General features: G+C 45.3%; 57 protein-coding genes, 2 pseudogenes and 1 other annotated feature (1 of these 60 running past the window's edge). Of the genes and pseudogenes, 57 read left to right on the top strand and 2 right to left on the bottom strand.

The window, feature by feature from the left end:
- The 6 genes from fsa to PHP87_RS00270 all read left to right on the top strand — a co-directional run.
- On the top strand, positions 1 to 607 hold the 3' portion of the coding sequence (fsa, locus tag PHP87_RS00295; protein WP_299917102.1) for a fructose-6-phosphate aldolase. 35 nt of this gene lie to the left of the window's left edge; 607 of the gene's 642 nt are visible here — the last part of the coding sequence; the start codon falls outside the window, past its left edge; the stop codon is at positions 605 to 607.
- A 215-nt stretch (positions 608 to 822) separates the two neighbouring features.
- On the top strand, positions 823 to 1,809 hold the full coding sequence (gene glpX, locus PHP87_RS00290) for a class II fructose-bisphosphatase (protein ID WP_299917100.1): 987 nt from the start codon (positions 823 to 825) through the stop codon (positions 1,807 to 1,809).
- A 364-nt stretch (positions 1,810 to 2,173) separates the two neighbouring features.
- Complete coding sequence (gene rho / locus PHP87_RS00285) at positions 2,174 to 3,451, top strand: transcription termination factor Rho (protein WP_299917099.1); 1,278 nt, start codon at positions 2,174 to 2,176, stop codon at positions 3,449 to 3,451.
- 91 nt (positions 3,452 to 3,542) lie between these two features.
- On the top strand, positions 3,543 to 4,394 hold the full coding sequence (locus PHP87_RS00280; RefSeq protein WP_299917098.1) for a peptidoglycan DD-metalloendopeptidase family protein: 852 nt from the start codon (positions 3,543 to 3,545) through the stop codon (positions 4,392 to 4,394).
- A gap of 117 nt (positions 4,395 to 4,511) precedes the next feature.
- Positions 4,512 to 5,765, top strand: coding sequence for a radical SAM protein (locus tag PHP87_RS00275; RefSeq protein ID WP_299917097.1), 1,254 nt, complete (start codon positions 4,512 to 4,514; stop codon positions 5,763 to 5,765).
- Positions 5,766 to 5,939: 174 nt separating this feature from the next.
- Entirely contained in the window at positions 5,940 to 6,908 is a 969-nt protein-coding gene (locus tag PHP87_RS00270) for an HD domain-containing protein (protein WP_299917096.1), read from the top strand.
- A gap of 127 nt (positions 6,909 to 7,035) precedes the next feature.
- Here PHP87_RS00270 and PHP87_RS00265 read toward each other — a convergent pair whose 3' ends face one another.
- Positions 7,036 to 7,653: a prohibitin family protein gene (locus PHP87_RS00265; protein WP_299917095.1), complete on the bottom strand. Its 618-nt coding sequence runs from the start codon at positions 7,651 to 7,653 to the stop codon at positions 7,036 to 7,038.
- 203 nt (positions 7,654 to 7,856) lie between these two features.
- Between PHP87_RS00265 and PHP87_RS00260 the strand changes: the two genes are divergently transcribed.
- The 41 genes and pseudogenes from PHP87_RS00260 (at position 7,857) to disA (ending at position 45,724) form a co-directional block, all read left to right on the top strand.
- The gene (locus PHP87_RS00260) at positions 7,857 to 9,230 is read left to right on the top strand and encodes a GHKL domain-containing protein (RefSeq protein ID WP_299917093.1); all 1,374 of its coding nucleotides are present in this window, start codon (positions 7,857 to 7,859) and stop codon (positions 9,228 to 9,230) included.
- A 4-nt stretch (positions 9,231 to 9,234) separates the two neighbouring features.
- Entirely contained in the window at positions 9,235 to 9,945 is a 711-nt protein-coding gene (locus PHP87_RS00255) for a LytTR family DNA-binding domain-containing protein (RefSeq protein WP_299917091.1), read from the top strand.
- Between the two features lie 277 nt (positions 9,946 to 10,222).
- Positions 10,223 to 10,426: a 50S ribosomal protein L31 gene (rpmE, locus tag PHP87_RS00250; RefSeq protein WP_011641772.1), complete on the top strand. Its 204-nt coding sequence runs from the start codon at positions 10,223 to 10,225 to the stop codon at positions 10,424 to 10,426.
- Between the two features lie 124 nt (positions 10,427 to 10,550).
- Complete coding sequence (locus PHP87_RS00245) at positions 10,551 to 11,462, top strand: DUF1385 domain-containing protein (protein ID WP_299917085.1); 912 nt, start codon at positions 10,551 to 10,553, stop codon at positions 11,460 to 11,462.
- A 121-nt stretch (positions 11,463 to 11,583) separates the two neighbouring features.
- Complete coding sequence (prfA, locus tag PHP87_RS00240; protein ID WP_299917083.1) at positions 11,584 to 12,651, top strand: peptide chain release factor 1; 1,068 nt, start codon at positions 11,584 to 11,586, stop codon at positions 12,649 to 12,651.
- On the top strand, positions 12,652 to 13,503 hold the full coding sequence (gene prmC, locus PHP87_RS00235; RefSeq protein ID WP_299917082.1) for a peptide chain release factor N(5)-glutamine methyltransferase: 852 nt from the start codon (positions 12,652 to 12,654) through the stop codon (positions 13,501 to 13,503).
- On the top strand, positions 13,500 to 14,519 hold the full coding sequence (locus tag PHP87_RS00230) for an L-threonylcarbamoyladenylate synthase (protein ID WP_366942867.1): 1,020 nt from the start codon (positions 13,500 to 13,502) through the stop codon (positions 14,517 to 14,519). The genes prmC and PHP87_RS00230 overlap by 4 nt, the downstream gene beginning before the upstream one ends.
- A 63-nt stretch (positions 14,520 to 14,582) precedes the next feature.
- Entirely contained in the window at positions 14,583 to 15,170 is a 588-nt protein-coding gene (locus PHP87_RS00225; RefSeq protein ID WP_299917080.1) for a manganese efflux pump MntP family protein, read from the top strand.
- 16 nt (positions 15,171 to 15,186) lie between these two features.
- Positions 15,187 to 15,663, top strand: a complete 477-nt coding sequence (locus PHP87_RS00220) for a low molecular weight protein arginine phosphatase (protein ID WP_299917078.1) — start codon at positions 15,187 to 15,189, stop codon at positions 15,661 to 15,663.
- A pseudogene (gene rpiB, locus PHP87_RS00215) lies at positions 15,660 to 16,085 on the top strand (ribose 5-phosphate isomerase B); the annotation flags it as partial. The gene PHP87_RS00220 and the pseudogene rpiB, both read left to right, overlap by 4 nt.
- 36 nt (positions 16,086 to 16,121) lie before the next feature.
- Positions 16,122 to 17,378, top strand: a complete 1,257-nt coding sequence (glyA, locus tag PHP87_RS00210; protein ID WP_299917143.1) for a serine hydroxymethyltransferase — start codon at positions 16,122 to 16,124, stop codon at positions 17,376 to 17,378.
- A 59-nt stretch (positions 17,379 to 17,437) separates the two neighbouring features.
- Positions 17,438 to 17,917, top strand: coding sequence for a cytidine/deoxycytidylate deaminase family protein (locus PHP87_RS00205; protein WP_299917076.1), 480 nt, complete (start codon positions 17,438 to 17,440; stop codon positions 17,915 to 17,917).
- Positions 17,918 to 17,957: 40 nt separating this feature from the next.
- Positions 17,958 to 18,269, top strand: a complete 312-nt coding sequence (locus tag PHP87_RS00200; RefSeq protein WP_299917074.1) for a MazG-like family protein — start codon at positions 17,958 to 17,960, stop codon at positions 18,267 to 18,269.
- A 408-nt stretch (positions 18,270 to 18,677) separates the two neighbouring features.
- The gene (locus PHP87_RS00195; protein ID WP_299917072.1) at positions 18,678 to 18,941 is read left to right on the top strand and encodes an AtpZ/AtpI family protein; all 264 of its coding nucleotides are present in this window, start codon (positions 18,678 to 18,680) and stop codon (positions 18,939 to 18,941) included.
- A gap of 158 nt (positions 18,942 to 19,099) precedes the next feature.
- Positions 19,100 to 19,783: a F0F1 ATP synthase subunit A gene (atpB, locus tag PHP87_RS00190; protein ID WP_299917070.1), complete on the top strand. Its 684-nt coding sequence runs from the start codon at positions 19,100 to 19,102 to the stop codon at positions 19,781 to 19,783.
- A gap of 57 nt (positions 19,784 to 19,840) precedes the next feature.
- Entirely contained in the window at positions 19,841 to 20,056 is a 216-nt protein-coding gene (gene atpE / locus PHP87_RS00185; RefSeq protein ID WP_276618735.1) for an ATP synthase F0 subunit C, read from the top strand.
- Between the two features lie 125 nt (positions 20,057 to 20,181).
- The gene (gene atpF, locus PHP87_RS00180) at positions 20,182 to 20,802 is read left to right on the top strand and encodes a F0F1 ATP synthase subunit B (RefSeq protein ID WP_299917067.1); all 621 of its coding nucleotides are present in this window, start codon (positions 20,182 to 20,184) and stop codon (positions 20,800 to 20,802) included.
- A complete protein-coding gene (locus PHP87_RS00175; protein WP_276618729.1) occupies positions 20,796 to 21,344 on the top strand; it encodes a F0F1 ATP synthase subunit delta in 549 nt (182 codons plus the stop codon). Before atpF ends, PHP87_RS00175 begins: the two co-directional genes overlap by 7 nt.
- A gap of 22 nt (positions 21,345 to 21,366) precedes the next feature.
- Positions 21,367 to 22,881: a F0F1 ATP synthase subunit alpha gene (gene atpA / locus PHP87_RS00170; RefSeq protein WP_299917064.1), complete on the top strand. Its 1,515-nt coding sequence runs from the start codon at positions 21,367 to 21,369 to the stop codon at positions 22,879 to 22,881.
- A gap of 12 nt (positions 22,882 to 22,893) precedes the next feature.
- Positions 22,894 to 23,790 (top strand): ATP synthase F1 subunit gamma, encoded by an 897-nt coding sequence (gene atpG / locus PHP87_RS00165; protein WP_299917063.1) that lies wholly within the window; start codon positions 22,894 to 22,896, stop codon positions 23,788 to 23,790.
- A gap of 3 nt (positions 23,791 to 23,793) precedes the next feature.
- A complete protein-coding gene (atpD, locus tag PHP87_RS00160; RefSeq protein WP_299917062.1) occupies positions 23,794 to 25,224 on the top strand; it encodes a F0F1 ATP synthase subunit beta in 1,431 nt (476 codons plus the stop codon).
- A 3-nt stretch (positions 25,225 to 25,227) separates the two neighbouring features.
- Complete coding sequence (locus PHP87_RS00155; protein WP_299917061.1) at positions 25,228 to 25,641, top strand: F0F1 ATP synthase subunit epsilon; 414 nt, start codon at positions 25,228 to 25,230, stop codon at positions 25,639 to 25,641.
- 511 nt (positions 25,642 to 26,152) lie between these two features.
- Positions 26,153 to 26,362 carry a hypothetical protein gene (locus PHP87_RS00150; RefSeq protein WP_299917060.1) on the top strand — a complete coding sequence of 70 codons (210 nt, stop codon included), beginning with the start codon at positions 26,153 to 26,155 and terminating at the stop codon, positions 26,360 to 26,362.
- Positions 26,363 to 26,398: 36 nt separating this feature from the next.
- Entirely contained in the window at positions 26,399 to 26,668 is a 270-nt protein-coding gene (locus tag PHP87_RS00145) for a hypothetical protein (protein WP_299917059.1), read from the top strand.
- 135 nt (positions 26,669 to 26,803) lie between these two features.
- A complete protein-coding gene (locus PHP87_RS00140) occupies positions 26,804 to 27,544 on the top strand; it encodes a YwmB family TATA-box binding protein (protein ID WP_299917057.1) in 741 nt (246 codons plus the stop codon).
- Between the two features lie 184 nt (positions 27,545 to 27,728).
- Entirely contained in the window at positions 27,729 to 28,970 is a 1,242-nt protein-coding gene (murA, locus tag PHP87_RS00135) for a UDP-N-acetylglucosamine 1-carboxyvinyltransferase (protein WP_299917055.1), read from the top strand.
- Between the two features lie 240 nt (positions 28,971 to 29,210).
- Positions 29,211 to 30,137 (top strand): stage II sporulation protein D, encoded by a 927-nt coding sequence (gene spoIID, locus PHP87_RS00130; RefSeq protein ID WP_299917054.1) that lies wholly within the window; start codon positions 29,211 to 29,213, stop codon positions 30,135 to 30,137.
- Between the two features lie 299 nt (positions 30,138 to 30,436).
- Positions 30,437 to 30,550: pseudogene (locus tag PHP87_RS00125) on the top strand (sporulation transcriptional regulator SpoIIID); the annotation flags it as partial.
- Between the two features lie 332 nt (positions 30,551 to 30,882).
- Positions 30,883 to 32,229, top strand: a complete 1,347-nt coding sequence (locus PHP87_RS00120; RefSeq protein WP_299917053.1) for an ATP-binding protein — start codon at positions 30,883 to 30,885, stop codon at positions 32,227 to 32,229.
- Positions 32,222 to 32,407, top strand: a complete 186-nt coding sequence (locus tag PHP87_RS00115; RefSeq protein WP_299917050.1) for a SpoIID/LytB domain-containing protein — start codon at positions 32,222 to 32,224, stop codon at positions 32,405 to 32,407. Before PHP87_RS00120 ends, PHP87_RS00115 begins: the two co-directional genes overlap by 8 nt.
- Before the next feature lie 35 nt (positions 32,408 to 32,442).
- Positions 32,443 to 32,694, top strand: coding sequence for a sporulation transcriptional regulator SpoIIID (gene spoIIID / locus PHP87_RS00110; protein WP_299917048.1), 252 nt, complete (start codon positions 32,443 to 32,445; stop codon positions 32,692 to 32,694).
- An 87-nt stretch (positions 32,695 to 32,781) separates the two neighbouring features.
- The gene (locus tag PHP87_RS00105) at positions 32,782 to 33,810 is read left to right on the top strand and encodes a rod shape-determining protein (RefSeq protein ID WP_299917047.1); all 1,029 of its coding nucleotides are present in this window, start codon (positions 32,782 to 32,784) and stop codon (positions 33,808 to 33,810) included.
- A gap of 65 nt (positions 33,811 to 33,875) precedes the next feature.
- Positions 33,876 to 34,649: a flagellar basal-body rod protein FlgF gene (gene flgF, locus PHP87_RS00100; protein WP_299917046.1), complete on the top strand. Its 774-nt coding sequence runs from the start codon at positions 33,876 to 33,878 to the stop codon at positions 34,647 to 34,649.
- A 104-nt stretch (positions 34,650 to 34,753) separates the two neighbouring features.
- A complete protein-coding gene (locus tag PHP87_RS00095) occupies positions 34,754 to 35,500 on the top strand; it encodes a WecB/TagA/CpsF family glycosyltransferase (protein ID WP_299917044.1) in 747 nt (248 codons plus the stop codon).
- A gap of 207 nt (positions 35,501 to 35,707) precedes the next feature.
- Entirely contained in the window at positions 35,708 to 37,840 is a 2,133-nt protein-coding gene (locus PHP87_RS00090; RefSeq protein WP_299917043.1) for a cell division FtsA domain-containing protein, read from the top strand.
- Between the two features lie 431 nt (positions 37,841 to 38,271).
- Positions 38,272 to 38,700, top strand: coding sequence for a CtsR family transcriptional regulator (locus PHP87_RS00085; protein ID WP_299917041.1), 429 nt, complete (start codon positions 38,272 to 38,274; stop codon positions 38,698 to 38,700).
- Positions 38,701 to 38,717: 17 nt separating this feature from the next.
- Complete coding sequence (locus tag PHP87_RS00080; protein ID WP_299917039.1) at positions 38,718 to 39,227, top strand: UvrB/UvrC motif-containing protein; 510 nt, start codon at positions 38,718 to 38,720, stop codon at positions 39,225 to 39,227.
- Between the two features lie 13 nt (positions 39,228 to 39,240).
- On the top strand, positions 39,241 to 40,311 hold the full coding sequence (locus tag PHP87_RS00075) for a protein arginine kinase (protein WP_299917038.1): 1,071 nt from the start codon (positions 39,241 to 39,243) through the stop codon (positions 40,309 to 40,311).
- Between the two features lie 19 nt (positions 40,312 to 40,330).
- Complete coding sequence (locus PHP87_RS00070; RefSeq protein ID WP_299917036.1) at positions 40,331 to 42,817, top strand: ATP-dependent Clp protease ATP-binding subunit; 2,487 nt, start codon at positions 40,331 to 40,333, stop codon at positions 42,815 to 42,817.
- A 478-nt stretch (positions 42,818 to 43,295) separates the two neighbouring features.
- The gene (radA, locus tag PHP87_RS00065; protein ID WP_299917034.1) at positions 43,296 to 44,648 is read left to right on the top strand and encodes a DNA repair protein RadA; all 1,353 of its coding nucleotides are present in this window, start codon (positions 43,296 to 43,298) and stop codon (positions 44,646 to 44,648) included.
- 5 nt (positions 44,649 to 44,653) lie between these two features.
- The gene (gene disA / locus PHP87_RS00060) at positions 44,654 to 45,724 is read left to right on the top strand and encodes a DNA integrity scanning diadenylate cyclase DisA (RefSeq protein WP_299917032.1); all 1,071 of its coding nucleotides are present in this window, start codon (positions 44,654 to 44,656) and stop codon (positions 45,722 to 45,724) included.
- 224 nt (positions 45,725 to 45,948) lie between these two features.
- On the opposite strand, the gene PHP87_RS00055 is transcribed toward disA, so the two are convergent.
- Positions 45,949 to 46,347 carry a DUF1573 domain-containing protein gene (locus PHP87_RS00055; RefSeq protein WP_299917031.1) on the bottom strand — a complete coding sequence of 133 codons (399 nt, stop codon included), beginning with the start codon at positions 46,345 to 46,347 and terminating at the stop codon, positions 45,949 to 45,951.
- 507 nt (positions 46,348 to 46,854) lie between these two features.
- Between PHP87_RS00055 and PHP87_RS00050 the strand changes: the two genes are divergently transcribed.
- The 10 genes from PHP87_RS00050 to PHP87_RS00005 all read left to right on the top strand — a co-directional run.
- The gene (locus PHP87_RS00050) at positions 46,855 to 48,378 is read left to right on the top strand and encodes a (4Fe-4S)-binding protein (protein ID WP_299917029.1); all 1,524 of its coding nucleotides are present in this window, start codon (positions 46,855 to 46,857) and stop codon (positions 48,376 to 48,378) included.
- A 164-nt stretch (positions 48,379 to 48,542) separates the two neighbouring features.
- Complete coding sequence (locus tag PHP87_RS00045) at positions 48,543 to 49,634, top strand: PIN domain-containing protein (RefSeq protein ID WP_299917027.1); 1,092 nt, start codon at positions 48,543 to 48,545, stop codon at positions 49,632 to 49,634.
- Positions 49,627 to 50,316, top strand: coding sequence for a 2-C-methyl-D-erythritol 4-phosphate cytidylyltransferase (gene ispD, locus PHP87_RS00040; protein WP_299917025.1), 690 nt, complete (start codon positions 49,627 to 49,629; stop codon positions 50,314 to 50,316). Before PHP87_RS00045 ends, ispD begins: the two co-directional genes overlap by 8 nt.
- A gap of 16 nt (positions 50,317 to 50,332) precedes the next feature.
- Positions 50,333 to 50,806: a 2-C-methyl-D-erythritol 2,4-cyclodiphosphate synthase gene (gene ispF, locus PHP87_RS00035; RefSeq protein ID WP_299917024.1), complete on the top strand. Its 474-nt coding sequence runs from the start codon at positions 50,333 to 50,335 to the stop codon at positions 50,804 to 50,806.
- A gap of 279 nt (positions 50,807 to 51,085) precedes the next feature.
- Positions 51,086 to 51,997, top strand: a complete 912-nt coding sequence (locus PHP87_RS00030; RefSeq protein WP_299917022.1) for a DUF1002 domain-containing protein — start codon at positions 51,086 to 51,088, stop codon at positions 51,995 to 51,997.
- Positions 51,998 to 52,064: 67 nt separating this feature from the next.
- Positions 52,065 to 53,513 (top strand): glutamate--tRNA ligase, encoded by a 1,449-nt coding sequence (gene gltX / locus PHP87_RS00025; RefSeq protein ID WP_299917021.1) that lies wholly within the window; start codon positions 52,065 to 52,067, stop codon positions 53,511 to 53,513.
- Between the two features lie 223 nt (positions 53,514 to 53,736).
- Positions 53,737 to 53,969, top strand: a binding site (T-box leader).
- 178 nt (positions 53,970 to 54,147) lie between these two features.
- Complete coding sequence (cysE, locus tag PHP87_RS00020; RefSeq protein WP_299917020.1) at positions 54,148 to 54,870, top strand: serine O-acetyltransferase; 723 nt, start codon at positions 54,148 to 54,150, stop codon at positions 54,868 to 54,870.
- Complete coding sequence (cysS, locus tag PHP87_RS00015) at positions 54,809 to 56,404, top strand: cysteine--tRNA ligase (protein ID WP_299917141.1); 1,596 nt, start codon at positions 54,809 to 54,811, stop codon at positions 56,402 to 56,404. The genes cysE and cysS overlap by 62 nt, the downstream gene beginning before the upstream one ends.
- A complete protein-coding gene (locus PHP87_RS00010) occupies positions 56,397 to 56,786 on the top strand; it encodes a ribonuclease III domain-containing protein (RefSeq protein ID WP_299917019.1) in 390 nt (129 codons plus the stop codon). Before cysS ends, PHP87_RS00010 begins: the two co-directional genes overlap by 8 nt.
- Before the next feature lie 437 nt (positions 56,787 to 57,223).
- On the top strand, positions 57,224 to 57,671 hold a 448-nt coding region (locus tag PHP87_RS00005; RefSeq protein ID WP_299917018.1), incomplete at its 3' end, for a thymidylate synthase.

Below are 57,671 nucleotides of genomic sequence, written 5' to 3'. Positions count from 1 at the left end.
GATAAAAGAGATAAACGGCATGGGTTTTCTGGCGGGAGTAACCACCAATCCCAGTCTGGTAGCTAAAGAAAAAAAAGACTACAAAGGATTGATCCGGGAGATATCCATGCTGGTGGATGGACCGATAAGTGCGGAAGTAATAGCGCTTGATTATCAGGATATGGTACAAGAGGGAGAAGAATTAGCATCTATTCATCCCAATGTGGTGATTAAAATACCCCTTTGCGAAGAGGGACTGAAAGCAATCCATGCTCTCAAGCAAAAAGGTATTGCTACCAATGCCACCCTGGTATTTTCCGCCAACCAGGCTCTATTGGCGGCCAGAGCCGGAGCGGCCTATGTCAGTCCCTTTATTGGCCGGGTAGATGATACCGGAAATGATGGGCTGACATTATTGGATGATATTGTCGCGATATTTGACCAGTATATGGTGGAAACCGAGGTTATTGCAGCCAGCATCCGTCATCCCATGCATGTGGTAGCATCCGCCAAAATCGGTTCGGATATTGCCACCATACCCTACCAGGTAATTAAGCAGATGGTAAAGCATCCGCTTACTGATGCGGGGATCGAAAAGTTTATGAGCGATTGGAAGCAGGCTTTCTAAATTATCGGAGCTTCGGCCGGCATTTAATAAAGTGAGGCGTAATAACTTATAGGACACAGAGGCACGACCTGGCACTAGCCGGAATCTTTTATCTGCTTCATAGTTGGCTCATTAGCGCTAAGTGCCGGCTTACGAAGGATGATTGGAAGTTTGAACAGGACTATTCACGGGAAATGTTGGAGTGCCAAAGGGGAAATAAAACAGGGGGGTTTATCTTGGAGAGGGAATTGGCTCTGGAGTTTGCCCGGGTGACAGAGGCAGCAGCTCTGGCTGCTGCACGATGGGTCGGTAAAGGAGATAAAGAGGCAGCAGATGACGCAGCTGTAACCGCTATGAGAGTTATGTTTGATACGGTGTCGGTAGATGGCGTAGTAGTAATCGGGGAAGGAGAAATGGATGAGGCCCCTATGCTCTATATTGGGGAAAAAGTAGGTATTGGTGTTCCTCCCCAAGTAGATATTGCGGTAGATCCTCTTGAAGGTACCAACATCGTAGCCAAGGGTTTAACGGGAGCTATTGCCGTACTGGCCATTGGGCCCAGGGGAAGCCTTCTTCATGCGCCGGACATGTACATGGACAAAATTGCTGTGGGTCCCGAATGTAAAGGCCGAGTACACTTGGATGCGTCCGTGAAAGAAAACCTCTGGGAAGTGGCTCGGAGTATGGACAAATTGATTAGTGAAGTTACCGTAGTGGTTTTAGAGCGTGAGCGGCACCAGCAAATAATTGAAGAGGTAAGGCGGGTGGGGGCGCGTATCAAGTTGATTACTGACGGGGATGTATCTCCAGCCGTGGCGGCGGCGTATCCCGAATCCGGGGTCGATATATTATTGGGTATTGGCGGAGCTCCCGAAGGGGTAATTACCGCTGCAGCCTTGAAATGCCTGGGGGGCGATTTTCAAGCCCGTCTCTACCCAGAGGATGAGAGTGAGATTGCGCGCTGCCATAGTATGGGTATCAACGACATTAATAAGATATTTTCCATCGATGAAATGGTTCAGTCAGAGGATGTAATATTTGCCGCCACTGGCATTACTGATTCATTTTTGTTGAAAGGGGTACGCTATTTTAAACGCCGGGCGGTTACTCAGACTATGGTAATGAGAAGCCTATCCGGAACCATCAGGCATATAGAAGCCAATCATCACCTGGATAAGAAGCCTTTGTTTAAAGATCAGCGTATTCAGTTAAAGATGGATTAGGACTAAGCTGTCGTTGTATATAGATATCTCCACAGGAGAAAACCCCCGAATCTTTAAGGCTTTCCGGTCAAAATGGTTCGGACCAGAGTATAAATACTGGTTTTCGTAGGGAAATTATGATTAAATAATATTAATACTGGTATAATAAAAATAGGATTCCACCAAGGAGTCTATCACTGGCAGTTCTTTTCCCACATGCTATCCTTCAAAAAAAAGAGCATTCAAGGAGTACAGTAATAGTGCCTATTAGACTTTAAAAAGCTTCCCATTTCCATCGCAGCTTATAGGAGTATTTTCACTTCGTTTGCCTGCTTGCCCAGCAAATTATCATGATGAAAAGGATTATTAGATAAGGAGGGAAAAATTGAATATCTCAGAGCTGGATAACAAAACCATGCTGGAGCTATACCAGATCGCCAGAGACTTAAACCTGGCCGGTTATTCCAAGCTCCGCAAAAAGGAACTGGTTTTCGATATTACCAAAGCCCTGACCCATGCCGACCAATTGCTCCAAGCCCAGGGAGTACTGGAAATTATGCCTGATGGTTACGGATTTTTAAGACCTTTCGCTTACCTGCCCAGCCAGGAGGACATTTATGTATCGCCGTCCCAAATCAGAAAGTTTGAATTAAAAACCGGGGATCGGGTCGGGGGACAGGTAAGATCGCCCAAGGATAATGAAAGATTTTTTGCTCTTTTAAAAGTGGAAGATGTTAATGGCTTTTCTCCGGAAGAGTCAGTAAAGAGGATACATTTCGATGCCCTCACCCCTCTGTATCCTACGGAAAAACTGACCCTGGAGACCGAACCCCACGAGTTGCCCACCCGTATTATTGACCTGGTTGCACCCATTGGCAAAGGCCAAAGAGGCCTGATCGTGGCACCTCCCAAGGCCGGGAAAACCATTCTATTACAAAGAATTGCTCAGGGGATAAGTGCAAATTATCCGGATATTGAGCTTATTATCCTGCTGGTTGACGAAAGACCGGAGGAAGTAACTGATATGCAGCGGTCCACCAAGGCCGAAGTGGTAGCCTCTACCTTTGATGAGCCTCCGGAAAACCATGTTAAGGTCAGCGATATGGTTTTGGAGAGGGCCAAACGCTTGGTAGAGCATAAGAAAGATGTGGTAATACTGATGGATAGCGTTACCCGTATGGCGCGGGCTCATAACCTGGTGGTACCGCCGAGTGGCAGAACTCTATCCGGGGGTATTGATCCGGCATCTTTGGACAAACCCAAACGCTTCTTTGGAGCCGCCCGCAATATTGAGGAAGGCGGGAGCCTGACTATTATCGCTACCGCCTTGATTGAAACCGGGTCCCGTATGGATGAAGTAATTTTTGAAGAATTCAAAGGCCGGGGTAATATGGAACTGGTCTTGGATCGCAAATTGTCCGAGCGCAGAATATTTCCCGCGATTGATCTTAAACGTTCTGGAACCAGGAAAGAAGAATTGCTGCTGAGTAAGGAGGAGATGGAACTTACCTGGAATCTTCGCAATGCCTTCAGTGATTATAATCAGATAGAGAGTATGCAGCTGATGCTTGATACTATGAAAAAAACCCGGTCCAACAAGGATCTACTGCGCGCTGCCCCGTTGGTATTTGGCCGCAAAGAACATGCAAGAAGCGCCTATTAATCTAAAAAATGAATAATCCTCTTTAATAAGGTTAAGAATAAGGGTCAATAGGCCCTTATTCTTTCTTATTGGAAATGAGGTGAAAATACCAGTGAAAAGGATTTGGGTTTCACTACTCTTGAGTGCCTGTATGCTCACGTCAGCCGTAAATATGTCTTGGGCCAGCCTGAGTGAGGGGAGATTTACCCCCTGTTTAAAAAACCAGACTCCCAGCGGGGTTAGTCAGGAAATTAGCTACCGCATTCATAAAGGCGATACTTTGTGGTCTATCGCCCGCCATTATGGGATAAAGATGGAAAACCTCATGATGATTAACCGTCTGGATGAGAAGAGTATTTTAACAGTGGGAAAGACCTTGCAGATACCTGGTACTAATGCCCGGGTGCATATTGTTAAGAGCGGTGAAACTCTTTGGCAGATTGCCAACAACTACGGGATTGGGCTGGAAGAATTGCAGCAGCTCAATAGAGACAAACCAGCTAATAAACTACAGGTCGGTGAGCGGCTTATTCTTCCGTCAGCAGCTCGATCGCTTGCTTTGACCCAGAGTTCTTCACGGGGGCTTTCCCTGGGGAGCGGTTTTTATGCCTGGCCTATTATGGGTACCATAACCTCAGCTTATGGATGGCGTAAATCCGGATTTCATCATGGCCTGGACATAGCAGGAAAGGTAGGTGATCCTATCCGGGCGGCTGCCAATGGTACCGTTAACTGTGCTGACTACCAACCCATATATGGGCGAACCATTATCCTGGAACATGATAACGGAAAAAAGACGGTTTATGCTCATCTGGAAAAGATTTATGTAGAAAAGGGGCGAGAGGTCAAACGGGGCAAGATAATAGGTACGGTAGGTACCAGCGGACGGACTACTGGGCCGCACCTGCACTTTGAAATCAGAGCAGGGGATAAAACCATCAATCCCGTGCAATTGCTTAGATAAATAAAGCAAAGCTCCCTTCATGGGGGCTTTTTTTATTTATCAATTTGATGTACGCTGGTAATATAAACAACTCGATTTTGTCATCAGGCATATTTCTCAACTTTATGGGGGGTTAACATGTATCTTAGCCTTTATGCCAATGAAAAGGGAGAGGTCCTGGAGCATCCTAACATACTTATGCTGGGGCGCAGTGGAAGTGAATGGTTGGTGCCGGAGGCTAGTGAAATGATGCCTTTACCCCGCGGAGCGTCATTGGTAAGAATCCCGGGGAATATCCCGGTAGGTTTGGATATGAACGAGCGACTGGCTTATTTTGAGTTTGACCCGCTGAAAATCGGGCAGCGGGCATATGCTGTTGCGGCTCTTCTACCCCAGGGTTTTACCCGCACCCTCCTGCCGGCTTGTGTGGGCAGTTCCGGGGAAGTCCTGCTGCCACTTCTGGGTTATGCTGCGGTAGCTCTGAAAGAAGGAAAAATCTATGTAGCAGCCGTACAAAGTGATGAACACCGCAAATGGCACCCTCGATATTTCAACACCGAAAGATTACCCTTAAAGATAAACAAAATGTTGAAGAAATATCCCCAGAACCGGATATTACATCAATTAGCCCGCTGTTCCCTGGAGTATAGCTGTTTTACCGCTCAGAATATTTTCTACCAGCGTTGGGAAGGCGGCATTCCAACTATGAAGGCCTGTAATGCTGCTTGCATCGCTTGTATTTCCGAAGACCATTGTGGCACAACATCGCCGCAAAATCGCCTGGACTTTATACCTACGGTACAAGAGATCTCTGAAGTGGCCAGTGAGCACTTGCTAAAGGCGCGGGAAGCAATCATTAGTTTTGGCCAGGGATGCGAAGGTGAGCCCGCATTGAATGGCCAAAGGTTGTCTCAGGCCATCCACCAGATACGGGATCTTTGCTCGCAGGGAACTATCAACATGAATACCAATGCCGGTTATTGTGAAGGGGTCAAGTTGATGACTGATGCCGGAATGGACTCCATGCGGATTACTATTTTTTCTGCAATAGAGGAGAATTATGATCTTTATCATCGTCCGCAGGACTACAGTCTGGCTGATGTGGAATACTCCATTGCTTATGCCCGGGATCGCGGGGTAAAAATATCTTTAAACCTCTTAGCCTTCCCCGGCTTTAGTGATCGTAAAGAAGAAATCGAAGCCTTGATGAAATTTGTCAGCCAGAACCAGGTGGATATGATTCAATTACGTAACTTGAATATTGATCCTGAATTTCTAATGCGAACATTTCCGGGCAAGAGTCGGGTTTTAGGAATAAGCAATTTTATAAAACTCCTAAAAACAGAACTTCCCGGAGTAAAAATAGGCTCATATTCTCATCCTGTTCGTTAAGTTGCAAGGAAGCAGGAGCAAGGTAAGATGTGGGGGCAAGTCGTAAGGGGTCTGGAGTAATATGGGGGGCAGGCCCGGAACCTGTATCGCTTTATAAATATAAATGTGGTGGCGGAGTAGGAAAAAGTGAGTCAGAGAACCGTTCCCTGACTCTTTTGTGGGAGGAGAAAAGGATTGGAAAAGAAAGGACCATTTACGGTTAAGGAACTCAAGGCTCTGCCTCCAGGTACCCAGTTCTGGGGGAAATACTTGATTATAGGCAAAAACCAGAGAAAGACCAAAGATGGGCGCGAGATTATTGACCTGAGGATAGCTGATTCCTCCGGCGAAATTTATTCTGTCGTATGGGATAGTTGCTCTATCCACGGAGAATTGGAAACAGGTTTGGTAATTGGCCTATTGGGTGATATAGGTATTTATAATCAACGCTTGCAGGTGATAGCGAAGAGGATAAAGATACTGGATGAAGACCAGCGACAGTATTTAAGAATGCCGCTAACTGATATGGAGCAATTGGTGAAGGAGTTTGACCAGATTCTGAATTCTATCGCTGATCCGAATATGAAGGAATTATTGCAGCGGGTATTTAATCCGGAGATTCGCGCGCGATTTTTTCAGGCCCCGGCGGCGAAAAAGATTCATCATAATTATTATGGCGGTCTGCTGGAGCATTCTTTGTCAGTGGCAGGTCTATGTAACAAAGCGGCGGACTCTTACCCGGGTATAAACCGAGACCTCTTGCTGACTGGAGCATTGCTGCATGATATCGGCAAGCTCGTGGAATATGAGATGGATGTGGCGCCACGCTATACCCCGGAAGGCAGGCTCCTGGGGCATATTGTACTGGGCAATGAAATGGTAGCTGCCAGGATAAATGAGATGAAAAACGAAGGAATAGAATTCCCTCTGGAGCTGGAGTGGATGATCAAGCACATGCTGGTCAGCCACCATGGTAGCCTGGAATATGGCTCCCCAGTGCTTCCTCTGTTTACAGAAGCATATATTCTTTATGCTATGGATAACCTGGATGCCAGGGTCTTTGTATTTAAGAATAAAATTGAAGAAGGAGACGGAGATGAAGAGTATTTTAGCAAATACGACAGCTTCTATGGTCAGCATTTCTTTACCTTCCGCTTAGCTTAGGGGGATACCCCGGCTTCGCAGTAAATTTTTCTATTTCATCTGCTGGATCTTCGACCTTTACTTGCTCTTCGGTTCTTACCCATCCTGACTCCAGGACGCGTTGTCATCAATCTGCTGGAGCGTCATATTATGCGTCCCAAATAGTATTTGTGAATTTCTGACTGTAATCGCGGTCTATATACTTACTCAGAGTTGCCGGGGAACTAAAAACCAGGCTAGGGATATTGAATCTGTCTACAATAATATTGGATTCCGCCAGTTTTCGGGTGATTATTCGGGAGCTTTGCGCCACCACCTGCGGGTATTGGGAAAGTAATTCCCGGCTGGAGTAGCAGGCAAAAACTGATTGCAAAGATTCCTCTATGATAGGAGCTATCAAGCTATCTTCGTAGGATATGCCTTCCTTTTGATAGAGTTTCCCTGCACGGGAAGGGTCAATATGGTAGTAGAGAGAGACGGCGGCATTAAGTGTTTCCAGATCCCGGCTGCTGGCCAGTGCCTGCATTTCCAACGATTGAACCCGGCAATCCAGATAGACTATCTTCTGGTATCCGGGGATCCGCAGGTGAAGCCCCGCGTCCATTAGCGTTTCCTGTATCTTTCCCTGCTGAAGTATGATGCCGACATAACCGACCGGTACGGATACCAGTGGACGCAGTAGAAGCAAGAATAAGAGCAGTAGAAGTAATGATAATCCCCATCTTAAATGTTTTTTGGAAAGATTTATTTCCAGCAGGATATACAAAGACAGCCATTCCCTTCAAGGTATTCCCCAAATAACAAAAATTCGCTCTTTATTTTGCACTTCCTGCTAAAATTGGCGAATGCCCGTTTTTAATTGGCGAATGCCCGTTTTTAGAAGAGGATAGTAGCTAAAGAAAATAGAAGACTAGTAACGGTGCCGGGCATGGGGGGTTAATACGGTATTTTTATTATGGGGAGGACGATATGTTTTCTGTACCCTGGTATGCCATTGTTCTTATTTCCGTACTACAAAGCATCTTGATATTAAAAATCGGCTTTGGCTTGTTTAATTTGCAGGTGAATGCCCGCCAGTGTTTCTTACTGTCGGGGATAATGGCTGTAGTTACTTACTTTTTGCGAAAGCTGCCTTTGTTGTTTGGAATTCATACTATAATATTGGTTCTTTTATTAACTATCCTGGTAGTAGTTTTACAACGAATCGATTTCTGGCGTAGTTTGGCTGCAGTTTTACTGGGAGTTATGATATTTGGTGTAATTGAAAATGCCTATTTACCACTATTATTGCAAATCACTTCCAAGACGGTGCTGGATCTGGCGGAACAGCCCTGGTTTAATATTGCGGCGTTCTTACCCGAACTCCTTCTAGGGTTGCTGTTATATGCATTTATCCGACAGGCCAAATTTATTCTTTTTGATTTGAAAAAAGCCGGAGAAGTAAAGAGACCCATTAATCAAGGGGTATTTGTCATTGCAGTCATACTCCTGCAGAGCTTTTTGCTGGTTTTGATCAGTGCTAGTCTGTTGGTAAATCAACAACGCTTTAATATTGCTGCTATCGTTCCCTGGGCTAACATAATTGTATTGCTCATAGCTATATTAAGTATAGTAGCCATAAAACAATTGGAGGAAAACAGCAGGAGCAGTCAAAGAGTCCAGTTGTTAAAAAGTCACCTGCAACAGGTGGAGCTGCTCTTAAAGGTTTTACAGAGTCAAAAACACGAATACAGCCGGCATATTCAGGCTATACAGTCCCTGGTTTATTTAAAGCGTTATCAGGAAATCAAAGAATACATAGAAGGAATTGCTGAAGAGTACTGGCAGATGGAAGAAATCCTTTATACGGGCCATCCGGTGCTGACCGGCTTGCTAAATAGCAAACGCAGTTTCGCCGAATCCCAGGGTATAGAATTTGCGGTAGCCGTGAAATGCGATCCAGCGGAAATACCAATCCCCCCCTGGGATATTTGCAGCATACTGGGCAACCTTTTGGATAATGCAATGGAAGCAGCCCTGGAGGACAAAGGCAAACCCCGGGTAGCAATAGAGTTCAAATATGAATTCCAACATTATGTAATTAGTATTCAAAATAACGGGGCCCGGATTCCCGCTGGCGAGAAAGAATGGATATTCGAACCGGGCTATACCAATAAGGATTCTCCGGCCCGGGGTTATGGCCTGTACCTGGTCAGCAGACTTTTGGAGCGCTACCAGGGGACGATCGAAGTCATGAGCAAAGGACAAACCAGTGTAATCATAAAGCTAGCTGATAAAGGAAGCAATATCGCCTCGAGTAAAAGCTATACCAGGCTCGAGCGCTGGAAGACGGGGGGTGGGTGATATCTTGAAGATTCTGCTGCTCGAAGATGAAGAATACAGCCGGGAGTTTATTCGACAACTATTGGAGGATATACCAGTGGTAGGAGAGGTTATGGCCACTGCCAGCGCTGAAGAAGCTATTGCTCTGGCTCAAAACAAACGCCCCGATCTTATTTTCTTGGATATTGAACTGGAAGGCAGCGAACTAAATGGCCTGCAGGTGGCCCAAAATATTTACAGCTTCAATAAAGAAGCTTACATAGTTTTTCTAACCGCTTATTCCAAATACGCTATAGATTCTTTTGAGGTACATCCCTATAATTATATTTTAAAACCGATAAAAGTTACCAGATTCAGGGAGGCAGTAGAAGAGATAGCTGAAAAAATAGAGCAAAAGGATGCATTGGATTCCGATATCCTGGTGATTAAGTACAAAAACGAAATACATCATATAAGGCCAGGCGGCATCATTTTTATTGAGATTCAGAACAATCTATCTTTTATTCATACCAAAGAGGGTATTTTTGAAAGCTATTTATCCCTGGCTGAATTGGAGGCGATGCTTGACCGCAGTTTCCTTAGGGTTCACAAGTCCTTCATTGTTAATCTGAAGCAGATAAAACAGGCGCGGGGAATATTTGACCGCTCCTATGAAATCGAGTTTTACGGTTATGAACAGAAAGCCTTGATGAGCCGTTATAAATACCCGGAATACAAGAGACAAATGGGGTTGTAGAATGTCAAGCTATCCCAGGTTGTATTTCTCAAGGAAAAAAGAGAAGAAGCAATTGAAAGTTGATTCCCCTGCAAAAACTCCTTTTTGTTGCATAAGGGTTGCATAAATATACAAAGCGAGCGCCAGAATACGACTATAAGGATTTGGCGCAAGAAGCTGACTTTTTCATTTCGTTTCTATATTTCCTTGTCTTTTAACCTTATTCTTGATATAATTTTTTTTGCAGTTCATTTGATCTTTTAACTGCAGCTAGCCAGGTTGAAGAGAGGTGAATTTAATGAAAGCGAAAATACATCCCAAGTACCATCAGGCCAAAGCCAGATGCGCATGTGGTAATGAATTTGAAGTGGGCTCTACCAGCGAAAACATACGCGTGGAAATATGTTCCAAGTGTCATCCTTTTTATACCGGAGCCAAGGGAAGGCTGGTTGACACCACCGGAAGAGTTGACAGGTTCAAGAAAAAATACGGCTTGAGTTAGTGCATATTGGCAGGGACTGGTCTCTGCTCTTTATTTCTAAGGCGTTGGGTGTAAGGTGAATGGGGATAATGTTTCAGCCACCTCACACTTTACGCCTTACTATTTAATAGGACAAGGTGATAAAATGGCTAAGTTTCAATATGGGGGTATGGCCGTAATCGAAGGGGTTATGATGCGGGGCCCGGAAGTTACTTCCATAGCCGTTAGAAAAGAAGACGGCAACATTGAGTTGGATCAAGAAGCCAACAGCCAGCTTCCCCGCCGGTATCCTTTCTTAAAATGGCCTTTCATCCGGGGAACTTATGTACTTATAGATTCTATGGTGGTGGGAATCAGGATGTTGAACAAGTCCGCCAATATGTCCCTGGGAGAAGATGAAGAAGAACTCAGTTCTGGAGAGATGCTAATCAGCGGTCTGATTGCTTTTGCCCTGGCAGTTTTGCTGTTTGTGATTCTTCCTACGGCAATTGTGCACTACACACAGCAGTATACCGGGGGAATAATCCTGCAGAACATTGTCGAAGGCCTAATCAGAATCACTTTTTTCCTTCTATATGTTTACGCCATATCAAAAATGGAAGATATAGCCCGAGTCTTTATGTATCATGGAGCCGAGCATAAGTCCATTTCCGCCTATGAAGCCGGGGAAGAACTGAGCGTAAAAAATGTCCGTAGATATACGACCGTACATCCCCGCTGCGGTACCAGTTTCTTGCTTATTGTGATGGTAATATCTATTCTGGTTTTTGCCATGCTGGGAGAAGGAAGCCTGTTCTATCGGGTATGGTCTAGACTGGCAGTTCTTCCGGTAGTGGCTGGTCTGGGATACGAATTCCTGAAATTCACCGGCAAGTATTATAGCTGCCAGTGGGCCAAAACTTTGATTGCTCCGGGTCTGCTTTTGCAGAGACTTACCACCCGGGAACCGGATGATGGCATGCTGGAAGTGGCTATAGCAGCCCTCCAGGCGGTTTTAGCAGAGGAGAAAACTGCTTTGCCCGCCGCAGAGGAGACAGCGGTCTTACAAACGCTATAGAGAATCAGGGGAAAAACCTTACGGGAGCTAGATCTGCACTACTCTGCTGGAGTTGAACAGGAGAACCGTCCGCTTGTTCAAAATACTTGTTCAGTTCCCAAAATATCGAGGAGGAAACGAATTGCTAGAGAAATTGGACAGTCTGGAAGAAAAATATAATGATTTAACCCATCTCTTGAGCCAGCCTGAAGTTCTTTCCGACCAGGCCAGGTTTCAAAAGCTGGCCAAAGCCCATTCTGATCTTAGCGATATTGTAAATATGTATCGCGAATATAAATCACTGTCCCGGCAATTGGAGGATTCCAAGGAGATGCTGGAAGAGGAAGAGGATGAAGAATTTCGACAAATGCTGCTGGAAGAGATTCCGGAGTTACAAGAAAAAAAAGTTTCTCTGGAGCAGGGATTAAGAATACTCTTGCTACCACGAGATCCTAATGATGAAAAAAGCGTAATCATGGAAATTCGGGCCGGTACTGGTGGTGAGGAAGCCGCCCTTTTTGCCGGTGATTTGTTTCGTATGTACAGCCGTTACGCTGAGGAACAAGGCTGGAAAACAGAGATAATGGATACTCATTACACCGATATCGGGGGTATCAAGGAAATAGTTTTTGTGGTTGATGGACGGGGAGCCTATAGCAAGCTGAAATTTGAATCTGGAGTTCACCGGGTGCAGCGCATACCAGTTACGGAATCTGGTGGAAGAATTCATACTTCGGCAGCAACGGTGGCTGTTTTACCAGAGGCCGAAGAGGTAGAAGTAGATATTGACCCCAATGATTTGCGCATAGATGTTTATTGTTCCAGTGGTCCCGGCGGACAATCGGTTAATACCACCCAATCAGCCGTAAGAATAACTCATATCCCTACGGGCGAGGTAGTAACCTGTCAGGATGAGAAATCCCAGCACAAGAACAAGGCTAAAGCCCTGCGGGTTTTGCGGGCGAGGTTGAAAGAGCTTCTGGAGGAGGAGAAGAATGCGGAAATGGCAGGTGCCCGTAAGAGCCAGGTAGGCAGTGGGGATCGCAGTGAACGCATACGCACCTATAATTTCCCCCAGGGCCGAGTAAGCGACCACCGCATAAACCTGACTTTGCACCGGCTGGAAGCGGTACTGGAGGGGCGGCTGGAGGATATAATAAATGCTCTCATAGCCCATTACCAGGCAGAGCGTTTGAAACAGGTGGATTGAGTGCAGGAACAGTGGCTAATAAATGAACTAATGGAGTGGACTACCCGGTTTTTTGCGGATCGGGGCCTGGAAGAACCCCGCCTGGAGGCGGAAGTTTTACTGGCCCATGTTTTGTTGCAGAACCGGGTTTATTTATATACTCATTTTGACAAGCCGGTTAACCAGGAAGAACGCCAGCAATTCCGCGAACTGATTAAAAGACGAATGAAGGGCGAACCTTTAGCCTATATTGTGGGACATAAGGAGTTTATGTCTCTTGAATTCAAGCTTAACCAGGCGGTATTGATTCCACGCCCGGAAACGGAATTATTGGTAGAAGAAACCCTGGAAATAGCCCAGGGAAAAGAAGGGCTGCGTATTTGCGATGTAGGAACCGGTTCCGGAGCGATTGCGGTGAGCCTGGCTTTTTATCTTCCTACAGCCCGGATCTATGCTTCAGATATATCTGGCGAAGCCCTGGCAATAGCCCGCGATAATGCAGCGCGGCATGGCGTTACCGTAAGTTTTTACCAGGGGGATTTGCTTTTTCCTCTCGTAAATGAAGAACCTTTCGATATTATTGTGGCCAATTTACCTTATATTCCTAAGGAAGAATTTTTAATACTGGATTCTGGGGTGAAAAATTATGAACCTTCACTGGCTTTGTTGGCCCCAGGCGATGGTTTGGATATTTACCGGCGTTTGTTGCCCCAGGCCGCAGCTTTACTGGCTGCCGGGGGTTACCTTTTGTTGGAGATTGGGCATGAGCAAGGGCAAAAGGGGCAGGAAATGATGCGGGGATTTGGGGAAACAGAAGTGATTAAGGACCTGGCAGGCAGGGAGCGTCTGCTCAAGTCTAGAAGGGAGCAATAACACTGAAAACCCAGTATTGGCAAGTTAATCCGACCTGTCCGGAAAAGGAGATAATCATAAAAGCCGCTAATTTAATCAAGGCCCAGGAGTTAGTAGCCTTTCCGACGGAGACGGTCTATGGTCTGGGGGCGGCAGCTTTTCAAACCCAGGCAGTGGAAAAAATATTTATGGCTAAAGGGCGCCCAGAAGCCAATCCCCTTTTGCTTCACCTGAGCCGGATGGAACAGGTGGAAAGTGTGGCTAAAGAGATTCCTCCTGTGGCTGAAATGCTTATGGAACGTTTTTGGCCCGGCCCTTTATCCATTATCCTGTCGGCCCGGGAAACGGTACCAGCTATAGTCCGAGGTGGAAAAACTACGGTGGGTTTGCGCATGCCGGCTCATCCTGTGGCCCTGGCTTTGATTGATCAGACCGGGCCTTTGGCAGCTCCAAGTGCCAATCTTTCCGGCCGTCCCAGTCCGGTTAATGCTGAAGATGTAAAAGCGGATCTGGACGGTAAGATAGCTGCGGTTTTAGATGCGGGGAGAACTGGTTTGGGGCTGGAATCTACCATTATAGATTTCACTAGCCGGGGTTGCCGAATATTGCGCCAGGGTGGTATCACTGTAGAGGAATTAGAAGAAGCTACAGGGATGGCCATTGCCATTAATGACCGGGGCCAGGAACAGTATCATCATTACCAGACCAATTCCCAATTGCTTCTCTGCCAAACTTGGGAAGAGATTGAAAACTCCTTGGCTGATATAAAGCATGCGAAAAAAAAGCTGGCCCTGGTTTACACTTATGTCGAAAAAAAAAATGCCCGTTGGGAAAGCTTAAAAGATAAATATCCCCAACATCAATCTTATGACCTGGACATAAGTTCTGCTAGCAACCGCCTTTATTCACTCTTGCGGGAAGCCGAGGAGAGGGAATTCGAGCTGCTGCTTTTCACCCCCCTTCCCGAGAAACCAGGGGGGATAGGAAGGGTTATACTTGATCGCATATACCAGGCAGCCAGGGGTTCCAGTAAGTAGATTATGAAAGAGGTGCGAGCACTGCTTACCAACCAAGCGTAAGTTTATTGAGTGCTGTCAAAGATGATTGAACAATTAATAACGATTACATTAATTGCTGTGGTTCTGGGGATGGATGCTCTTTCCCTGGCCATGGGAATAGGTTTGCGCGGAGTTACCAAAGATTATGAACGGAAATTTTCTTTAACAGTGGGTGCTCTGCATGTTTTAATGCCCCTTTTAGGTTTAAACCTGGGGCTGGTGGCAGGAAGGTTTTCGGGAGTGTGGGCTACCAGGTTGGGAGCCCTGGTTTTGCTCTACTTGGGTCTGCAAATGCTGCGAAAGGGATACGCTGAAATCCAACCCCGGAGATATAAGTTTGCTGAGGCCAAGGCAGCTTTGACTGGCAACAAGTTAAATAATCCGGATAGTTGGGCCAGTGTTTTGTTTTTGGGGTTTTCTGTAAGCATTGACGCCTTGACAGTTGGCTTTACTTTGGGTACTTTAAAAATGCCCATTCTTATTACGGTGTTAATGATGGGAATAATTGCAGCTATTATGACTTGGGCTGGATTTGCCGGGGGAAGAGTACTGGGCCGCTGGATAGGAAGCTATGCCCAAATCTTTGGTGGAGTAGTTTTATTAGCCCTGGCAATAAAGTTTGTAGTTTGAGAGAAGGAAAGCTAGAATGAAAAGAATTCTCTTTGCTTGCACCGGTAATACCTGCAGGAGTCCAATGGCACAAGCTCTTTTTTCCAAAATTATAAGGGAAACGCAACTGGATTCTGACTTTGAAGTGCTTTCAGCCGGTATTTTTGCTTATCCAGCTTGTCCGGCTTCTCCGGAAGCGGTAGAAGTTCTGCGTCAGGAAGAAATAGATATTTCCCAACATTTATCGCTTCCACTCAGTGATGACTTATTGGAAGATGCGCACTTGATTCTTTCTATGACCATAAGCCAGCGCAACTATTTACAAGAGATATTCCCCCTTAAAAGGGACTGTATCTTTTCTCTGGCTGAGTTTGCGGGGTTGGGAGAGCTGGATATTATCGATCCTATAGGAATGGGACGGGAAGCTTACTTGGATACTTTACAGCAGTTAAAGACTATTTTGCCGCAGGTCTTAAAGGAAATACTCCAGCGAAAAAGTGCAGGGGGAATATGATGAAGTTAATTATTGGCTGTGATCATGCCGGCTTGGAACTAAAGAACGAGATTATTAATGCTCTGATTGAAGAAGAATACGAAATAATGGATTGTGGAACCTTTAGTACAGAATCGATGGATTATCCCGACATAGCTGAAGAGGTAGCCCGGCTGGTTCTACAGGAAAAGACCCTGGGGTTCTTGATCTGCGGAACCGGGATTGGCGTGGCTATAGCGGCCAACAAAATTCCCGGAATAAGAGCGGCGGTATGTCATAATATATACAGTGCCCGCCTGGCTCGGGAACATAATGATGCTAATATACTAACACTGGGTGCCCGGGTAACAGGAGGGGGCTTGGCTTTAGAAATTATAAAGAGCTTTATAAAAAGTAATTTTCATGCAGGTAGGCACCTGCGCCGGGTTGAAAAGATAAGTAAATTAGAAAAAAAATGCCTGAGGGAGGAGTCAAGCCACATGGATTATATTCAAAAATATGTTAAGCCAATAGACCCAGAGGTGGCGGAAGCCATAGAAAAGGAAGAGGCCAGGCAAAACAATAAACTGGAATTAATTGCTTCGGAGAACTTTGTATCCCGTGCTGTTATGGCGGCCCAGGGTTCGGTGATGACCAATAAATATGCTGAAGGTTTACCTGGTGCCAGATATTATGGCGGTTGCGAATATGTAGACATAGTAGAAGAGTTGGCTCGGGATAGGGTTAAAAAGATTTTCGGGGCAGAGCATGCCAATGTTCAACCCCATTCCGGTGCCCAGGCTAATACCGCAGTATACTTTGCAGCGTTGCAGCCGGGGCAAACCATCATGGGCATGAATCTAAATCACGGGGGACATCTCACTCATGGCAGTAAAGTTAATATATCCGGGAAGTATTTCAATATTGTGGACTATGGGGTCAACCGGGATACAGAGAGCATTGACTATGAACAGTTGCGAGAAGTAGCATTAAAAGCGCGTCCCCAAATGATTGTGGCTGGCGCCAGTGCTTATCCCCGAATTCTGGATTTTCAGAAATTTCGAGAAATTGCCGATGAAGCGGGTGCCCTTCTTTTCGTCGACATGGCTCATATCGCCGGTTTGGTGGCTGCAGGCCTTCATCCCAGCCCGGTTCCCTATGCCGACTTTGTATCCTCCACCACCCACAAAACTCTGCGCGGACCTCGGGGAGGATTTATTTTATGCCGGCAGGAATGGGCGACAAAAATAGACAAAGCGGTTTTCCCGGGCATACAGGGGGGGCCTTTGATGCATGTGATAGCAGCCAAGGCCGTTTGCTTTAAAGAGGCCCTTATGCCGGAATTTAAAGCCTATCAGCAGGCTATCGTTAACAATGCCGCTACACTGGCCAAGGCTTTGCTGGAGCAAGGTTTACGGCTGGTATCAGGAGGAACGGATAATCACCTAATGTTGGTCGATCTTCGTCCTAAAGGATTTACCGGACGCGATGCCGAAGCTATCCTGGAAGCCGTAAACATTACCGTAAACAAGAACGCTATCCCCTTTGATCCAGAGAAGCCGACTATTACCAGTGGTATTCGGGTGGGAACCCCGGCGGTTACCAGCCGCGGGCTTAAGGGCGAGGATATGAGGGAATTGGCCCGAGCTATGACTCTGGTACTGGACAAGCCTGGCAGCGAGGAAGTAAAAGAAGAAGCTAAAGGGATAGTTAAAGGTCTCTGTGACAAGTATCCCCTCTATGTCCAGAGATATTAAGAAAACAAAGGGATGTCAAGAGAACCTTCCCCTTGACAACTCCAAAGTAGAGGTAGAAAATGGTTAGCAACAGGCCCGATTGGGATGAGTATTTTTTGCAATTGGCTGATTTGGTGGCAACACGTTCCACTTGTTTGAGAAGGCAGGTAGGGGCAGTGCTGGTAAAGAATGAGCGCATTATTTCCACCGGCTATAATGGAGCCCCGCGTGGACTCTTACATTGCCTGGATATAGGCTGTTTGCGTGAGGAGCGTGGTATTCCCTCGGGACAGCGCTATGAACTTTGCCGGGGGGTACACGCTGAACAAAATGCTTTAATAAATGCCGCCTTTTATGGAGTAAGCACTTCGAAAGCTGTACTTTATTGCACCAATCAGCCCTGTATTATTTGCGCCCGTATGATAATAAATGCTGGTATAATAAGAATTGTACATCGGGGTAATTTTGACGATGATTTGGCCATAAAATTCTTAAAGGAAGCAGGTATTGAGCTACTACTCAAACCCCAGCAAAGCGAAGGGGTTAACCATAACAGATAATACTGTTTAATCAATTATAGAATAATGGTGGTAATATATTATGGAAACCAAGACCCTGTCCTTACCCAGACTTAACCAACTTAACCCTACTCTGGAATCAACCGCCTTGAAACTTATGGAAGAGGCCGGTGAGCTGGCACAGGTGATAGGCAAATACCGGGGAATGAGCGGTGAAAAAGTGGAAGTTAACGATGAGATAGTGGTAAGACAAATTGCGCGGGAACTTTTGGATGTGGCTCAAACGGCAATTACCATGATGTTTGTGATGGAAGAACAATTTGATCTAAGCATTGAAGAAATGTTAAAGGATCATTGGGGGAAGCTGGAACGCAAAGGATATTTATCCCGATGAAAAGCTTTGTAAAAAGATTATAATGGAACTTGAAGACAAGCTAATCGTAATATATACACAGTAGCGCCCGGTTAAAAAAGATCGACCATCTTATTCAACAAGCCGGTTTGATTAGCGGTTTTTCAAGGTATGAGGACGGTATTACTTTTAGACCTGGCTAAAAAAGTCGAAATAGAATAAAGTAATAAAAGGATTTTTCCTTCCCGTAACGAATTAAAAATACTTATGTATGAAAAACTGAAGGGGATGACAGATTTCCATTATCTATAGATCAAGTTCTTTGTCATTTTGGGGAGAAACAGCATTTGTTTTTAAACGAAAATTTTTATTTTGTGAAAAAAGGATTTTGCCTATTTGTGACGAATAGAAATAGGGGATACTGCAGTATGGGACAAAAGGTGTGAGTTAATGGCGGAAAAAGGCAGCAAAAACTGGGTCAGAGGACTTAGTGATGCGGTAAACCTGGCTACTACAGTTGCAGCAGCGGTAGCCATCGGATATTTTGCCGGCAGGTGGCTGGATGGAAAATTCGACACTGAGCCATGGTTGACCGTGGCTGGTTTTATGTTGGGAGTTGCTACAGGCATGAAGGCGATGTGGGAAAAGAGTTTTCCCATAAAGAAGAGTATTAAAGAGACCAAGGAGAAAACTTCTGAAAGAGATAAAGAGTAACATTGATGGTAAATTTGGCTTGATTCTTGGAAAGCAGCTAATCTAAATAGTGGATTAAATCTCAATAGTTTTCACGAGTCTAAAGTTTTGCGCTCAGTCCGGGGATGAGGGGCTGGCAAAACTGCGATAAGTACATGTAAGGAAGGGGGGAAAGAGAAATGATATTTGGTATGTGGGATAGTCCCTTGTTTTATCTTGGTCCCATTCCAGTTGACCATCTAATTGTTACAGAATGGGTTATAATAGCTTTCATCGGTATTATAGCCATGACCGCAACGAAAAACATGCAGATGGTTCCTAAGGGTTTACAAAATGCTTTTGAAGCCATTATACTGTGGACTTATGACTTCTTTACTCAGTTAATGGATAAAGAAAGCGTTGCCAAGAAATGGGCGCCGTTACTTACGACGTTCTTCCTGTTCATCTTACTGAGCAACTACAGCGGACTCATTCCCGGAGCAGCCCGCATTGAAGGCTTTCAGCCTCCCACCAGTAACTGGAACGTTACCATGACCTTAGCTTTAATTACATTCTTCGCGGTTCATATCGCCGGATTCTCCGAGCACGGAGGACATTATTTCGGTCATTTTGTGAGCCCGAGCTGGGCTATGTTGCCCTTGAACCTGATTGAAGAGGTGGCGCACCCGTTGTCCCTTACCGTCCGTCTATTCGGTAATATATTCGGCGAAGAAATGGTTATAGCTTATCTGTTATTTATGGCGCCATTTGTTGTGCCATCTTTGATTATGGCCTTGAGTTTGCTTCTGGGTGCTATCCAGGCCATAGTATTTACCATCCTATCAGCCAGTTATATAGCGGCTGCTGCTGGAGAGGGTCATTAAAAATTAAAAATATAGCTCAACGAATAATATGACTGAGCAATGAAAGGAGGGAAAAAGATGGCATTTTTAGGCGCTGGTTTGGCTGTATCAATTGCCGGTATTGGTGGTGGTATAGGAATGGGCATTGCTGGAGGTAAAGCTTTTGAAGCAATTGCCCGGCAGCCTGAAGTCGGAGGAGATGTAAGAACCCTTCTCTTCATAGTCTTGGCTTTTATTGAAACCCTGACTATTTATGGTCTTCTCATTGCATTCATGCTTATGGGTAAAGGCTAAGTTATGGAGTAAAAACAGAACTCGATTTTTCCGGGGCGATAAAGGCGTTTAAGAACTGTATAGAACTTAGAACCTTTAATCGCCCCAAAAACTATTTTGCTCTTGAGATTGGAGGTAGCACATCCGTGAGAAGGAACAGGAGATTCTATTTATCGGTCCTCCTCGTAACCATGGTTATGATATTGGGATTTGCCACCTTCTGTATGGCATCAGGCGGAGGTAATGTCCCGGTCCCGCAACCGGAAGGCAACACGCCTGCATTCGGAAACCTTTATGCAATCGGATGGTCGGCAGTTAACTTCCTGATTCTGCTGGCTCTCATGTACAAGTTCGCTTATGGTCCCATCAACAATATGCTGGAACAGCGGACTAATGCCATTGAAGGTTCTTTGAAGCATGCAGAAGAGGTCAAACTAGAAGTAGAACAGATGAGAAAAGAAACCGCCAGCAACCTGGCAGAATCCCGTAAAGAGGCTCAAGAAATTGTTGCTCGAGCGACCAAAGCAGCAGAAGAGTCCAAAAACGAAATCATGGCCAAGGCTAAAGAAGAGTCCACATTAATTAAAAACAAAGCAACGGCAGAGATCCAGGCTGCCACCGAGCAGGCCAAGCTGGAGCTCAAAGATGCGGCCGTTTCCCTGGCTATTTTGGCTGCGGAAAAGGTATTGAACCGGGCCATTAATGATGATGACCACAAAAACCTGGCTAAACAATTTGTTAATGAGGCGGGCGATCTATTATGTTAAATAAGAGCGTCGCCAGGCGCTATGCTGAAGCTTTTTTTAGCATTGCTCGGGAAACGAAAAAAGTAGACGAACTTCAGCAGGAGCTGGAAAAAATAGTTAGTGTTATTGAATCCACCGAAAATTTACCAGAATACTTTGCCCATTTTTTAATACCGGCCAAAGCCAAAAAGGAAGTGGCTAATAAGATTTTTGGCGGACAGGTTTCCCAAATTAGCTTGAACTTCTTAAATATGATCATTGACAAACGCCGGGAAGCTTACATTGCTGTTATCTGTCAGGAGTACCAGGACATGGCCGATGAATTAAGGAATATTACCAAGGCTGAGCTGACTGCGGCGATTCCAGTTGCGGAAGCGGACATGAAAAACCTGGAACAGAATCTCTCAGCTAAAACCGGGAAGACGGTTCAACTTAGTTTGAAGGTTGATCCCGGGCTGATAGGTGGCTTGAAAATACGAATAGGTGACCAGATCGTGGATGCCACCGTTGCCAAGAAACTCGAAATGTTAAAAGAACAACTAAAACAAGCAAAGATAAGTTAATGCGATAGGGGTGAGCACATAAATGAGTATTAGACCGGAAGAGATTAGCGCGATATTAAAAGAACAAATAGAGCGCTACCAATCCGAGGTCGAGGTCAGCAATGTTGGCTCAGTCATATATGTTGGTGACGGTATTGCCCGCGTATACGGACTGCAAGGAGCCATGGCTGGTGAATTGCTGGAGTTCACTGGAGGAACCTTCGGAATGGTTCTAAACCTGGAAGAAGACAATGTTGGTGCCGTTCTCTTGGGAGACTATAATCATATTAAAGAAGGCGATGTCGTAAAAGCCACCGGAAGAATCATGGAAGTGCCGGCTGGTGCTGCTTTGTTGGGCCGGGTAGTTAATGCCTTGGGGCAACCTATAGATGGAAAAGGACCCATTAACACCACCGCATTCCGCCCACTGGAAAAAGTGGCTCATGGTGTTGTTAGCCGTCAACCGGTTACTACACCAATGCAGACCGGACTCAAGGCCATTGACTCCATGGTTCCCATCGGCAGAGGTCAGCGTGAACTTATCATTGGTGACCGCCAGATCGGGAAAACGGCCATTGCCCTTGATAGCATAATTAATCAGAGAGATAAGAAAGACCTTATCTGTATTTATGTAGCTATAGGCCAAAAGCTAGCGGCTATAGCAGGAATTGCCGCCAAGTTTGAAGAAATGGGTGCGATGGATTACACTATCATCGTTGCCGCTACCGCGTCTGAACCGGCTCCCTTGCTTTATATGGCCCCTTATGCCGGGGTGGCCATGGCAGAAGAGTTTATGGAAACTGAAGGTAAAGACGTTCTGATTATTTACGATGACCTTTCCAAGCATGCCGTGGCCTACCGCGAAATGTCCCTGCTGCTCCGCCGCCCGCCTGGCCGCGAAGCATATCCAGGTGATGTATTCTACCTGCATTCCCGTTTGTTGGAGAGAGCATGCCGTTTGAACACTAACCACGGTGGAGGTTCCATAACGGCACTGCCTATAATTGAAACCCAGGCTGGTGACGTATCCGCCTATATTCCGACCAACGTAATATCCATTACTGATGGTCAGATTTACCTGGAAGCCGACATGTTTAACGCCGGCCAACGGCCTGCGGTTAATGCGGGATTGTCCGTTAGTCGAGTTGGTGGATCCGCCCAGACCAAAGCCATGAAATCAGTTGCTGGTCAGTTGCGGCTGGACCTGGCTCAGTATCGTGAACTGGCGGCTTTTGCCCAGTTCGGTTCCGACCTGGATAAAGCTACTCTGGCCCGCTTGACCCGTGGTGAAAGAGTAACCGAGGTACTGAAGCAAGGACAATATCAACCCATGCCAGTACAGGAACAGGTTGTATCCATTTATGCAGGGGTCAACGGTTATTTGGACGATATTCCCCGCGATAAAGTGGGTGAATTTGAGGTGGATTTCCTCAAATTTATGCGCAGTGCCAATGCTGATGTATTGAACACCATCAGGGATACTGGAAAAATCGATGACACAACTGAGCAAAAACTTATCAAGGCGATTAATGAATTCAAATCCACTTTTGCGGTTTAGGTGGTGATCTGAATGGCAGGAGCAGGTGTAAGAGAATTTAAGCGCAGGATAAGAAGTGTTCAAAATACCCAGCAGATTACCAAAGCCATGAAGATGGTGGCGGCGGCCAAGTTGCGGCGTGCTCAGGAAGCGGCCGAGTCGTCCCGACCTTATAACGAGACATTGAAGGGAACCCTGGCCCGGCTGGCGGCGGTATCTTTTGATGTTCGGCATCCATTGCTGGCAAAAAGAGAAGATGTACGTAAAGTTGGATATATTGTGGTAACAGCGGATCGCGGCCTCTGTGGTGGTTATAATACCAATATTATCCGGGCCGTCAATCATGCCATTGCCGAGGATGAGAGAAAAGTTGAAACCGGTATCATTGCTGTAGGCAGGAAATCGCGCGATTTCTATCGTAAACGCGGCGGTGTTGATGCAGAGTTTGTTAATTTGGGCGATAATATTAGTTATGCCGATGCCCGTGAAATAGGACAATATGTTACCAATGCTTATGAGAATGAGGAAGTAGATGAAGTATACCTCGTCTATGCCCGATTTGTTAACGTATTGCGCCAGATACCAACTGTGACCAAGCTTTTACCCATAGAACCCCCTACCCAGGAAGTGGACAGCAGTGATATCAGAGAAACAAGGCAAGTGGATTACATTTATGAGCCCAGTGCCGATGACATTCTGCTGGCATTACTGCCCAGATATGTGGGTAGTCAGATATACAACGCTATGCTGGAAGGTAAAGCCAGCGAGCAGGGAGCAAGAATGACAGCTATGGGTAATGCTACTGAAAATGCTAAGGAAATTATTAGCAACCTTACTCTGGAAATGAACAAGGTAAGACAGGCGGCCATCACTGATGAAATCCTCGACATTGTTGGTGGTGCCGAAGCCCTCAATAAAGGAGGAAAGTAGATAATGGCGAATGTAACATATGGAGAGGTAACCCAGGTTATTGGCGCGGTTGTAGATATACGCTTCAAGCCTGGAGAATTACCGGACCTGATGAACGCAATCACAATTAGGACCAGCGAGCAAGAAGCCGGCTTTGTAGTCGTTGCTGAAATCGATATCGTGCTTGAAGCTATGCAATTGCTGGGTAATGACGTAGTTCGCTGCGTGGCCCTGCAGCCTACCGATGGAATTAGCCGAGGCATGAGAGCCGTTAATACCGGTGCGGCCATTAAGATACCGGTTGGTGAAGGATGCCTGGGCAGAATACTCAATGTTCTGGGCCAGCCGGTTGATGAAGCGGGACCGGTTAAAGCATCAGACTACTGGGAAATTCATCGTAAGCCACCCGCATTTATTGATCAGCTTCCCGCTACGCAACAGCTGGAGACTGGCATCAAGGTTGCCGACCTGATTTGTCCCTACGCCAAAGGTGGTAAGATAGGGCTGTTCGGCGGAGCTGGAGTGGGCAAGACCGTTATTATCCAGGAACTTATAAGAAACATCGCTTACGAGCATGGTGGATATTCAGTATTTACCGGCGTGGGTGAGCGTACCCGTGAAGGAAATGACCTCTGGGGTGAAATGACCGAGTCCGGCGTTATTGATAAATGCGCCCTTATATTCGGACAAATGAATGAACCTCCCGGAGCACGTCTTCGCGTTGGTCTGACGGGAATGACCGTAGCGGAATATTTCCGTGACTTCTCCGGTTTGGACGTTTTGATATTTATTGACAACATCTTCCGCTTTGCCCAGGCTGGGAACGAAGTGTCGGCTCTGCTAGGACGTATGCCCTCCGCCGTTGGTTACCAACCAACCCTGGCCACGGACATGGGTTATCTGCAGGAACGTATTACCTCAACCCGGAAGGGCTCCATCACTTCTGCGCAGGCCGTTTATGTTCCCGCTGACGACTTGACTGACCCGGCTCCGGCCACGACCTTTGCTCACTTGGATGCGACCACGGTTCTTTCCCGTGCAATATCTGAATTGGGCATTTACCCAGCGGTTGACCCCCTGGACTCCACCTCGCGTATACTGGATCCCCAGGTAGTTGGTGAGAAACACTACGATACCGCCCGCGGAGTTCAGAAGATACTGCAACGCTATAAGGAGCTACAGGACATTATCGCCATTCTGGGTATGGATGAATTGAGTGATGAGGATAAGCTGATAGTATCCAGAGCCCGCAAGATTCAAAGGTTCTTATCGCAGCCCTTCCACGTTGCAGAACAATTTACCGGTTCACCGGGAATCTATGTACCCACTAACGAGACCGTAGAATCCTTTAGCCAAGTTCTGGTAGGTAAGCATGACAATCTGAGTGAAGATTCTTTCTATATGGTAGGTAGTATTGACACCGCAGTTGCCAAAGCTAAGAGACTGGAGGCGTAGCCTATGGCAGAGAGTACCTTTATGCTGGAAGTAGTTACTCCGGAAAGGATACTATACCGGGACGAGATCCAGTTTATGGTGGCTCCAGGTATAGAAGGCGAACTGGGAATTATGAAAAACCATGCCCCTTTGGTAGCAGCACTAAATATCGGTGTATTGCGTTATGAAAACTCTACTGGTGCGGCCAGGCGTATGGCAATTAGCGGTGGGTTTATAGAAGTTATTGATAATAGTGCCCGGGTTCTAGCCGAGACTGCTGAAAACGGGGATGAAATCGATGTACTGAGAGCCAAGGCCGCTAAGGAAAGGGCAGAAAAAAGGCTTGAAGTAAGAAGCGAGGAAATAAATCATGCTCGTGCCAAGATGGCTCTGCAGAGAGCCATAGCCCGGATCAGGGCCACCGAGAAACCCCTTTAGTATCCTGTAAAATCTGGAATGGCAATCAAAAGTTAAAGCCGGAAGGAAAAATGTTTCCTTCCGGCTTTCAAATTTGAGGATTAGATTATATAATAATTCAATATAGGATTCCACTGCAAAAAGTTATAAATATTCATTGGCTTATATAAATATACCGCTCAGCAACCATAATAGCGACCGAAGGGAGCACCAGGCGTACCCGCAGGGTGCACCCATAATAGCGATCGCTGGCTATGTAGGGAACGACCCCCGTGTCGTTTCGAATCAGGCGTAACAACCTTAATAGCGACTGCAAGGCATTGTAAGGGCGGTCTTCGAGCGCCCGCTTTCACCTTCGCCAGCGTTTTGTATATTTATGCAACCCTTCTGCATAAAAAGGGGTTTTTGCAGCAGAGTCAATATAGATATACATATTTATTGGGAGGAGTTAAAAATTCATATACCTTTGGAAAAGATCATTGCCAGTAGTTTTCTGTCGGTAACATCTTTTGCATTCAATTATGAGTTCAATATGAATCGAATTGTAAAGTATTTGATCATCATTACCCTGTGCTACTTTTTTTTAAAAGGACTCTTTTATTTGTTTCTATGGCAGACCACCCACAAAATTGAGGAGAGAGCCAGAAAGCAGAAACAAAAAGAGAAAGAGAAACAGGGGAGTATGTGGCGGATCTGGGAGGATGAGGAGATTGAACGGGATGATGATAGCAATTGGTGGTGATGGGTTTCAGGAAGGGCGGCAAAAAGGAGGAGCTAAATGAGAACCATGTTTCTTATTCTTATTGGTGTTGTTTTTATAATAACTATGCTATTTGCCGTTTTAATTTGGCGGCAGACCATAAAATTAGAGAAAAGTGCTCTGGCGGCAAAACAACGCCGAGAAGCCTATTTGCAGCAGCTCGCGATAGAGAGACAGGAAGCATTGGCAAGAGAATTGGAAAGTGCCCAAGAGAATGAAGAGCAGAAAACGGAAAAGAATAATGAGGATGAGCCCAAGCCTGTGGACCAGGATGAAAGCGCTAAATAGCTTTTTACTCAATAAAGACTGGCAAGCACTGCCTGACCAAAGGTCGGGTCTTTTCTTTTCTGTTTGAAATAAGTGATGGAATAAAGCGTTCTCTCCCCGGCAAGAATTTATAATAAAAGGTCTGGGGGTGTTTGTTTGCGGAGGGTTATAGTTATTATTCTATCATTTATTCTTGTTTCTGCATTTTGCAATCAAATTATTAACAGCAAGCAGGAAAAGGAAGTTTTAGAACGCTCACCATATTACCTATCTTTTGCATCAATCGGTGCAATTTCACTTGAATCGCGTCTGGATTGCTGGGCAAGAATAAAAAAGACATCTACATCAGAAGAAATTCGTCAAAGCATGGAAAATATTCTGGAAACACTAAATTTCCCAGTCAATTCTAAAGGCTTTGTTAATAGGAAGTACCCGCTCTCCATGACATTTTGCTCCTCTTACGGGGACTTTAGAATTCAGCTAACAGGCCAATCAGATGAACAATCCGGCGAGACCTACTTTATTTTAAGCCTTGTTTCTAGCAAAAGCAGCAGTAGTTACCTGCGAAGTCTGCCCAAAATATTAAGTGATGGAAGCAATCTGGACTGGACTTCGTATTATTTGTTCACAGGAAGAATCGACCATAGCCTAAGCACAGAGTCACAGCAGAAGATATTACATACGGTAATGAAAACTTTAGAATCTGAAGTAGTGGAAAGTTTCCATGAAAAAAATATTGTCAGCATGACCGGATACAGCCAGAGTATTGAAAAAATTAGCCCGCCGGTTTTAATGGGCAAAAAAAAATACAATGTTCAGGTAGCTGCAAGAAGTAATTGGAAGGAGGGGAAAACTTATATTTATATCGGTTCCCCTTTAATTATGCAGAATTATTAACTGTCAAGATTGTCCTTTTGCCGAGGTTTTGCAAAAAAATGAGCAGCAACTTTGCTGAAGCATGAAGGATAAAGATACCAGCAAAAGTGCAGGCGAAAGGGGTGAGGTTTATGGTAGAAGCAGTTGTGCTATTCTCATTCCTTTGACCATCCGTTGCCGATAAAATAAAGGAGGTGATGTCCAATTGGTAATTGTTGTGGAAAATAGTGAAAGAATGAGTGGCGAAGTAGAAGTAAGTTCTTCAAAAAATGCTATTTTACCGATTTTAGCAGCCTCACTTTTGAGTGATGAAGCAGTTTTGGTGAATAAAGTACCGGAAATTAACGATGTTTGCATAATAAAAAACTTAATCAATTCTTTGGGGGTTAAAGTAGAAGAATCCGGAAAAACTCTACGCTCTCTAGGTATGCCGGAAAACAACCATCCTCCCTACGAATTGGTCCGGCAGATCAGAGCATCTTTTCTGGTAATGGGACCGCTATTGGCCACAAAAGGGATGGTGAGGATATCATTTCCAGGAGGATGTGCCATCGGTAATCGGCCTATTGACCTACATTTGAAAGGCTTCCAAGCTCTAGGAGCCAGGATCAATCTTTCTTGTGGTGATGTTATAGCATCAGCTACGAAACTCAAAGGAAATCATATATATCTCGACTATCCAAGCGTTGGGGCTACCGAAAATATATTAATGGCTGCTTCCATGGCAGAAGGCCGAACTTATATTGAAAATGCAGCTCTGGAACCAGAAGTAGTAGATTTGGCAAATTTCATAAATAGTATGGGGGGAAAGATAAGTGGAGCCGGAAGTAATGTCATCAAGGTAGATGGGGTAAAAAAAATGACCGGCACTAATTATACCCCCATACCAGATCGGATTGAAGCCGGGACTTATATGGTTGCGGCTGCTGCAACCGCTGGAAATATTGTTGTTAAAAATGTAATTCCGGAGCATTTAAAAGCCGTAATTGCCAAATTAATTGAAAGTGGGGCTGAAGTTGAAGAGAATAAAGATCAGGTAAGGGTGAATAGGACGGAAAGGATTAAGCCGATATATATTAAAACCCTACCTTATCCGGGTTTTCCTACGGATATGCAAGCACAATTCATGGCCTATCTAAGCCGGGCTGAGGGAAGCAGTGTAGTAACGGAGTCCGTTTTCGAGAACCGCTTTATGCATGTACAAGAACTATTAAGAATGGGAGCAAAAATCAAAACGGAGGGAAGAACCGCGATAATCAAGGGTATTCAGGAAATTAGTGGAGCCAGTGTAATAGCTACGGATTTGAGAGCAGGAGCAGCCTTATTAATAGCAGGTTTAACCGCTGAAGGCAGTACGATAATAAGTGAAAGTGAACATATTGATCGCGGTTATGAAAAAATTGTTGAAAAGCTAAGCGCTTTGGGAGCCAGGATTTCAAGAGCATGAGCAGTAATGGTTAGGAAATATATCACGGGGAAGGTCCTTCTGATATATATTATAATAACCTCCTGTAAATGCCTTTATTTTTATTGGTGGTTATGTACTCCACCCTGCGGGTGGCACTATTAAGGTTGCGGACATGGGGAGTTAGTATAGATTACTAAAACAGGTAATGGCATTATCTGTTTTTTTCTTGATTCCGGCTAAGCTGGAATGAATCCAGATTCCTTTTAATATTATGGATACATGAGTAGAAAAACAAAAAACAAGCTGATAATAATAGCCGGAATTTTTTTTCTCGGGTTTATTACTTGTATGCTCATCCGCGCCTGCAAGCAAAGCGAGCAAATTTCGGAGCCCAGTATCAGCCTATATTTATCACAGGAAAAACGATGTATTGAACTTAAGCTGGAGGAATATATTCAAGGAGTGGTAGCGGCAGAAATGCCGGCCTCTTTTGAACTGGAAGCATTAAAGGCACAGGCAGTGGCAGCTAGAACTTATACCTTAAGAAAACTAATTGATGGAAGAAAATATGCTTTAAACTCCGATCTTTCCGATAATATCTATGAGTGTCAGGCTTACATATCTTGGGAGGAATTTGGGCATAGACATCCCCAGGCAAAGCAGCTATGGCAAAAAAGAATTGAGCAAGCCTGTAATGAAACCAGGGGAGAAATCATGCTTTATAATGGTGAGCCCATTGATGCTTTGTATCATTCCACTTGTGGGGGAAAAACGGAGAGTGCTTTGGAAAGTTGGGGTAAGGATACCCCTTACCTGCGCTCGGTAAACTGTGGTTATTGCCAGCATGCCAAGCATTATGAAAGCATCCAGGTTTTCTCTATAAGGGAATTCCAGCAACTCACTGGAGTATCCAGTGCGGAAAAAGTAAAAATAATCAAGAAGACCCCGGCCGGGCGAAGCAAAAAACTGCAATTAAATGATCGCTTAATATCCGCCGAAGAGTTCCGCCGACTTTGCCATTTACCCTCTACCTGGTGGAGTTTCAAGAAAAAAGAAGATAAGTTTTTAATTGAAAGCAAAGGCTATGGACATGGTTTGGGTATGTGTCAATATGGGGCCAATGGCATGGCAGCTCAGGGAAAAAATTATCATGATATTTTAGATAAATACTATCAAAATATAGATTATTATCGGATGAATTATTAGACATCACCCCTTTTTGTTCTTCTGTACAGAATTGCTGAATATATTTGATGTCACTGCAAAAAGTTATAAATATGCATTAACGTGCATAAATATACCGCTCAGCTACCTTAATAGCGACTGCAGGGAGCACCAGAAGTGCCCGACAGGGTGCTGTGACCGAAGGGTGTGTAGGGAACGACCCCCGTGTCGTTCCGAATCAGGCTTCGCCAGCGCTTGGTATATTTATGCAACCCTTATGCAACAAAAGGGGTTTTTGCAGTAGAGTCATATTTTAATAATTCAAAAAGGGGAGGGAAAACATGCAGAACTATATAAGAAAGCGGGCGGTCAGAATCGCCCATCACATACTGCAAACCTCCAATACTGTACGGCAGACAGCAGAAGTATTCGGCATCAGTAAAAGCACCGTACATACAGTGTTAATAATTGGTGTCGATTGCATTGGGTGTTCGAATATATGGCTTAAAGGATAACTGATATGTAAAATAAGAAAAGCTCAAAAGCTAATTAACCTGCCCTGCTTATTAGGGGCAGGTTTAATTGTGCAAAAAATTATAACTAGGTATTTTCTCAGCATAAATGTTACATATCAAGCAATTGCATAAAAGTGTGATTTAGATTAAAACTTTTGTTATAATAATGTGATTTGTATTGACGGCTCTTAGAAATGAAGTTATATTATTATATAATAATGTGATAAAGTGTCGCAAATAATGTATAATAATGTGATGTTTTGGAGGTAACTATGGAAAGATTGATTATGGAGAAGCTGCTGGATTGGAAAAACTCCAAGTATCGAAAACCCCTTATTTTAAAAGGTGTGCGTCAGGTAGGCAAGACTTGGCTTCTTAAAGAATTTGCCAAGCGTTATTATAAAAATCTTGCATATTTTAACTTTGATGAGCACCCCGAATACAAGCAGTTTTTTGAAAGTACCAAGGATGTCAATCGTATTCTGCAAAATCTAATGATGGCCAGTAGTGAAATCATCAGCATAGATACGACAGAAGATACCCTCATTGTTTTTGATGAGATACAGGAATGTCCAAACGCCCTTAATACACTAAAATATTTTTGTGAAAATACACCACATTATCATGTAGCCTGTGCAGGCTCTCTATTGGGTATAGCATTGTCTAAACCAGCTTCCTTTCCAGTTGGCAAAGTGGACTTTTTAGAAATTATGCCTATGACTTTTTCAGAGTTTTTAATAGCTAATGGGGATGTCAATCTTAATAATTATATGCATACTATAGATAAAATCGAGCCGATACCTGAAGCATTTTTCAATCCCCTTTATGAGAAGCTGAAGATGTATTTTGTGACTGGAGGTATGCCTGAATCAGTTCGTGTTTGGACACAGGAGCGAGATGTGGAGCTTATGCAGCAGGTACTATCCAATATTCTCGGAGCATATGAACGAGATTTCGCCAAGCACCCTGACCCAAAGGACTTTCCAAAGATATCGATGATATGGAAGTCCATACCTTCCCAACTTGCAAGGGAGAACAAGAAATTTATCTATAAAGTCGTTAAGGAAGGAGCTAGGGCAAGAGAGTATGAAGATGCCTTGCAGTGGCTTTGTGATGCTAACCTGACTTATAAAATATATCGGAGCAGTATGCCGGGACTGCCTATTTCTGCTTACGATGATTTGTCTGCTTTTAAACTATATATGGCAGATGTAGGACTATTGCGCAGACTATCTCTCTTGGCACCTTCAGCCTTTGGCGAGGGCAAAAGATTGTTTGTAGAGTTTAAAGGGGCTTTAACTGAAAACTATGTTCTGCAAGCATTGCAGAATCAGTTTGAAGCCATGCCACGTTATTGGACGATGGACAATCCAAGGTATGAAGTTGATTTTCTTTTTCAGAGAGAAAATGACATTTTACCTGTAGAGGTTAAATCAGAGAGTAATGTAGAAAGCAGAAGCTTGAAAAAGTACAAGGAAAAGTACGGTGATAAGGTAAAGCTTCGTATTCGTTTTTCATTGAATAACCTGCGCCTTGATGATGACTTACTGAATATCCCATTATTTATGGCGGATTATGCTGATAGGCTTATTGGGATGGCGTTGAAAAAAGTTGGTTGAGATTAGAAATACTGGTACTCAGCAGATGGGATGTATTGAACTCAAGCTGGAGGAATATATTCAAGGAGTGGTAGCGGCAGAAATGCCGGCTTCTTTTGAACTGGAAGCAAAATATAGATTATTATCGGATGAATTATTAGACATCTCCCCTTTTTGTTCTTCTGTACAGAATTGCTGAATATATTTTAATAATTCAAAAAGGGGAGAGAAAACATGCAGAACTATATAAGAAAGCGGGCGGTCAGAATCGCCCATCACATACTGCAAACCTCCAATACTGTACGGCAGACAGCAGAAGTATTCGGCATCAGTAAAAGCACCGTACACAAGGATGTGTCCGAAAGGCTGCCACGTATCAACCGGGATCTAGCTGAACAGGTGAGGGGTATTCTGGATAAAAATAAGGCCGAGAGGCATATCAGAGGAGGAGAGGCTACCAGGCAAAAATATGCCTGTATGGAATGATAATAGATAAAAAACAATGGCCATCACTGCTGATTAAAGGTAAAATAATGAACAAGCGTATATTTTTTGGGGGAGGCCTTTGCAGTAATGTGGTTTACCGAAGATATAGGAATTGATTTGGGAACAGCCAGCGTACTGGTTTTTAAAAAGGGTCGGGGGGTAGTACTTAATGAACCCTCGGTAGTGGCTATTGATAATAACAGCAATAAAGTTATAGCAGTGGGAGAAGAAGCCCGGCAGATGCTGGGAAGGACTCCGGGACATATTGTAGCTATCCGACCATTAAAAGAAGGCGTTATTGCTGATTATGATACCACAGAAAAAATGCTTAGCTATTTTATCCGAAGGATAATGGGAAGAAAGTTCTTCTTCAAACCCCGAGTAGTAGCATGTATTCCTACTGGAGCCACCGATGTGGAAGAGCGAGCCGTGAGACAGGCTACCCTCTCTTCCGGAGCTAGACAGGCCTTTATTATTGAAGAGCCTGTAGCGGCAGCACTTGGGGCTGGTATCGATATTTCCGAGGCCACCGGCAACATGGTGGTGGATATCGGTGGAGGAACATCGGACATAGCAGTGCTATCCCTGGGTGGAATTGTATGCAACTCTTCTCTTCGAGTAGGAGGGGACAAGTTTGATGAAGCAATTATTCGCTATATTCGTAAGGAATACAATCTTATGATAGGTGATAGGACGGCTGAGGAAGTTAAGTTTCGAGTGGGAACCGCTTTTGTTAATGAGGGGAATCGGAAACGGCTTATAGAAGTAAGAGGGCGTGATCTGGTAAGTGGTTTGCCCAAAACCATTAAGTTTGGCGCCGAAGATTGTTGGGTAGCTCTCCAAGAGCCCATAGCTACAGTTATTGAAGGGGTCAAGAAAGTATTGGAAGTTACCCCTCCGGAGCTGGCTGCCGACATTGTCAACAATGGTATTGTAATGACTGGCGGCGGTTCCCTGCTTGATGGTTTGGATACCCTGCTATCCAAGGAAACCAACCTGCCGGTACATATAGCGGATGATGCTATTTCCTGTGTGGCTATAGGAACGGGACGAGTTTTAAATGAGATATCAGTGTTGGCTAATTCTAAAGGAAAAGGAAGCAGGAGAGTACTATAAGTTAAAGCCCTGACCCCCAATATACGATAATGTTTTTAGGGATTATTTTAAATGGGGGATTTATATTGATTAGAGGTTTATATACAGCCGGAGCAGGAATGATGCTGCAAATGGCGCGGCAGGATGTAGTGGCCAACAACCTGGCCAATGTCAATACCAGCGGCTTTAAGAAAAATACCGCAGTGGCCAAGGCTTTTCCCGACATGCTTATGAGCCGGCTGGGAGAGTGCAAGGAAAACCGACAGGGACAGCTTAAAGTGCAACCGCCGGTAGTAATTGGTCGCCTGGGAACCGGGGCTGCCATCAGTGGTATATATACCGATTTTGATAATAACAACCTTGAAAAAACCGATAGCCCATGCGACCTGGCCATCACCGGAGCGGGTTATTTTGTAATTCAAACTCCGGAAGGTCAGCGTTTTACCCGTTGTGGAGAGTTCAAGCTTAACTCTGAAGGAATACTTAGTACCAACAGCGGTTATCCGGTACTCGATAGCAACAACTCTCCTATTAATATCGAAGGGGAATTTAGTATTGACGAGCAGGGGAATATTAATGTAAACGGAGAAAACTTGGCCCAGTTGAAGATAGTTAACTTTAATGACTTGCAGATACTAGAGCGACTGGGGGACAACCTCTTAAATTCTGCAGAAGAGCCAATGGTGGTGGAAAGACCGGAAATACTACAAGGATATATAGAGCAGTCCAATGTAAATGCGGTAAAGGAAATGGTTACCTTGATAAGCGTAGTCAGAGCCTATGAATCCCTGCAGAAGATGGTACAGGCTGAGGATGAGACTATTGGCCAGGCCATTGAAAAGGTGGGTAGTCTAAACTAAGAGAAAAAACCGCCGCCAGGCGGTTTTTTTATTTTAAGGTGAAAAAGAGGAAAATCTCTGCTTGGCTATAAATAAATAAATACGGGAGCTGTTATGGAGAAAAAATGATAGATAAAACCAAGAGCAGAATAGATATTCTGGGCTGCCAGATAGATCAAGTTAATATGGAAGAAGCCCTGGCCTTCATCGAAAAGAGTATTGAGGAAAGCATCCCCTCCCATATCATTACCGTAAATGCAGAAATCGTTTACCAGGCACAAAAAGATAAACAGCTACAGGAGGTAATTAATGCGGCCAGCTTGAATACTCCTGATGGTATCGGTATAGTATGGGCGGCACGACAATTGGGCTTTTTACTTGAAGAAAGAGTGACCGGAATTGACCTGCTGGATCGCCTTTGTTCAAAAGCAGTTGCTAAAGGCTGGAGAATATTTTTCCTGGGAGCAGCTCCGGGAATAGCTGAACAAGCAGCCAGGAAGCTGCTGGATAAATACCCGGGCCTGCTCATAGCCGGAACGGGGGATGGTTATTTTAAAGAGGAAGAGGAAAAGGCGGTTATTGCTGAAATAAAGGCCCTTTCTCCCCAAATACTTTTTCTGGGCCTGGGAGCTCCCAAACAAGAATACTTTATTAGGCGTAATCTAAAGTATTTGGACAAAGCAGTCTGTATAGGGGTCGGAGGCAGTTTCGATGTAGTGGCGGGAATAAAAAAAAGAGCCCCAAAACTTTTCATAAATCTAAACCTGGAGTGGCTGTACCGCTTGCTGGTAGAGCCGACCCGGTTCAAGCGGCAGTTGGCCTTGCCACGCTTTGCCTGGCTGGTCTTAAAACAAAAATGGCGGGGATATTAATAAACTTGGTTTTGGCTTGCCAGATTCAAAAATAACTACCTTTGCCTATGAGGACACAAGCACTGATGAAAAATGAGTTATAAGCGATTATTATATAATCAGAAGGGGTAGGAAATAACCCCCTCCCCCTTCTGATGTCTGACGAATGACGACCGACGACCAATAACCCCTTACCCTTTTCTTATTTTAAGGAGGCTTATTATTGCTGTGGATGGTAAAAAAATACTTGCTCTGGATATAGGCACCAGGAAGATAATGGGATTGGTTATGCAGGAGAAATCAGGATCATATGAGGTGCTAAGCAGCGCCATTATGGAGCATAAGACCCGGGCTATGATGGATGGACAGATTCACGATGTGGAAGAGGTAGCGCGGGGCATCCAGTCCATAAAAGAGCAAATTGAAGCTGAATTGCAAATTAAACTGGAATCCGCAGCGGTGGCAGCAGCTGGTCGTGCTTTAAAAACCTCTCTGGGGCAGGTAGTCAAGCGAAGGCCGGTAATGAGCGAAATTAGCCCGGAAGAGGTGCGTGCCCTGGAAATTGAAGCGGTTCACCGCGCTCAGTATTTGTTGGGACAGGGAGAAGGCAGGCAAAACATCCAGGGAGATTATTTTTGTGTAGGCTATAGTATCATTTCTTACAGCTTGGAGGAGCAAGAGATAGGGAGCCTGGTGGGTCAGGTGGGCTCTGAGTATGGGGTTCGCGTAATTGCCACCTTTCTGCCCCGGGTAGTAGTGGATAGTCTCTTTTCCGCGCTTAAAAAATCCGGCCTGGAAGTCTACAGTTTAACCCTGGAGCCTATTGCAGCGCTTTCGCTGGCCATACCCCCCAGTATGAGACTTTTGAACCTGGCTTTAGTAGATATTGGAGCCGGAACCTCAGACATTGCTATTGTAAAAAATGGCAGTATTTATGCCTATGCCATGGTTCCCCAGGGGGGGGATAAGTTAACTGAAAGCCTGGCTGCTACCTATCTTCTTGATTTTAACCATGCAGAAAAGATTAAGCGGCTCCTTTCTCAGCAATCAGATATTGAGATAGTGGATGTTTTGGGTAATTGCAGCAGAGTACAAAGCAGCGAAGTTCTTCAGGAACTGCAGCCGGTCTTGGACCAATTATTAGAGAACATCAGCCGTAATATATTGGAATTAAATCAAAAGGCTCCGGATGCGGTAATTTGCATTGGAGGAGGGAGCCTCATCCCTTCCCTGGCATCCGTGCTAGCCGAACACTTGAACCTGCCCCAGAACCGGGTGGGCATTAAGAGCAGTGACAGCCTGGAGGAAATTACGCTCGATAAGAATCACTTACAAGGACCGCAGGGGGTGACTCCACTGGGAATAGCCTATTATTCCTTTTCCCGGGTTCCGGTTCCTTTTATAAAAGTATCAGTAAATGGGAGAGAAGTTCCGGTTTGGAACCTGGGAAAGCTGGATGTATCTGCAGCGCTCTTAAGCTCTGGTATTAATCTGGGTAATATTTATGGTAAACCCGGTTTGGGTAAAACCATTGAAGTAAATGGAGAGGTAAAAGTATTTAAAGGTGAGATGGGAACCCCTCCTTTGATTAAGCTCAATGACAGTCCGGCTTTTCTGGAAAGTACAATAGAAGAGGGCACTCGGATAGAATTCATTCCGGGAAAGGACGGTAAAGAAGCCCGGGTTATGCTTCAAGATCTGCTTTCTCTAAGCGAGGGAGAAGTTTTTGTCAACGGGGAGCCGCTTCATCTCAAGCCCTTGGTTCTAATCAACGGTCAAGAAGTCAAGCCAGATCAAGCAATACCTGATCGATCCCAAGTAGTATTCAGAGCGGTAAACAGCCTGGCTAATATATTAAACCTTGCCGGGGTAGGCGAGCACTGGTTACAGGAAAAAACCTACCATTATTACATCAATGATGAAGAAAGGTCATTGCTATGGGTTCCGGTAAAAGTGCTGGTAAACGGGGAACCCGGGCAATTAAAGCAGGAAGTGGCTTTTGGCTCTCAGGTAAGCTTCTCGCTTAGTCAATTAAGACCGCAGATTAAGGATGCCTGCTCGGATCTGGAGGATCTCCGACTGCAGGTTAAAGTAAACGGGCAGACGCTCAGCCTGGAGGGCAAGGGGGCCTTAATCAAGCTACAAGATAGAGTGGTTAATCTGGAAGAAGAATTGGAAGATGGAGCGCATTTACTAATAGATAAAGGGAAAAGTTCCGCCATATTGAGCGATATCTTTCGCTTTTTTGAAATGGAAACCAGTATGACCGGACGCCTAAAGATGAAGGTTGATGGAGAAGAAGCCGGATTCACTACCCCCATCTTCAATAGCAGTGTAGTAGAAATAGTATGGGAAGAATAAGAATGATTCTACGGCCAAAAAGTAATAAATATGCATTAGTGTGCATAAATATACCGCTCAGCTACCTTAATAGTGACTGGAAGGCATTGTAAGGGCGGTCTTCGAGCGCCCGCTTTCACCTTCGCCAGCGTTTCAACCCTTGCGCAACTAAAGGGTTTTTTGCGGTGGAACCCCACATGACCGCAACCATAATAGTGGCACCCGTAGGGTGAGGGCCATAACCACCTATGAAAAGTGAATTAATAGGGTCCCTCACCTCTCACCCCTTACTCCTCACTCAAATTAAAGGAGGCTTAAAGCCTCTTTTTGTATTTTAGGAAGGGAATTGAAGGATAATAATAAAGTGAACAATAGTCAAAAAAACCTTTACCTTCTGGCGCAGAGCGATTAGAATAGTATTAAGGTCAAGAAAGGTCAAAGAGGTAATGGCTATGAAGAAGAGTTTGGCAGACAGGATCGAAGAATATATTAAAGTATTGATAGCCAGGAGTGAGGCTCAGCAGATTGAAATCCAAAGGGTAGAACTGGCCGAGACTTTCTCTTGTGTTCCTTCACAGGTTACTTATGTGATTGGTACCCGTTTTACCGAGAAAGCGGGCTATATAACCGAGAGCAGGCGCGGGGGGAAAGGCTTTATTCGCATTAGCTGCTGCGAGCTGGATAAAGAGGCTGCCTGGGAGAGCAGGCAGGAATTATTCATATTTATTGACCGTCTTTTAGAAGTTGAAAGCATAAGCCAGAAGGAAGGGGAAATGTTAAAGCATGTGATTAGCAAGAGTTCGAAAGAAATGGCCCCGGATCAAAAGAGCCAGTTCTTTGATGCATTTAAATACGCCCTGGCTGATTTCCTCAAGAAGTAAAATGGGAGGTTAGAAGTATGTACTGTGAAGAATGCAAAATCAGGCCGGCTACAGTTCATTTGGCCCAGATGTTCAATGGGCAAAAAATTGAGGTCCATCTCTGTGAGCAATGTGCCAGCCAAAAGGGCGCCATTATTTTTGGTACCAATAACCAGCTTTCAATATCTAATTTGCTGGGCAGTTTTTTGGGGGGGGACCATAGCATTCAAGAGGCCAAGTCCCTGGTTCAGAATACTAGCTGTCCGAGCTGTGGCATAAAACTTTTTGATATAAGACAAACAGGAAAGCTTGGTTGTGCCAAGTGTTATATGGCTTTTGAGCAGGAATTGGGCCCCAGCCTGCGCAGAATTCATGGCAATCGCCAGCATGTCGGGAAAATTCCACTGCGGGGTGGAGAAAAGGTTTTGTGGAGAAAGCAGATGGAGAGCCTGAAGCAGCGATTGCAGGAAGCAGTGGCCCGTGAGGAATACGAGGAAGCCGCTGAAATCAGAGACCAGATCAAAAGCCTGGAGAAGAGAACAGGATAAGGAAGTGGGCGGAGTGAATATAAATAACTTATTCGAAGAGACTTTTGTTGCCTGGATGAATGGCCAAGCAGCAAGCCAATCAGATATTGTAATAAGCAGCCGGGTGCGCCTGGCCAGAAATCTAAACGATATAGCTTTTCCGCATTTACTTAATCAGCAATCAGGTCAGAAATTTATGCAGCTTATTAGCGAGGCCTGGAAAAAGAGCCAGGTTAATGAACTCAAGCAGATGGAACTGGTGACTTTCGAAAATTTGAGTGCTTTGGATCGCAAGATACTGGTGGAAAAGCACCTTATCAGTCCTTACCATGCGCAAGCAACTGGGCCCTATCAGGGCTTGCTGGTCAAGGCTGACGGCTCCTTGGCGATAATGATAAATGAAGAGGATCACCTACGGATACAATGTTTTTTACCGGGCCTGCAGTTGGAAGAGGCTTATCAACGGGCTCAGGAAATCGATGATGCCCTGGAAGAAGAGCTGGATTTTGCTTTTGATGATCATCGGGGCTACCTGACTTCCTGTCCCACCAATATTGGAACGGGAATGAGGGCTTCTTTGATGTTGCATCTTCCCGCCATAAGCATCAGCGGCCAAAGCGGGCATATATTTCAAAACTTGAGCCAGTTAGGGCTTGCGGTGCGGGGTATTTACGGAGAAGGAACCGAAGCTATCGGCAACTTCTTTCAATTATCCAACCAGATTACTCTAGGGCAGAGTGAAGAAGACATTAATGCCAGCCTTACGGCGATTTCTCAGCAGGTAATAGAACAAGAGCGTTTGCTTCGTGACAGCTTAAGCGAGCAGATGAAGTATCAGTTGGAGGATAGAATTGGCAGAGCCTATGGAATTCTTACCCATGCCCGGCTGATAAGTTCAAATGAGGCTCTGACATTACTTTCGGATGTACGGCTGGGAGTAGACATGGGAATGATACCCGGGATTAATCCTTTTGCCCTGAATGAGCTGGTAGTGGATATAAGGCCGGCTCACTTGCAGAAAAAGGCGGGGAGCGATATGAATGCGGTCGAACGGGATGCCAAAAGAGCTGAGGTAATCCGAGAAAAACTGCAGACCGGGAAATAAAGCTAAGGAGGAGAAAAATATGTTTAGAAGATTTACGCAGAGAGCTAGAAATGCGGTTATTCATGCCCAGGAAGAAGCCCGGCAGCTTAGTCACCCGGCTATTGGCACCGAGCATATCCTGTTAGGCTTATTGCGGGAAGGCGAGGGCGTTGGTGCCCGAGCTTTACTTAACAGTGGTATTGACCTAGAGAAAGTTCGGGAAGAGATTAACCGGGTAATTGGGGCCAATGGCGAAGCTATGGAAAAACCGGCCGGAGACTTGCCGATTACTCCCCGGGCCAAGAAGGTCTTTAACCTGGCTTTTGATGAGGCGCGTTTACAGGGAGTCAATTATGTGGGTACCGAACATCTCTTGTTGGCAGTATTAAGGGAAGAAGAAGGGGTGGCCGGCCAGGTTCTACATTCTATGGGAGTTAAGTTGGATCAGATTAGGGAGCAGGTTATGTTGCTTCTGGGGGGGGATATTTCTCAGACTTACAATAACCAAAATCCCTACCAGGAACCAGCAAGTCAAGCGAATCCGCAGAGCAGGAAGCGAGTTCGGAGCAAAACGCCTACCTTGGATAACTTTAGTCGCGATCTAACCCAGGATGCCAGCGAAGGAAGGTTGGATCCAGTTATTGGCCGGAATAATGAAATCGAGAGGGTTATACAGATATTATCCCGGCGCACTAAAAACAATCCGGTATTGATTGGCGACCCGGGGGTGGGGAAAACCGCTATTGTTGAAGGGCTGGCCCAGCAAATTATGGACAACCAGATTCCTGAAATTTTAAGCAATAAGAGGGTGGTGGCACTCGATCTGTCCGCAATGGTAGCCGGGACCAAATATCGGGGTGAGTTTGAGGAGCGCCTGACCAGGATAGTTAATGAAATAAGATCATCAGGTGATGTAATTGTATTTATTGATGAGCTTCATACCCTAGTAGGAGCGGGAGCAGCGGAAGGGGCCATTGATGCTGCCAATATTCTCAAACCTTCCCTGGCCCGGGGAGAATTTCAATGTGTAGGAGCTACTACCCTGAATGAGTACCGTAAACATGTGGAAAAGGATGCCGCTCTGGAAAGGCGATTTCAACCTATTCTGGTGGAAGAGCCCAGCATAGAGGAAAGTATTGAAATATTAAGGGGATTAAGGGATCGTTATGAGGCTCACCATGGGGTTAAGATAAGTGATGAAGCCATTGCAGCGGCAACCAGATTGTCAGCCCGCTATATCAGTGACCGTTTCCTGCCGGACAAGGCTATAGACCTCATTGATGAGGCTTCGTCACGGGTCAGGTTGGCTAATTATATTATTCCTGAGGAATTAAAAAAGAAGGAAAGTCAGCTAGAAGATCTAATCAAGGAAAAAGAAGAGGCCATTAATGGGCAGGAATACGAAAAAGCAGCCAACCTGAGAGATGAGGAACAAAAGCTCAAAGATGAGATAGAAAATGAGAGGAAAGAATGGTCCAACAAACGCAGCCTGAATGTGGGAAGTGTAGGCGAAGAAGAAATTGCAGCGGTGGTATCCAGCTGGACTGGTATACCGGTTAGCAAGCTGGCGGCAGAAGAGAGCGAGCGTCTGGTTCAAATGGAGGGTGTCCTGCATAAAAGAGTAATAGGTCAGGAAGAGGCGGTTAAAGCTGTATCGCGTGCAGTAAGACGGGCCCGGGCCGGTTTGAAGAACCCCAAACGCCCTATCGGCTCCTTTGTTTTCCTGGGTCCCACCGGGGTGGGAAAGACAGAATTGGCGCGCAGCCTGGCGGAAGCCATGTTTGGCAGTGAGGATGCCATAATCAGGTTGGATATGTCCGAATACATGGAGAAGCATGCCGTATCCAGGATGATTGGCTCGCCTCCTGGATATGTAGGTTATGACGAAGGAGGACAATTAACCGAGAAAGTAAGGAAAAAGCCTTATTCCGTTATTCTTCTGGATGAAATCGAAAAAGCCCACCCCGATGTGTTTAATATCCTCCTGCAGGTTATGGAAGATGGCCGCTTGACTGATGGACAGGGGAGAACAGTGGACTTTAGGAATACGGTGGTTATTATGACCTCCAATGTGGGGGCTGATTCCATCAAGAACAGCAAAAAAGTAGGCTTTACCAGGGCCGTTGATGAGGCGCAGAATTACAACCAGATGAAAGAAAGGGTTATGGAGCAATTAAAACACACCTTCAAGCCGGAATTTATGAACCGGATTGACGAAATAATTGTCTTCCAGAATCTCAGTGATCAGGAACTGAAGGAGATCGTGGATCTATTGTTGCTGGAGCTGAAAGAAAGAGTTAAAGAAAATGGCTATGAAATGGAGATAAGCCCTGAGGCTCGGGAAATAATATTAAAAGAAGGTTATGAACCGGCTTTTGGAGCCCGACCCCTGAAAAGGGCCATACAGAAACTGGTCGAGGATACCATCTCCGAAGAAATATTAAAAAAGAATCTGCTCCCAGGGGATAAGATCCTGGTAGATGCTGAGGATAGTCACATCGTAGCCCGGAAAGGCCTTCAACAGTAAAAGGCAAGAAAAGGGGAGCGGGAGCGTTTAGGCTTCAGTCCCCCAGTTGGCCAAATTTTAATTGACACTGCTGCATATTTATAAGTATGATGTCACTGCAAAAAGTAATAAATATGCAGCAGTATGCATATTTATACCGCTCAGCAACCTTAAAAGCGACCGAAGGGAGCATCAGGCGTACCCGCAGGCTATGTAGGGAACGACCCCCGTGTCGTTCCGAATCAGGCGCAACAACCTTAATAGTGACTGCAAGGCATTGTAAGGGCGATCTTCGAGCGCCCGCTTTCACCTTCGCCAGCGTTTTATATATTCATGCAACCCTTATGCAACAAAAAGGGTTTTTTGCAGTGGAGTCAACTTTTTCAGTGACATATACAAGCAAAATAATATTCTGGACTTTATGCAGTAGCATTATTTTTAATTAAACTTTTTAAAGTCGGGATGCGAAATATAATATAATAGTTCTGGGGAGAAAGTTATGGGAAAGATTATAAGCAAGTTTATATGCCATGAATGTGGTTATGAGACTCCCAAATGGCTGGGAAAATGCCCGGGTTGTTCTGCCTGGAACAGCTTGCTGGAGGAAAGCATAAGCAAAAAGCCGGCGCGAAGAGCGGCAGAGCGAGTAACAGCCATCCCATTAAACCAGCTTTCCGCTGAAGATAGTCAGAGATTTAGCAGTGGATTATCGGAATTGGACCGGGTTTTAGGGGGCGGCATTGTCCCCGGTTCCTTGATTTTGTTGGGGGGAGACCCCGGTATAGGTAAGTCAACGCTCTTATTGCAGGTGGCTGGATTAATAGCGGCCAGTGGGAAAAAGGTGCTTTATTTGTCCGGAGAAGAATCTTTGCAGCAAATCCGCTTAAGAGCTGGAAGGCTAGGTATTAACAGTGATAGGATTTTCCTCTTGAATGAGCAGGACATTGATCTTCTTCATGAATACATAAACGAGCTGGATCCAGATTTAATTATCATTGATTCCATACAGACAGTTTATTCCTCCAAGATATCTTCTATTCCCGGGAGTGTTTCCCAATTAAGAGAAAGTACCGCTACCGTAATGCAAATTGCCAAAAAGATGGACAAGGCCGTTTTTCTGGTAGGGCATGTAACCAAAGATGGCGCACTGGCCGGACCCAAAGTTCTGGAACACATAGTAGATGTCGTAGTCTATTTTGAGGGAGAAAAGAACTTCTCTTTTCGTCTTTTACGAGCGGCCAAAAACCGCTATGGAGCTACCGATGAAATTGCTTTATTGGAAATGAGTGGCCAGGGACTGGTGGAAGTACCAGATCCGTCCTATGCTTTTTTGAGCCAGCTACAGGAGGAATGTAGTGGCACAGCCATAGTTGCCAGTATTGAGGGAAGCAGGCCGCTGTTGATTGAGCTACAGGCTTTGGTTTCTTCTCTGGGAGCTGGATACCCGCGCCGGATGGTTTCGGGCATAGACCAGAACCGTCTGTCATTGATAATCGCGGTTTTAGAGAAGAGACGAGGATATAAGCTATCTGCCTGTGATGTCTATCTCAAGGTTTCCGGTGGGGTTTTTCTAAAAGATCCTTCCGTTGATCTGGGAATTGCTGCTGCGGTGCTATCCAGTTATCTGGAAAAGCCTCTGGCATTGGATACCGTTTTTATTGGCGAAATAAGCCTTAGCGGACAAATAAGACCGGTGTCTTTCCTGGATTTACGTTTAAAAGAGATAGATAGAATGGGTTATAAAAGGGTGATTGTTCCAAATTCCCCAGGCAGGTCGTTATCTGCCTATAATTTAGAGGTATTAGAGGTAAAGAGCCTTGATAATTTTATAGATCTAGTGTTGGAGGGATAATCCAGGTGGAAGAGATTTATGTAGGAACTTTCAAAAAATATCTGCAAATGCTGGCGCCCGGAACCGTATTCCGCCTGGGGGTGGAAAATGTACTGCAAGCTGATACTGGAGGGCTTATCGTAGTGGGGGATTCGCCCGAATTAATGAACATTGTTAGTGGTGGATTTCACATAGATTGCGAGTTTACACCTTCCCGGTTGTACGAGTTGGCCAAAATGGACGGAGCTATAATAACCAATAGTGATGCCTCCAGGATTGTGGTAGCCAATGCTCAGCTTGACCCCGACCCGGAGATTCATTCTGATGAAACCGGCATCAGGCACCGTACCGCCGAACGAGTAGCCAGACAAACTGGGCAACTGGTGGTGGCAGTATCCCAACGACGCAAAGTAGTAACTTTATACCAGAGCAATATCATGTTTCGCCTGCGGGATCTACCCTCCATATTAGTTAAGGCCAACCAGGCATTACAAACCCTGGAAAAGTACCGGAATGTTTATGCCCGCGAACTCCAGCGTTTGGGCGGGCTCGAATTTGAGGATATGGTTACAGTTTCCGAAGTTTGCAAGGTTATTCGGCGCAGCCTCAAGGTCCTAAACATAGCCGGAGAAATTGAAAACCACATACTTGAACTGGGAACCGAAGGTCGGCTGGTGAAAATGCAATTGGATGAAATGATAGCTTCGGTCGAAGAAGAAGCCCTATTTATAATTCAGGATTATTCCAATACCAGTGATAAGAGCTCGCAGGAATTATTGAACAATATGCGGCGGGCCTTTGAGGAGGATATTTCGGACTCGGTATTTATTGCTCGGATATTATCTCTTGGTACCAGTAGCAGTCACCTGGAACAGCAGGTTTCTTCCCGAGGCTATAGAATGTTACATAAGCTGCCCCGGATACCTTTATCCATAATTGATAACCTGGTTGGGCGTTTTGGCTTGTTGAGCAATATTCTGCGGGCCAGTATTGAGGAACTGGATGATGTTGAGGGTATTGGAGAAGTAAGAGCGCGTTCCATCAAGAACGGATTGAAACGAATGCAGGAACAATTGCTCTTGGAGTTTATGCTTTGATTGGTCGTCGGTCGTCAGACATCAGAAGAGGGAGGGGGTTATTTCCTACCCCTTCTGATTATATAATAAACGCTTAAACTCACTTTCCATCGGTGCTTGTATTCGCGAGGCATGGGGGATTAGTTAGAGAATAAGCGATATCGATATGTAAGGTCTTATTAAAAGCAGGCGGAAGCAAAGGCGGAGGCTCTGCTCCGCCTTTGCTTCCGCCTGCTTTTAATGGATTATGTCATATTGAATATTCCCAGGGTGGAAGCCTTTTTATATTCCTTGATGAAGACATCATAAAGGCTGATGTCCAACGTGTTGCAGAGAGCTGCCGTATAGAACAGCATTTTGCCCATTTCGTTGAGGACAATCTCTTCACAATTACTGCATAGTTGTCCATGTAAGTGATTATCAAGATAATTCTTTAATTCCTCGAAGGTGTTGATATGATCCGGGATCTGCAGTTTTTCAGCTTGAATTGAAAGGCATCCGCAATCGGTAACAGATTTGGTGACGGCCCGGTTAACCCGGCAGGTTGATTCCGAAAGCTTGGAGAGGATATCTAAAATGCTGCGATGCCTAATCAAAAGGTCAGCTACAACATTTTGAAACTCATCACAAATCAAGTCCTTCATAAAGAGACTTGCCCCCTTTATTCTGTGATTTGATAAAATTATAGCCCCTAATTTGTAGACTTGTCAACAAAGCCCATCGCGACGGGGACAGTCGAAATATGCAACTTGATGTCACTGCAAAAGTTATTTTGGTTATATGATGTCACTGCAAAAAGTTATAAATATGCATTAGCGTGCATATTTATACCGCTCCAGCGTCCTTAATAGCGACAGAAGGGTGTGTAGGAAACGACCCCCGCGTCGTTCCGAATCAGGCGCAATAACCTTAATAGCGACTGCAAGGCATTGTAAGGGCGGTCTTCGACCGCCCGCTTTCACCTTCGCCAACGATCGCTCTTATATTTATGCAACCCTTATGCAGCATAAGGGTTTTTGCAGTGGAGTCGTACTTTCATAATTGTCGGGAAAGTAAGTAGCATATACAGGGTGATACCTAAAAATGTCAGCTTGTATATTATACTGGCTTCACTTATTATGAAATGGAGATTATGTCGAGGAGGGAATCATATGCAGAACGTAAAAATTAGCGAAAATGTTTACTGGGTGGGAGTTCAGGATCCTGCTTTAAGGGTATTTGATATAATCATGCACACAGAACATGGAAGCAGTTACAATGCCTATCTGATAAAGGGAAGCGAGAAGACCGTACTGGTGGAGACGGTAAAGAATGATTTTTTTGAAGAATATTTAGAAAAGTTGCAGCAGCTTGTAGAATTTGAAGAGATTGATTATTTGCTTATGAATCATACTGAACCCGATCATTCCGGTTCCGTGGCCAGACTGCTGGAAAGGATACCTGGATTAACTGTTGTAGGTAGTCCCAATACTATAGAGTTCCTGCGGGAAATAACCAATAAAGACTTCGATGCCAGGATCGTGGGCCAGGGCAGTCAGCTTAATCTGGGCGACAAAAGCCTGCATTTTATTGGCGCCACTTTGTTGCACTGGCCGGATAGCATCTATTCCTACCTTCCCGAAGACCGCATCTTATTCACTTGCGATTCCTTTGGCAGTCATTACTCCAGTGAAGAGATTTTTAATGATTTAATTGAGGAAGACTTTAGCCCAGACTTCAAGTATTATTTTGATGTTATTATGGGACCGTTCAAGCCCTATGTGTTGAGAGCACTGGAGCGGATTAAAGGGCTGAATATCGATATTATCTGTCCCGGGCATGGGCCTATTTTGCGCAGCAATATCACCCATTATATAGATTTATACCGGCAGTGGGCTACACCGGTAGCCGAGTCCGATCCACGACCCAAGATTGTAATGGCCCGCGCAAGTGCTTATGGCTACACCCGAAGGCTAGCTGAGAGTATAATAGAAGGCCTGAACAAAAGTGGGGATTTTAATCTTAAGGAGTTTGACCTGGTCGAAGCCACAACGGAAGAAGTACTGGTTGAGCTGGAAAACGCACGAGGTTTTCTGATCGGTTCTCCAACTATTAACAAGGACTGCGTACCGCCGGTCTGGAACCTGTTGAGCTCTATGTCCCCCATTATCCACGAGGCGATGGTAGCGGCGGCTTTTGGAGATTATGGTTGGAGCGGGGAAGCGGTGCCCAATATGCAAAAACGCTTGCGGATGCTGCGTATGAATGTTTTGCCTGGGTTGCGCATCAGATTCCAGCCATCCAAAGAGGAACTGGAGCAAGCCGTAGCCTTCGGGAGCAATTTTGGACGGGCGGTTCTGGCCGGTAACCAGGATTTGCTGGAGTTCCAATTTATCAACGATAGCGAAAAAAGAGAAGAAATAGCGGGGAATTATATCAAGGAATATGCTAATGAGGACATTATTGTGTATTGGGATCCTAAGCTTTGCCAGCATGATACCCACTGTTTTACCCGGCTTCCCCAGGTATTCAATCCAGAAGCCAGGCCCTGGGTGAAAGTTGATGGGGCTCCGACGGAAGCCATAATTAGAAGCATAAACCGTTGTCCCTCTGGAGCTTTAAGGTATTCCCTTCCTGAAGGTTCGGCTATTAATCCTGAACTGGCAAAGGGAGCCGGGCTTCTGCCAGGACGCTAAACAAATCTCCCAGCGGGATAATTTATGGCTGATTGGCCTGCTGCTGCGGAATGATTATTTACCAGGTATTGGGTGCTTGGCGGAAAGGGCATAAATAAATCTCACAATTATGGTATAATTAGGCATCTCCGATAGAAGAATAATTATATCGGAGGTGAATTATTGTGCTTAATAAACTATGTATTTCTAAATCCTTGCTAGTTCTGGGCCTGCTCTTTGGAATTGGCTGTGCTAATTTTGTCGGGAGGTTTTTTCAACCAGGAAGGAGCTGGCAGATCTGCCTGGGAATAGGGGCTTTTCTCTTGTTTTATCTCCTATCCAGTAAGATGCTAAGTTACTTTTCCAGGCTATATTCCCGAGTAGAGGATCTAATGGACGCAACTTCAATCGATATCCTCCTGGGAGGAACCGGGGGCTTGCTTCTCGGAATAACAATTGGAGTACTCTGCAGTTATCCGCTTTCCAAGATAGGTGGAGTTGGTAATTTTTTATCCCTGGCTGTCTTTATTCTGAGTAGTTTTTTGGGCCTTAAGATGGGGATTCGCCGGAGCCAAGAGCTGCTGGTTTTTCTACCCCAATCGAGTAAAAAAGGAGAGGAATCTTTAGCTGCTTCAAATCACAAAGTACTGGATACCAGTGCGATTATAGACGGTCGTATTTATGATGTCTGTCTAAGTAACTTCCTGGATGGTTCCTTGCTGGTACCTAATTTTGTTATTGAGGAACTGCAGCATATTGCTGATTCTTCGGACAATATAAGACGCAATAAAGGTAGAAGAGGATTGGAACTCTTAGGAAAAATGCAGAAGCATCCTCGTATAAATATTGATATAATAGAAGAAGACATAATGGAAGAAAAGGAAGTCGATGCCAAACTGCTGCGCTTGTGTAAACAGCTTGCTGCCAGTATCATCACCAATGATTATAATCTCAATAAGGTCGCTGAATTGCAAGGCATTAAAGTATTGAACATAAATGAATTGACCAATGCCGTAAAGATAATGGTCTATCCAGGTGAAACCATGCATACCTGTATTGTCAGGGAAGGAAAAGAAGCGGGACAGGGAATTGGCTATCTGGAGGATGGTACTATGGTAGTGGTAGAGCAGGCCCATGATGAAATAGGCAATGATATAGAGGTAGTTGTAACTAGCGTATTTCAGACAGCCGCCGGTAGAATGATTTTTACTCGTAAAGTGAAGGAAGAAAAGGAATTTGTCGTAGATAGTTTTCAAGAGGTGAATTTGTATGGTTAACAACCTCCGGGTTGTTATTGCTGCTGCGGGGAGTGGCAGTAGAATGGGGGGCAGAATCAACAAACAGTATATGCTGTTGAAGTCTCGCCCCCTGCTGGCTTACTCATTGGATGTTTTTGAAAAGATGGAACTGGTAGATGAAATCATAATTGTAGCTCAGGCCCGCGAGATTGAATATTGTGAGCGTGAGGTAGTAAAGGAATTTAGCTACCAAAAGGTTAGCCGGGTAGTGGCAGGAGGTCTGGAAAGACAGGATTCAATCTGGGCCGGACTGGAAGCGTTGAATAGTAATACAGATTATGTGGCCGTTCACGATGGTGCGCGGCCTTTTGTCACTTCCGAGCTGATTGATGAGATCTTGAAAGAGGCTGTACGCTGGGGAGCCGCCATTCCCGGCGTTGCGGTCCGGGATACCTTGAAGCAAGTGGATCGGGACAATTTCGTCCGGCAAACCCTTGATAGATCCAGTGTTTTTGCTATACAGACCCCGCAAATTTTCAGGTACTGTGAACTGCATAAAGCCTATGAATATGCCCGGGAGCAAGGAGTAAGGGCAACCGATGATGCCTCTCTTTTTGAAAAATATATCGGCCGGGTTAAAGTGGTGTCTGGAGACTATCGTAACCTGAAGATAACTACACCCGAGGATTTGGCCATAGCCCGGACTATTTTGGAAGCCTAAGGGAAGGAGTAAGATTTTGAGGGTAGGATATGGTTATGATGTGCACCGCCTGCAAGAAGGCAGGAGGCTGGTTCTGGGGGGGGTAGAAATACCACATACCCAGGGGTTGCTGGGGCATTCGGATGCCGATGTTCTCCTTCATGCCATTTGTGACGCCCTTCTGGGGGCGGCTGCTCTGGGGGATATAGGTCGACATTTTCCCGATAGCGATAGTCAATACCAAGACATAAACAGCCTGTTGCTGCTGAAAGAGGTGGCGGGGATTTTAAACCGTGCTGGTTGGAGAGTGATAAATGTTGATAGTACGGTAGTGGCCCAGGAGCCTCGTCTGGCACCGCACATTTTTCAGATGCGGCAAAATATTGCCCGCTTCCTGGGCTTAGAGCCGGAGCAGGTGAGTGTTAAGGCTACCACTTCGGAAGGACTGGGTTTTGAGGGTCGCCAGGAAGGAATATCTGCCCATGCCGTAGTTTTAATAGAGCAAGCCTGATTCCAATGCTAAAATATGATGTCACTGCAAAAAGTTGTAAATATGCATTAGCGTGCATAAATATACCGCTCAGCAACCTTAAAAGCGACCGAAGGGAGCATCAGTGGTACCCGCAGGGTGCTACCTCATTAGCGACCCCAGGGTGTTGTGTAGGGAACGACCCCCGTGTCCTTCCGAATCAGGCTATGATCCCAGAGTATACTTTTTTCCGAACAATTTACAGCGAATATTTACCTCCTGAAGGAGCAAGAATAGTAAAAAATAGCAGGAGGTAATGATATGCGTAGCAAAGGGATTATTATGCTGGTGTTTTTTGCTCTGGTCGTTACTAGTGGGGTTTTTTTGCTCCGCCATGATAGCAGTAGTACGGTACTGAGAGCGGAAAGAGCCAAAATAGTGATAAGCTTTGGTGAGGACTTGACTGACCAGCAAAAACGCGAGCTTATGGATTATTTCTATAGCTGGCAAAAGGGTAGAGACAGGGATACTCAATATATAACTGTCAGCAATAAGGAAGAAAGAGACTACTTGCAAGGCTTGATAGACGAAGAACTTATCGGCAGCCGGGCTATTTCTTCGGTATACTGCGAGACCCTGGACAGAAGTAGAGGAATAGAGGTGGAAACCCGCAACATTACCGCTATTACTCCTTTCATGTATGCTAATGCCCTGTCAACGGCCGGAATAGAAAATGCCCGGGTAATTGTATCGGCTCCTTTTGCGGTTTCGGGAACAGCAGCTCTGACTGGAATAATAAAGGCCTTTGAAACAGCCCAAGGAGAAAAGCTGGATGAAGAGGCCAAGGAGACCGCTCATGAGGAGATAGCCGAAACTACCAAATTAGCCAGAAAGATAGGCAGCAACAAAGCCGAAAAGATAATCTACGAGGTTAAAAGACAGGTCGTGGAAAGAAAAATTTCCGACCCGGAGGAAATAAAGAAAATAATCCTGGAAGTAAGCGCTGATCTTAATATAAATCTATCTGCCGCTGATATCGATCGTATGGTAGGACTAATGCAAAGATTGAACTCACTTAACATGAATATAAGCAGATTGAATGAGCAGTTGAGTGGCCTGGAGAGAAGTTGGAATGAAGTTAAAAGCAATAGCCGTGAGAGCAATGGACTATTAAACCAGCTACTGAATGTTTTGCGAGATTTGATTAGTAGCTTAAAAAATGCTCTGGTGTAACAAGCCCTATGCTGGTTGATTTCGCCTGAAGGTGCTATAATTACCGGTGTGCAAAGGAGGCAATAAAGTGAATAAAATAAAAGTCAGGTTCGCCCCCAGTCCTACGGGGCCCTTGCATATCGGCGGTGCACGTTCGGCCTTGTTCAATTACCTTTTCGCTTCCCGCTATGATGGGGAAATGCTTTTGCGTATTGAGGATACTGATTTGGAACGCTCGCGCCGGGAATATGAGAGTGAAATCATCGATTCTTTAAAGTGGTTGGGATTAGGCTGGTCGGAGGGAATTGACACCGGGGGACCCAATGAACCTTACCGGCAAACCGAGCGCCTACCAATATACCAGGAATATGCCGAGAAGCTCCTGGAAGCGGGGCAGGCATATTATTGTTTTTGCAGTGAGAAAGAACTGGAAGCGGAGAGGCAGGATTTACTGGATAGCGGGCAGATGCAAAAATACTCGGGAAGATGTCGCCAATTGAGTATGGCGGAAAGGGAAGAAAAACTAAAACAGGGAATCAAGCCGGCTATCCGCTTTAAAGTACCAGCACACCAGCTTCATATTGTTGATGATCTGGTCAGAGGACGGGTAAGTTTTGACAGCGATGATATAGGGGATTTCATAATAGTAAAGTCCGATGGTATACCAACCTATAACTTTGCGGTGGTAATAGATGATGTACTTATGGGTATAAGTCATGTAATCCGAGCCGAAGAACATTTGTCCAATACTCCACGCCAGCTGATGATATATGACGCCCTGAACTTTCGGCGGCCTGAATTTGCCCATATATCACTCATCCTTGGCAGTGACCGCCAGAAGATGAGCAAGCGCCATGGAGCCACATCACTGGTGCAATACCGGGAAATGGGCTATCTACCAGAAGCCCTGTTCAATTTTCTGGCCTTAATGGGTTGGTCCCCGGAAGGTGAAGAGGAAATCCTGAGCCCAGCAGAAATCGCCAAGGCCTTTTCCCTGGAACGGGTAGCCAAAAGCCCGGCGGTTTTCGATATAAATAAGCTGAACTTTATCAACCAGCAGTATCTCAAAAAAATCGGGGATGAAGAACTGAAGGAAATGCTGAAACCTTACCTGGCAGATAGTAAATACCTGGAGAAGATAGAGCAAATGGGTGAGGAAAGGTATGGGCTTTTGGTGAGTACTATTAGAGACTATCTGGTTTGCCTGGCCGATGTGAAAGAGCAGCTGGAAGTTTTTTTCGCTGATATTGATTACGCTGGTGAAGCCCGGGAAGTATTGGCAGGAGAAGGCGTCATTCCGCTACTGCAGGCTTTTAAGGAAGGAATTCATAAGGTAAATGAAGTAGATGAGATCAAACAGCTGATCAAAGGCATTACTAAAACACTCAAACTCAAGCCCAAGAACGTATTTATGCCCCTGCGCTGTGCTTTAAGCGGTCAGGCCCATGGCCCGGATCTGACTCATTATATCGCAGTTATTGGTAGAGACGAAGCCAGCAAAAGGATAGACCGGGCTATAGACTTTATAACGAGATGAAATATGTCCCCGCTTCTTTAAGCAACCGGGTTCCTATTTAACAAAACAGGCGGCGGGTTCTAATCCCCCTGCCTGCACCGCCTCCTCCCTTTCCCAACCAATCATACCATAAATTGATATTATTTATTGAAAATGCTTTAGCAGTTTCTTCCGATGCTTAAAAACGCGAGCGTTGAGTTGACATAATTGTTGCTGCTACATATAATTTATAACAAGTAAATACTTAATTGCGGGGAACGGGATAAGTAAGCACTGTATCGCTGCCAGAGAGAAGAGGTCACCGGCTGAGAGCCTTTTCACAGTATGAGCTCTGCTGAATTGCACCCGGGAGCAGGTAGGCCGAATCTTTAAGTAGGCCTATCCGGTTATAAGCCGTTATGGGATTAAGGGGAGTGCTTTTAGAAAAACAGCGCTCAATTAGAGTGGAACCGCGGAAGAATGCCTTTCGTCTCTTTGGAGGGACGAAGGGCTTTTTTATTGTAACGAGATGAAATATGTTCCCGCTTCTGTAAGTGTCTGGGTTCCTATTAACAAAACAGGCGATGGGTTCTAATCTCCCATCTCGTTGCAGCGCTGTGTTGAAACTGCTCCACAGTTTCTTCAGATGCTTAAAAATATTTTGGGAGGGGTAAAAATGTTTTCAACCCTAAAAAGAGAGATTCAGGTAGTTTTTGAGAGAGACCCGGCGGCGCGAAGTGTTCTCGAAGTTATTTTCTGTTACCCGGGTTTTCATGCTATTATTCATCATCGTATAGCCCATTTTCTTTATTGCCGCAAACTTTATTTTCTAGCCCGTATGGTATCTCATATCAACCGCTTTTTGACGGGGATTGAAATCCATCCCGGAGCTAGGATAGGCCAAGGTTTATTTATTGACCACGGCAGTGGTATAGTAATTGGAGAGACAGCTGAAATAGGAGACAATGTTACCCTCTACCAGGGGGTAACCCTGGGCGGAACAGGTAAAGAGAAAGGTAAGAGACATCCCACTATTGGCAATAATGTTACCATCAGCGCCGGTGCCAAGGTATTGGGGGCCATAAACGTGGGGGATAATGTAAAAATAGGTGGCGGTTCCGTGGTCTTGAAGGCTGTTCCCAGCGGTTGCACCGTAGTTGGTGTTCCTGGACGAATAGTGGTACGTGACGGTGCCCGGGTGGAAAACGGTAAAATAGAAGTGGATTTGGAACACCATCTTCTGCCTGACCCCATTGCAGATACTTTAGCGGCTATGCAGGCCAAAATCGATGAACTGGAGCAAAAGTTGGCCCGGTTGGAAAGGGAGGAAAAGGATGATGCGGGTGTACAATACCCTAAACAAAAGAAAAGAAGAAATATTGCCATTGGCTCCGCCTGAGATAAAAATATATGTATGTGGTCCTACCACCTATAACTATATTCACCTGGGTAATGCCCGTCCCCTGGTAGTTTTTGACACCATACGCCGTTATATGTTCTACCGGGGATTAGAAGTTAAATATGTGCAGAACTTTACCGATGTTGATGACAAGATAATAAAACGAGCCCAGGAGGAAGGACGGGATGCCCTGCAGTTGGCGGAGCACTATATTGAAGAGTATTTTAAGGATGCGGATGCCCTGGGCATCAAGCGCGCCGATATTCACCCCCGGGTCAGCCAGCATATGACGGATATAATTGCGGCTATTGCTGGCTTAATAGATAAGGGCTATGCTTATGAGGTTGATGGAGATGTTTTCTATAGGATACGGGCTTTTAAGGATTACGGCAAGCTTTCGGGTCGTTCCCTGGAAGAGATGCTAGCCGGAGCCCGGGTGGAAGTTAATGAACGTAAAGAAGAGCCCATGGATTTTGCCCTGTGGAAGGCATCCAAACCTGGAGAACCGTATTGGGACAGCCCCTGGGGACCGGGCCGGCCCGGTTGGCATATTGAGTGTTCGGTAATGTCCATGAAATACCTGGGCGAGACCCTGGATATTCATGGAGGGGGAAATGATTTGATATTTCCCCACCATGAGAACGAAATAGCTCAAGCTGAAGCCTTGACCGGAAAACCTTTTAGCCGATACTGGGTTCATAACGGTTTTATTACGGTAAACCATGAGAAAATGTCCAAGTCTTTGGGCAATTTTTTTATACTTCGTGATATTTTAAAAAACTATCCGGCTGATGTTGTGCGCTTTTATCTGCTATCCACCCATTATCGCAGCCCGCTGGATTTCGATGACGGCAAGCTGGAAGAGGCGCGCCGTGCCCTGGGCCGGTTAAAAACTACGGAAAACCTGGCCCGGGAGTTTATAGGAAATGGCGAGCTTGGGGGAGAGCAGACCTTGGAGGGTTCAGCCTTGAGTTTCGTACAGTCGGTGGAGGAACTGCAGAAGCGTTATATAGAGGCCATGGACGATGACTTTAATACTGCTCGAGCCCTGGGGCATTTATTTGAAATTTCCCACCAAATAAACAGCTACCTGGCAGCAGCTGCTAATGATACTATGAGCCGCTCCGCGGTGCAACAGGCCCTGACGGTATTCCGGGAACTGGCTGATGTATTGGGTATTTTTATGGATAAAGAGCAGGATCAGAACCAGATGGTGGAAAAGCTTCTGGAAATAATGGGAGACTTGCGGCAGCTGGCTCGCCAGGAAAAAGATTTTGCCCTGGCAGATCAAATACGAGACTTTATGAGTGATAATGGAATAAGAGTGGAGGATACGGCACAGGGTTCACGTTTTCTTTGGGAACAGCTGCCGGCTGCGGAAAATCTAGTAAACAAGCTGCTGGAATTCAGGACAGAGTTCAAAAAGGCCCGGCAGTTTGATAGAGCTGATAAAGTAAGGGACGAGCTGCAGGAAGCAGGTATAGCAGTAGAGGATACCCGGGAAGGAGTCCGCTGGAGAATTGTTGATGCATGAGGAAATAGAAGAGAAGGCACTGCGCGAATACTCGCCGGTGCTACTGGCTTATGTAGGTGATGCTGTTTTCGAACTGGCGGTAAGGACCCGCCTGGCGACACAGGGGAAACGCCGGATCAAGGATCTGCATCTGGATGCGGTGGCTACGGTCCGGGCCGAAAGCCAGGCCCAGGTGCTCAGGCAGATACTGGAAGAGTTGAGCGAGGAGGAGCGGGATATTGTTCGGCGAGGCCGTAACAGCAGGTCAACGCCCCCCCGCCATGCCGGTGTGTACGACTACCGCATGAGTACGGGCTTTGAAGCTCTGCTGGGCTATACTTATTTAAAGGGTGATGAAGCAAGGTTGCAGGAACTTCTGCAACTGGCTCTGGGGGATATGTAAGTCTCTGAGGTCGACCTTAATCAAATTAAGGAATGGGGAGCACGGAATAAAACGATAACTCTACTGCAAAAACCCCCTTTTGGTGCAGAAGGGTTGCATAAATATACAAAGCGAGCGTTGGCGAAGCATGGGTGCAGCACCCTGCGGGTACTCCTGATGTTCCATACTTCGGATGTCACTATTAAGGTTGCACCGGCGAAGGCGAGCAGGTGAAAGGGGGCGAGTGCCCGATACTTAAACATAATTAATTTTATAGCGAGGTGAAATATGTCCCCGCTTCTGTAAGTTTCCGGGTTCCTATTAACAAAACAGGCGGCGGGTTCTAATCCCCTGCCTCGTTGCAGCGGTGTGTCGAAACTGCTCCGCAGTTTCTTCCGATACTTAATACCATATGGATACTAATCAAGTAATATTATGGATTAGTGAGGTTATGTCTTGTGAGTAAAGCCGATAATGTTTTTATTGCAATGTGTAAAGATATCCTTGACAATGGGATTTCTTCTAAAGGTGAGATTGTAAGAGCAAAATGGTCGGATGGTATACCAGCACATACTATTAAAAAGTTTGGTGTTATTAATAGATACGATCTTTCGGAAGAATTTCCAATTCTAACATTAAGGCCAATTAATTTAAAAGCTGCAATCGATGAATTATTATGGATATGGCAAAAGAAATCCAATAATATTAAAGAACTCAATAGTAGTATTTGGGATAGTTGGGCTAATAAGGATGGGTCAATAGGAAAGGCATATGGATATCAATTGAGTATCAAACATAAGTACGGTGAGGGGGAATTTGATCAAGTCGATAGGGTTTTATATGATTTAAAGAATAATCCTTATAGTAGAAGGATTATAGTTAATATGTATAATCACAACGACTTGC

The sequence above is a fragment of the Syntrophomonas sp. genome, assembly GCF_028707975.1.
GTDB lineage: Bacteria > Bacillota > Syntrophomonadia > Syntrophomonadales > Syntrophomonadaceae > Syntrophomonas.
The sequence above is the reverse complement of the archived record's forward strand: the minus strand, read 5'-3'. Positions and strand labels throughout refer to the sequence as shown.

Excerpts from the sequence above, each read along its gene's own strand:
- PHP87_RS00275 (WP_299917097.1), top strand. The coding sequence starts at position 4,512 with ATGTATCTTAGCCTTTATGCCAATGAAAAGGGAGAGGTCCTGGAGCAT.
- PHP87_RS00260 (WP_299917093.1), top strand. The coding sequence starts at position 7,857 with ATGTTTTCTGTACCCTGGTATGCCATTGTTCTTATTTCCGTACTACAA.
- rpmE (WP_011641772.1), top strand. The coding sequence starts at position 10,223 with ATGAAAGCGAAAATACATCCCAAGTACCATCAGGCCAAAGCCAGATGC.
- PHP87_RS00245 (WP_299917085.1), top strand. The coding sequence starts at position 10,551 with ATGGCTAAGTTTCAATATGGGGGTATGGCCGTAATCGAAGGGGTTATG.
- PHP87_RS00225 (WP_299917080.1), top strand. The coding sequence starts at position 14,583 with ATGATTGAACAATTAATAACGATTACATTAATTGCTGTGGTTCTGGGG.
- PHP87_RS00220 (WP_299917078.1), top strand. The coding sequence starts at position 15,187 with ATGAAAAGAATTCTCTTTGCTTGCACCGGTAATACCTGCAGGAGTCCA.
- glyA (WP_299917143.1), top strand. The coding sequence starts at position 16,122 with ATGGATTATATTCAAAAATATGTTAAGCCAATAGACCCAGAGGTGGCG.
- PHP87_RS00205 (WP_299917076.1), top strand. The coding sequence starts at position 17,438 with ATGGTTAGCAACAGGCCCGATTGGGATGAGTATTTTTTGCAATTGGCT.
- PHP87_RS00200 (WP_299917074.1), top strand. The coding sequence starts at position 17,958 with ATGGAAACCAAGACCCTGTCCTTACCCAGACTTAACCAACTTAACCCT.
- PHP87_RS00195 (WP_299917072.1), top strand. The coding sequence starts at position 18,678 with ATGGCGGAAAAAGGCAGCAAAAACTGGGTCAGAGGACTTAGTGATGCG.
- atpB (WP_299917070.1), top strand. The coding sequence starts at position 19,100 with ATGATATTTGGTATGTGGGATAGTCCCTTGTTTTATCTTGGTCCCATT.
- atpE (WP_276618735.1), top strand. The coding sequence starts at position 19,841 with ATGGCATTTTTAGGCGCTGGTTTGGCTGTATCAATTGCCGGTATTGGT.
- PHP87_RS00175 (WP_276618729.1), top strand. The coding sequence starts at position 20,796 with ATGTTAAATAAGAGCGTCGCCAGGCGCTATGCTGAAGCTTTTTTTAGC.
- atpA (WP_299917064.1), top strand. The coding sequence starts at position 21,367 with ATGAGTATTAGACCGGAAGAGATTAGCGCGATATTAAAAGAACAAATA.
- atpG (WP_299917063.1), top strand. The coding sequence starts at position 22,894 with ATGGCAGGAGCAGGTGTAAGAGAATTTAAGCGCAGGATAAGAAGTGTT.
- atpD (WP_299917062.1), top strand. The coding sequence starts at position 23,794 with ATGGCGAATGTAACATATGGAGAGGTAACCCAGGTTATTGGCGCGGTT.
- PHP87_RS00155 (WP_299917061.1), top strand. The coding sequence starts at position 25,228 with ATGGCAGAGAGTACCTTTATGCTGGAAGTAGTTACTCCGGAAAGGATA.
- PHP87_RS00150 (WP_299917060.1), top strand. The coding sequence starts at position 26,153 with ATGAATCGAATTGTAAAGTATTTGATCATCATTACCCTGTGCTACTTT.
- PHP87_RS00145 (WP_299917059.1), top strand. The coding sequence starts at position 26,399 with ATGAGAACCATGTTTCTTATTCTTATTGGTGTTGTTTTTATAATAACT.
- spoIID (WP_299917054.1), top strand. The coding sequence starts at position 29,211 with ATGAGTAGAAAAACAAAAAACAAGCTGATAATAATAGCCGGAATTTTT.
- PHP87_RS00120 (WP_299917053.1), top strand. The coding sequence starts at position 30,883 with ATGGAAAGATTGATTATGGAGAAGCTGCTGGATTGGAAAAACTCCAAG.
- spoIIID (WP_299917048.1), top strand. The coding sequence starts at position 32,443 with ATGCAGAACTATATAAGAAAGCGGGCGGTCAGAATCGCCCATCACATA.
- PHP87_RS00105 (WP_299917047.1), top strand. The coding sequence starts at position 32,782 with ATGTGGTTTACCGAAGATATAGGAATTGATTTGGGAACAGCCAGCGTA.
- PHP87_RS00095 (WP_299917044.1), top strand. The coding sequence starts at position 34,754 with ATGATAGATAAAACCAAGAGCAGAATAGATATTCTGGGCTGCCAGATA.
- PHP87_RS00085 (WP_299917041.1), top strand. The coding sequence starts at position 38,272 with ATGAAGAAGAGTTTGGCAGACAGGATCGAAGAATATATTAAAGTATTG.
- PHP87_RS00080 (WP_299917039.1), top strand. The coding sequence starts at position 38,718 with ATGTACTGTGAAGAATGCAAAATCAGGCCGGCTACAGTTCATTTGGCC.
- PHP87_RS00070 (WP_299917036.1), top strand. The coding sequence starts at position 40,331 with ATGTTTAGAAGATTTACGCAGAGAGCTAGAAATGCGGTTATTCATGCC.
- radA (WP_299917034.1), top strand. The coding sequence starts at position 43,296 with ATGGGAAAGATTATAAGCAAGTTTATATGCCATGAATGTGGTTATGAG.
- PHP87_RS00055 (WP_299917031.1), bottom strand. The coding sequence starts at position 46,347 with ATGAAGGACTTGATTTGTGATGAGTTTCAAAATGTTGTAGCTGACCTT.
- PHP87_RS00050 (WP_299917029.1), top strand. The coding sequence starts at position 46,855 with ATGCAGAACGTAAAAATTAGCGAAAATGTTTACTGGGTGGGAGTTCAG.
- ispD (WP_299917025.1), top strand. The coding sequence starts at position 49,627 with ATGGTTAACAACCTCCGGGTTGTTATTGCTGCTGCGGGGAGTGGCAGT.
- PHP87_RS00030 (WP_299917022.1), top strand. The coding sequence starts at position 51,086 with ATGCGTAGCAAAGGGATTATTATGCTGGTGTTTTTTGCTCTGGTCGTT.
- cysE (WP_299917020.1), top strand. The coding sequence starts at position 54,148 with ATGTTTTCAACCCTAAAAAGAGAGATTCAGGTAGTTTTTGAGAGAGAC.
- cysS (WP_299917141.1), top strand. The coding sequence starts at position 54,809 with ATGCGGGTGTACAATACCCTAAACAAAAGAAAAGAAGAAATATTGCCA.
- PHP87_RS00010 (WP_299917019.1), top strand. The coding sequence starts at position 56,397 with ATGCATGAGGAAATAGAAGAGAAGGCACTGCGCGAATACTCGCCGGTG.